Origin of the sequence: Brachybacterium tyrofermentans, assembly GCF_039526165.1 — a bacterium.
GTDB classification, from domain to species: domain Bacteria; phylum Actinomycetota; class Actinomycetes; order Actinomycetales; family Dermabacteraceae; genus Brachybacterium; species Brachybacterium tyrofermentans.
The window spans coordinates 1-57,671 of sequence record NZ_BAAAIR010000003.1 but is presented as its reverse complement, the minus strand read 5'-3'; the positions used below and the strand labels follow the sequence as shown (position 1 = coordinate 57,671).

General features: G+C 68.3%; 49 protein-coding genes and 1 pseudogene (1 of these 50 running past the window's edge). 31 read left to right on the top strand and 19 right to left on the bottom strand.

Annotated features, from left to right (window positions below):
• The 6 genes from ABD093_RS00320 to gcvT form a co-directional block, all read right to left on the bottom strand.
• Positions 1–275, bottom strand: partial view of a gamma-glutamyl-gamma-aminobutyrate hydrolase family protein gene (locus ABD093_RS00320; protein WP_343921888.1) — the beginning only. Its footprint begins 472 nt before the window's first position; 275 of the gene's 747 nt are visible here — the first part of the coding sequence; its start codon is at positions 273–275; its stop codon lies off the left edge, out of view.
• A 316-nt stretch (positions 276–591) separates the two neighbouring features.
• The gene (locus ABD093_RS00315; RefSeq protein ID WP_193118632.1) at positions 592–1,749 is read right to left on the bottom strand and encodes a glycosyltransferase family 4 protein; all 1,158 of its coding nucleotides are present in this window, start codon (positions 1,747–1,749) and stop codon (positions 592–594) included.
• Between the two features lie 380 nt (positions 1,750–2,129).
• On the bottom strand, positions 2,130–3,341 hold the full coding sequence (locus tag ABD093_RS00310) for a cobalamin-independent methionine synthase II family protein (RefSeq protein WP_343921887.1): 1,212 nt from the start codon (positions 3,339–3,341) through the stop codon (positions 2,130–2,132).
• A gap of 144 nt (positions 3,342–3,485) precedes the next feature.
• Positions 3,486–6,428, bottom strand: coding sequence for an aminomethyl-transferring glycine dehydrogenase (gene gcvP, locus ABD093_RS00305; RefSeq protein ID WP_343921886.1), 2,943 nt, complete (start codon positions 6,426–6,428; stop codon positions 3,486–3,488).
• Positions 6,429–6,522: 94 nt separating this feature from the next.
• The gene (gene gcvH / locus ABD093_RS00300) at positions 6,523–6,894 is read right to left on the bottom strand and encodes a glycine cleavage system protein GcvH (RefSeq protein WP_193107238.1); all 372 of its coding nucleotides are present in this window, start codon (positions 6,892–6,894) and stop codon (positions 6,523–6,525) included.
• Between the two features lie 118 nt (positions 6,895–7,012).
• A complete protein-coding gene (gene gcvT, locus ABD093_RS00295; protein ID WP_343921922.1) occupies positions 7,013–8,146 on the bottom strand; it encodes a glycine cleavage system aminomethyltransferase GcvT in 1,134 nt (377 codons plus the stop codon).
• 215 nt (positions 8,147–8,361) lie between these two features.
• Between gcvT and ABD093_RS00290 the strand changes: the two genes are divergently transcribed.
• Complete coding sequence (locus tag ABD093_RS00290; RefSeq protein WP_319021650.1) at positions 8,362–8,934, top strand: GNAT family N-acetyltransferase; 573 nt, start codon at positions 8,362–8,364, stop codon at positions 8,932–8,934.
• Between the two features lie 33 nt (positions 8,935–8,967).
• On the opposite strand, the gene ABD093_RS00285 is transcribed toward ABD093_RS00290, so the two are convergent.
• Entirely contained in the window at positions 8,968–10,200 is a 1,233-nt protein-coding gene (locus ABD093_RS00285) for an arginine deiminase (protein ID WP_343921885.1), read from the bottom strand.
• Positions 10,201–10,371: 171 nt separating this feature from the next.
• On the opposite strand from ABD093_RS00285, the gene ABD093_RS00280 reads away from it, so the two are divergent.
• Both ABD093_RS00280 and ABD093_RS00275 read left to right on the top strand, forming a co-directional pair.
• Positions 10,372–11,211, top strand: a complete 840-nt coding sequence (locus ABD093_RS00280; protein ID WP_193107241.1) for an aldo/keto reductase — start codon at positions 10,372–10,374, stop codon at positions 11,209–11,211.
• Positions 11,208–11,993 (top strand): SIR2 family NAD-dependent protein deacylase, encoded by a 786-nt coding sequence (locus ABD093_RS00275; protein ID WP_343921884.1) that lies wholly within the window; start codon positions 11,208–11,210, stop codon positions 11,991–11,993. The genes ABD093_RS00280 and ABD093_RS00275 overlap by 4 nt, the downstream gene beginning before the upstream one ends.
• Positions 11,994–12,006: 13 nt before the next feature.
• Here the strand turns inward: ABD093_RS00275 and epsC are convergent, their stop codons facing one another.
• Positions 12,007–12,567 carry a serine O-acetyltransferase EpsC gene (epsC, locus tag ABD093_RS00270; RefSeq protein ID WP_193107243.1) on the bottom strand — a complete coding sequence of 187 codons (561 nt, stop codon included), beginning with the start codon at positions 12,565–12,567 and terminating at the stop codon, positions 12,007–12,009.
• An 86-nt stretch (positions 12,568–12,653) separates the two neighbouring features.
• Positions 12,654–13,583: a cysteine synthase A gene (gene cysK / locus ABD093_RS00265; protein WP_343921883.1), complete on the bottom strand. Its 930-nt coding sequence runs from the start codon at positions 13,581–13,583 to the stop codon at positions 12,654–12,656.
• Between the two features lie 237 nt (positions 13,584–13,820).
• Between cysK and ABD093_RS00260 the strand changes: the two genes are divergently transcribed.
• Positions 13,821–15,407, top strand: coding sequence for a DUF5129 domain-containing protein (locus ABD093_RS00260; protein ID WP_343921882.1), 1,587 nt, complete (start codon positions 13,821–13,823; stop codon positions 15,405–15,407).
• A 127-nt stretch (positions 15,408–15,534) separates the two neighbouring features.
• Here ABD093_RS00260 and trpS read toward each other — a convergent pair whose 3' ends face one another.
• Both trpS and ABD093_RS00250 read right to left on the bottom strand, forming a co-directional pair.
• Complete coding sequence (gene trpS, locus ABD093_RS00255) at positions 15,535–16,611, bottom strand: tryptophan--tRNA ligase (protein ID WP_343921881.1); 1,077 nt, start codon at positions 16,609–16,611, stop codon at positions 15,535–15,537.
• Positions 16,612–16,683: 72 nt separating this feature from the next.
• A complete protein-coding gene (locus tag ABD093_RS00250) occupies positions 16,684–17,694 on the bottom strand; it encodes a LacI family DNA-binding transcriptional regulator (protein WP_343921880.1) in 1,011 nt (336 codons plus the stop codon).
• A 199-nt stretch (positions 17,695–17,893) separates the two neighbouring features.
• On the opposite strand from ABD093_RS00250, the gene ABD093_RS00245 reads away from it, so the two are divergent.
• The 6 genes from ABD093_RS00245 (at position 17,894) to ABD093_RS00220 (ending at position 27,347) form a co-directional block, all read left to right on the top strand.
• Positions 17,894–19,186 (top strand): sugar ABC transporter substrate-binding protein, encoded by a 1,293-nt coding sequence (locus ABD093_RS00245; protein WP_343921879.1) that lies wholly within the window; start codon positions 17,894–17,896, stop codon positions 19,184–19,186.
• Positions 19,187–19,380: 194 nt separating this feature from the next.
• Complete coding sequence (locus ABD093_RS00240; protein ID WP_343921878.1) at positions 19,381–20,961, top strand: ABC transporter permease subunit; 1,581 nt, start codon at positions 19,381–19,383, stop codon at positions 20,959–20,961.
• Between the two features lie 13 nt (positions 20,962–20,974).
• Positions 20,975–21,895 carry a sugar ABC transporter permease gene (locus ABD093_RS00235; RefSeq protein WP_193118618.1) on the top strand — a complete coding sequence of 307 codons (921 nt, stop codon included), beginning with the start codon at positions 20,975–20,977 and terminating at the stop codon, positions 21,893–21,895.
• A 10-nt stretch (positions 21,896–21,905) separates the two neighbouring features.
• Positions 21,906–24,122: a glycoside hydrolase family 13 protein gene (locus ABD093_RS00230; protein ID WP_193118617.1), complete on the top strand. Its 2,217-nt coding sequence runs from the start codon at positions 21,906–21,908 to the stop codon at positions 24,120–24,122.
• Between the two features lie 139 nt (positions 24,123–24,261).
• Complete coding sequence (locus ABD093_RS00225) at positions 24,262–25,983, top strand: glycoside hydrolase family 13 protein (protein ID WP_193118616.1); 1,722 nt, start codon at positions 24,262–24,264, stop codon at positions 25,981–25,983.
• Positions 25,984–26,051: 68 nt separating this feature from the next.
• Positions 26,052–27,347, top strand: a complete 1,296-nt coding sequence (locus tag ABD093_RS00220; protein ID WP_343921877.1) for a carboxylate--amine ligase — start codon at positions 26,052–26,054, stop codon at positions 27,345–27,347.
• 57 nt (positions 27,348–27,404) lie between these two features.
• Here ABD093_RS00220 and cuyB read toward each other — a convergent pair whose 3' ends face one another.
• Both cuyB and ABD093_RS00210 read right to left on the bottom strand, forming a co-directional pair.
• Complete coding sequence (cuyB, locus tag ABD093_RS00215) at positions 27,405–28,208, bottom strand: cysteate racemase (protein WP_193118615.1); 804 nt, start codon at positions 28,206–28,208, stop codon at positions 27,405–27,407.
• On the bottom strand, positions 28,205–29,545 hold the full coding sequence (locus ABD093_RS00210; protein ID WP_193118614.1) for a carboxylate--amine ligase: 1,341 nt from the start codon (positions 29,543–29,545) through the stop codon (positions 28,205–28,207). Before ABD093_RS00210 ends, cuyB begins: the two co-directional genes overlap by 4 nt.
• Before the next feature lie 70 nt (positions 29,546–29,615).
• Between ABD093_RS00210 and ABD093_RS00205 the strand changes: the two genes are divergently transcribed.
• The 4 genes from ABD093_RS00205 to ABD093_RS00190 all read left to right on the top strand — a co-directional run bounded on the left by ABD093_RS00205 (position 29,616) and on the right by ABD093_RS00190 (position 33,871).
• Positions 29,616–30,113, top strand: a complete 498-nt coding sequence (locus tag ABD093_RS00205) for a YbhB/YbcL family Raf kinase inhibitor-like protein (protein ID WP_193118613.1) — start codon at positions 29,616–29,618, stop codon at positions 30,111–30,113.
• Positions 30,114–30,311: 198 nt separating this feature from the next.
• Positions 30,312–31,667 (top strand): glycosyltransferase family 4 protein, encoded by a 1,356-nt coding sequence (locus ABD093_RS00200; RefSeq protein ID WP_343921876.1) that lies wholly within the window; start codon positions 30,312–30,314, stop codon positions 31,665–31,667.
• Positions 31,664–32,446, top strand: a complete 783-nt coding sequence (locus ABD093_RS00195; RefSeq protein WP_343921875.1) for a TVP38/TMEM64 family protein — start codon at positions 31,664–31,666, stop codon at positions 32,444–32,446. Before ABD093_RS00200 ends, ABD093_RS00195 begins: the two co-directional genes overlap by 4 nt.
• A 105-nt stretch (positions 32,447–32,551) precedes the next feature.
• Complete coding sequence (locus ABD093_RS00190) at positions 32,552–33,871, top strand: glycosyltransferase (RefSeq protein ID WP_343921874.1); 1,320 nt, start codon at positions 32,552–32,554, stop codon at positions 33,869–33,871.
• Here ABD093_RS00190 and ABD093_RS00185 read toward each other — a convergent pair.
• The 4 genes from ABD093_RS00185 to dnaK all read right to left on the bottom strand — a co-directional run bounded on the left by ABD093_RS00185 (position 33,789) and on the right by dnaK (position 38,060).
• Entirely contained in the window at positions 33,789–34,226 is a 438-nt protein-coding gene (locus tag ABD093_RS00185; protein ID WP_343921873.1) for a heat shock protein transcriptional repressor HspR, read from the bottom strand. The genes ABD093_RS00190 and ABD093_RS00185 overlap by 83 nt on opposite strands.
• A 122-nt stretch (positions 34,227–34,348) precedes the next feature.
• Complete coding sequence (locus ABD093_RS00180) at positions 34,349–35,371, bottom strand: DnaJ C-terminal domain-containing protein (RefSeq protein ID WP_343921872.1); 1,023 nt, start codon at positions 35,369–35,371, stop codon at positions 34,349–34,351.
• 128 nt (positions 35,372–35,499) lie between these two features.
• Positions 35,500–36,189: a nucleotide exchange factor GrpE gene (locus ABD093_RS00175; protein ID WP_343921871.1), complete on the bottom strand. Its 690-nt coding sequence runs from the start codon at positions 36,187–36,189 to the stop codon at positions 35,500–35,502.
• Entirely contained in the window at positions 36,189–38,060 is a 1,872-nt protein-coding gene (dnaK, locus tag ABD093_RS00170) for a molecular chaperone DnaK (protein WP_343921870.1), read from the bottom strand. The genes ABD093_RS00175 and dnaK overlap by 1 nt, the downstream gene beginning before the upstream one ends.
• A 304-nt stretch (positions 38,061–38,364) precedes the next feature.
• Here dnaK and ABD093_RS00165 point away from each other — a divergent pair, with 304 nt between their 5' ends.
• From ABD093_RS00165 to ABD093_RS00090, 16 genes and pseudogenes are all read left to right on the top strand, one after another.
• Positions 38,365–39,081, top strand: coding sequence for a TnsA-like heteromeric transposase endonuclease subunit (locus ABD093_RS00165; RefSeq protein WP_181869291.1), 717 nt, complete (start codon positions 38,365–38,367; stop codon positions 39,079–39,081).
• Positions 39,081–41,042, top strand: coding sequence for a helix-turn-helix domain-containing protein (locus ABD093_RS00160; protein WP_114328473.1), 1,962 nt, complete (start codon positions 39,081–39,083; stop codon positions 41,040–41,042). The genes ABD093_RS00165 and ABD093_RS00160 overlap by 1 nt, the downstream gene beginning before the upstream one ends.
• The gene (locus ABD093_RS00155; RefSeq protein WP_114328475.1) at positions 41,039–42,109 is read left to right on the top strand and encodes a TniB family NTP-binding protein; all 1,071 of its coding nucleotides are present in this window, start codon (positions 41,039–41,041) and stop codon (positions 42,107–42,109) included. Before ABD093_RS00160 ends, ABD093_RS00155 begins: the two co-directional genes overlap by 4 nt.
• A 49-nt stretch (positions 42,110–42,158) precedes the next feature.
• Positions 42,159–43,445, top strand: a complete 1,287-nt coding sequence (locus ABD093_RS00150; RefSeq protein WP_343874979.1) for a TniQ family protein — start codon at positions 42,159–42,161, stop codon at positions 43,443–43,445.
• 471 nt (positions 43,446–43,916) lie between these two features.
• The gene (locus tag ABD093_RS00145; protein WP_343874976.1) at positions 43,917–45,110 is read left to right on the top strand and encodes a hypothetical protein; all 1,194 of its coding nucleotides are present in this window, start codon (positions 43,917–43,919) and stop codon (positions 45,108–45,110) included.
• The gene (locus ABD093_RS00140; RefSeq protein WP_114328376.1) at positions 45,103–45,969 is read left to right on the top strand and encodes an N-acetylneuraminate synthase family protein; all 867 of its coding nucleotides are present in this window, start codon (positions 45,103–45,105) and stop codon (positions 45,967–45,969) included. Before ABD093_RS00145 ends, ABD093_RS00140 begins: the two co-directional genes overlap by 8 nt.
• Positions 45,966–46,691 carry an acylneuraminate cytidylyltransferase family protein gene (locus tag ABD093_RS00135; RefSeq protein WP_343921869.1) on the top strand — a complete coding sequence of 242 codons (726 nt, stop codon included), beginning with the start codon at positions 45,966–45,968 and terminating at the stop codon, positions 46,689–46,691. The genes ABD093_RS00140 and ABD093_RS00135 overlap by 4 nt, the downstream gene beginning before the upstream one ends.
• Before the next feature lie 26 nt (positions 46,692–46,717).
• Positions 46,718–47,947 (top strand): MFS transporter, encoded by a 1,230-nt coding sequence (locus ABD093_RS00130; RefSeq protein ID WP_114307739.1) that lies wholly within the window; start codon positions 46,718–46,720, stop codon positions 47,945–47,947.
• Positions 47,944–48,513: a glycosyltransferase family 87 protein gene (locus ABD093_RS00125; RefSeq protein ID WP_343921868.1), complete on the top strand. Its 570-nt coding sequence runs from the start codon at positions 47,944–47,946 to the stop codon at positions 48,511–48,513. The genes ABD093_RS00130 and ABD093_RS00125 overlap by 4 nt, the downstream gene beginning before the upstream one ends.
• A 35-nt stretch (positions 48,514–48,548) precedes the next feature.
• A complete protein-coding gene (locus tag ABD093_RS00120; protein WP_343921867.1) occupies positions 48,549–49,457 on the top strand; it encodes a DUF2268 domain-containing putative Zn-dependent protease in 909 nt (302 codons plus the stop codon).
• A gap of 29 nt (positions 49,458–49,486) precedes the next feature.
• Positions 49,487–50,254: a MerR family transcriptional regulator gene (locus tag ABD093_RS00115; RefSeq protein WP_343921866.1), complete on the top strand. Its 768-nt coding sequence runs from the start codon at positions 49,487–49,489 to the stop codon at positions 50,252–50,254.
• Between the two features lie 42 nt (positions 50,255–50,296).
• Positions 50,297–51,253 (top strand): annotated as a pseudogene (locus ABD093_RS00110) (IS481 family transposase); the annotation flags it as partial.
• Between the two features lie 152 nt (positions 51,254–51,405).
• Entirely contained in the window at positions 51,406–51,552 is a 147-nt protein-coding gene (locus ABD093_RS00105; RefSeq protein ID WP_343921865.1) for a hypothetical protein, read from the top strand.
• A 254-nt stretch (positions 51,553–51,806) separates the two neighbouring features.
• Positions 51,807–52,229, top strand: coding sequence for a hypothetical protein (locus tag ABD093_RS00100; RefSeq protein ID WP_343921864.1), 423 nt, complete (start codon positions 51,807–51,809; stop codon positions 52,227–52,229).
• A 15-nt stretch (positions 52,230–52,244) separates the two neighbouring features.
• Positions 52,245–52,976, top strand: coding sequence for an ABC transporter ATP-binding protein (locus tag ABD093_RS00095; protein ID WP_193119593.1), 732 nt, complete (start codon positions 52,245–52,247; stop codon positions 52,974–52,976).
• Complete coding sequence (locus ABD093_RS00090) at positions 52,973–54,241, top strand: hypothetical protein (RefSeq protein WP_193119592.1); 1,269 nt, start codon at positions 52,973–52,975, stop codon at positions 54,239–54,241. The genes ABD093_RS00095 and ABD093_RS00090 overlap by 4 nt, the downstream gene beginning before the upstream one ends.
• Positions 54,242–54,899: 658 nt before the next feature.
• Here the strand turns inward: ABD093_RS00090 and ABD093_RS00085 are convergent.
• Positions 54,900–55,709, bottom strand: coding sequence for an abortive infection family protein (locus tag ABD093_RS00085; RefSeq protein ID WP_193119591.1), 810 nt, complete (start codon positions 55,707–55,709; stop codon positions 54,900–54,902).
• A 300-nt stretch (positions 55,710–56,009) separates the two neighbouring features.
• Here ABD093_RS00085 and ABD093_RS00080 point away from each other — a divergent pair, with 300 nt between their 5' ends.
• Positions 56,010–57,311 (top strand): IS256 family transposase, encoded by a 1,302-nt coding sequence (locus ABD093_RS00080; RefSeq protein WP_114359133.1) that lies wholly within the window; start codon positions 56,010–56,012, stop codon positions 57,309–57,311.
• 180 nt (positions 57,312–57,491) lie between these two features.
• On the opposite strand, the gene ABD093_RS00075 is transcribed toward ABD093_RS00080, so the two are convergent.
• Positions 57,492–57,671 (bottom strand): hypothetical protein (locus tag ABD093_RS00075; protein ID WP_343921863.1); only part of this gene is annotated, 180 nt, incomplete at its 5' end.

The window sequence follows — 57,671 nt, the reverse complement described above, 5'->3', positions numbered from 1 at the left end:
GGGGTCATATCGGTGGCCAGTGCGCCCTCGCCCCAGGCTGCGGGGTCGAGGTCGGTGCCGCCGGTGAGCACGAGACCGTCGAGCTCGGCGATCTCCTCGTCGCTCCAGGCGTCCTGCGGGGCGATGATCACGGGCCGGGCGCCGGCCTCGCGGAGCGCACGCACGTAGTGCTCGGTGACCACCACGGCGTCATGGCCCGCCCAGGCGCCGGACATCATGGCCCGGGTCCCTGCGGTCACGCCGATGAGCGGGCGACGGGTGGTGCGCTGCGCCATGATGTAGTCCTTTCCGCGGAGATCCGAGCCGCCGGGTCGGCGACATGCACAGTTCATCGTGCGGACGGTGCCCCGGGCGACCTATGTGGCCGAATGTGACAGGGACGGTTTCTCCCGTGAGGGGAGCGGGGTCTTTCGTGTGGGGGGAGGCGGTGTCTCCCGTGTGTGGGGGTCTCTCGGGCAGGGGCAGCAGCCTCCGCACGGGACCGGGCCCGGCGCGGGAGAAGGGCCGGCAACGTTCAGCGCCGGGCCTCGCCGACGCTCCGGGCCTCGCCGATGCGCCGGGCGTCGCCGATGCTCCGGGCCGCGCCAGCGTTCAGTGCCGGGCCCGCGCCGTCGGCTGGAGCTTCTGATGCTGCTCGATCGCGGCGAGGTAGTGTCCGCGCAGCTGCTCGGCCAGCACAGGCCAGGTGCGCTGGTGCACCGAGTCCAGCGCCGCTCGTCCGAAGGCCAGCCTCTTGGCGTCGTCGAAGAGCAGATCGCTGGTGTGCTCGCGCAGCTCGTCGAGCATGCCGGGGGTGTAGAGCCACCCGGTGCGGCTGGGCGCGATCAGGTCCACGGGCCCGCCTCGACGGGGCGCGATCACGGGCAGTCCCGAGGCCATGGCCTCCTGGATGGTCTGCCCGAATGTCTCGAGCTCCCCGGGGTGGATGAACAGATCGGCGCTGGCGAGGTGGGCGGCGAGATCGGTGCCTGTGCGGAAACCGGCGAAGGCGGCACGAGGCATCTCCCGGCGCAGGGTGTCGCGGTCCGGCCCATCGCCCACGATCAGCAGCCGCACCCCGGGCATGTCGTGGATGACCTTCAGGTCAGCGACCTGCTTCTCGGGCGCGAGACGCCCCACGTACACCACGAGCTTCTCCCCCGGCCCCGCGTACTTCTCCCGCAGCGAGTCGCTGCGCAGCGTCGGCGAGAACAGGGAGGTGTCCACGCCGCGCCGCCACAGGTGCACCCGGTCGATGCCATGCTCGATGAGCTGGTCCCGGGTCGCAGTGGAGGGGGCCAGCGTGAGCGTGGCGCGGTTGTGGACGTCCTTGAGCAGCTGCCAGGAGGCGTTCTCCAGGAAGGGCATGCCGTAGCGGGCGGTGTAGCCCGGGATGTCCGTCTGATAGACGGCGACCGTGGGCACCCCGGCCTTCTGCGCGGCGACCACGGCCCGCCCGCCCAGGATCGTGGGCGAGGCGAGGTGGATGACGTCAGGCTGGAAATCCTCGATGCGTCGGCGCAGGGACGCGGCGCTGGTGGCGGCGATCCGCACCTCGGTGTAGCCGGGCAGCGGGGCCGACGCGACGCGGCGCACCCGGATCTTGCGCCCTCCGGCGGTGCGGAGGAATCTGTCGGCCCCCGGCCACTTCGGGGCGATGATCCCGAGATCATCGCCGACGGCGGCGAAATGGTCGACGACGCGGAGCACCGAATTGGTGACACCGTTCATGTGCGGCAGGAAGGACTCGGTCACGACAAGGATCCTCACGACCGTGATGCTCCTCCGCCCGAGCAGAATCCGCCCCTCTGCCGCATGACCCCTTCACGACGTCCACGTGAACACTCAGAGGCGGCGGGAGGCGACCTCCGCGCCTGCGTCACGCCTCACGCCTCACGCCTCACGCCTCACGTCTCACGCCGTCCTATGCGCCAGGGCTTGGGTCGCCTGTCAAAGACGAGAACGTCGTTCGCGGTGCCTCCGGAACACGGGAAGCACCGCGAACGGCGTTCTCGATCACGCGGAGCGGCACCGGGAGCTGCGGGAGCCGGGCCCGGAGCGACAGCGTCGCAGGCCGGGAGCGGAGCTGACGCGGTACCCGCACCCGTACCCGCACCCGTGCCCGCTACGCTCCACAGCCGCCCACAGGGTCAGAGGCGGCGCGAGGCGAGCTGCGCGCCCTGGGCGAGCGACTCGAGCTTCGCCCAGGCGATCTGCGGGTGGATGCGCCCGCCGAGGCCGCAGTCGGTGGAGCCGATGACCCGCTCGGGGCCGACGAGCTTCGCGAAGCGCTCCAGGCGCTGCGCGACCAGCTCCGGGTGCTCGACGACATTGGTCGCGTGAGAGACGATGCCGGGCACGAGCACCTTGTCCTCGGGCAGCTCGAGGTCCTGCCACACGGTCCACTCGTGCTCGTGGCGCACGTTGGCGGCCTCGAAGCTGTAGTACTTCGCGTCGATCTCCAGCAGCAGCGGAGCGATGTGGCGGAACTCGATGTCCGTCGTGTGCGGGCCGTGCCAGGAGCCCCAGCACAGGTGGAAGCGGGTCTGCTCGGTGGGCACGTTCACCAGCGCGCGGTTCACGGCGTCGACCCGCTTGCGGGTGAAGGCGAGGTAGTCCTCGACCGACGGCTCGGGATTGATCTGATCCCAGTTCTCGGCGATCGAGGGATCGTCGATCTGCACGGTGAGCCCGGCGGCGGCGATCGCCTCGTACTCGGGGCGCATCACCTCGACCCACGCGTCGAGGAAGGCATCCTCGTCCCCGTAGTGGTCGTCGTTGATACGGCTGCCGGAGCCCGGGGAGAGGGAGTTGAGGAAGCCGTGCTCGTAGCCTGCCGCCTGGAGCGCCTCCTGGATGTTGGTGGTGTCCTGCGCGACGAGCTCGCGGCCGACGTCGGAGAACGAGACCGCGCCGGTCGCGGCCGGGAACGTGGTCTGGGCGCCGACGGTGATGCCGGAGGTGGGGTCCTGGTAGGCGTCGGCGAAGATCGTCCAGTCGCGTCGGTCCGGGAAGGTCGTCAGGCGCACGTTCCCGGGGCTCGAGCGCACGGGCTCGCTGGAGAAGTGGTCGCTGCCGGTCAGCTCGAGGCCGCCGACGCGGTCGAAGATGTAGGACCACCAGGCGCCGTAGTTCACGGCCGATCCCATGAGGTGCCCGTACTCCCCGTCGTTGGGGATCGAGATGCCGATCGAGCGCTGCGTGGCGACGACGTCGACGACCGCCTGGCGCAGCACCTCGCGGAACTCGTCGGTGGGCTCGGGGGTCAGTCCGTCCTCCCCGACGGGGCGGGCCGCGTTGGCCGCGATCAGCTCGGGGCTGCGGGGAAGGGAACCGGCATGGGTGGTGAGGATCTCGGTCATGCCTCTGAGGGTAGAAGACGTGACGCCCCGGTTGGAAACCGGGGCGTCACAGCCGTTCATCGAGCAGCGCGGCCGAGCAGCCGCACATCGTGCTGACCGTCCCACCCACGGACCAGCAGATCAGCAGATCAGCAGATCAGCACATCACTCGTCGCCACGGGGCCAGGTCGGGACCAGATTGCGGTCGCCGTAGGCCTGGTCGATGCGCCGCACCGGCGGCCAGTACTTCGACTGGACCCTCATCTGTGCGCTGTCATGGGTGGAGAGGTCCTCCGGGGCGGTCCAGCTGCCGGGGTAGACGGCGACCTCGCGCGAGTAGGGATGGGTCCACTCCCCCGTGGCGATGGACGCCGCGGTGTGCGGGGCGTTGACCAGCGGGTTGTCCTCGGCGGACCACGTGCCGGCCAGCACCTCCTCGCCCTCCTTCGCGATCATCAGCATCGCGTCGACGAAGCGGTCGATCTCGGCGAAGTCCTCGGACTCGGTCGGCTCCACCATGAACGTCCCGGCGACGGGGAACGACATCGTCGGGGCGTGGAAGCCGTAGTCGACGAGCCGCTTGGCGACGTCGTCCACGGTGATCCCGGTGCGGGCGGTGAAGGGACGCAGGTCCACGATGCACTCGTGGGCGACCAGCCCGTTCTCGCCGGTGTACAGGATCTCGTAGGACTCCGAGAGACGGCGGGCCATGTAGTTGGCTGCGAGGACCGCGGAGGCGGTCGCATGACGCAGCCCGTCCGGCCCCATCAGGCGGATGTAGGTCCAGGTGATCGGCAGGATCGACGGGGAGCCGTACGGGGCCTGCGAGACCGGGGCGCCGCCGTGGACCTGCTCCCCGTGACCGGCCACCGGGTGCTCCGGCTTCTGCATGGCCGGGTGTCCGGGCAGGAACGGGGCCAGGTGGGCGCGGGCCGCGACCGGGCCCACGCCCGGGCCGCCGCCGCCGTGGGGGATGCAGAACGTCTTGTGCAGGTTCAGGTGGGAGACGTCGCCGCCGAACTCGCCGGGACGGGCGACCTTCAGCAGGGCGTTGAGGTTCGCCCCGTCGACGTAGACCTGGCCGCCGGCGTCGTGCACGAGTTCGCAGACGGTGCGCACCTCCTCCTCGTACACGCCGTGCGTGGAGGGGTAGGTGATCATGATCGCGGCGAGCTCGTCGCCGTGGTCCTTGATCTTCTGCTTGAGGTCATCGAGGTCGATGTTGCCGCGGGAGTCCGAGGCGACCACCACCACGCGCAGGCCGGCGTTGACGGCGCTGGCGGCATTGGTGCCGTGCGCGGAGCTCGGCACCAGGCACACCTCACGGCCGCTCTCGCCGCGGGAGGCGTGATAGGCGCGGATCGCGAGCAGCCCCGCGAACTCGCCCTGCGAGCCGGCGTTGGGCTGCAGGGACACGGTGTCGTAGCCGGTGAGGTCCGTCAGCCAGGTCTCCAGCTGGGTGATCAGCTCGAGATAGCCCTCGACGTCCTCGCGCGGGGCGAAGGGATGGATCGCGTTGAAGCCCGCCCAGGTGACGCCTGCCATCTCGGTGGCGGAGTTGAGCTTCATGGTGCACGAGCCCAGCGGGATCATCCCCCGGTCCAGGGCGAAGTCACGGTCCGCGAGACGGCGCAGGTAGCGCATCATCGCGGTCTCGGACCGGAAGGAGGAGAACACCGGGTGCTGGAGGAAGGCGTCCTCGCGCGCCAGCCCTCCCCAGGCTCCGCCCGAGGCGGTCTCGGCCAGCTCCTGGCCGGGGTTCTGGGCGTAGGGCGCGAACACTGCGGCGATCGCCTGCAGATCGGCCGACGTGATGGTCTCGTCCAGGGAGAGGTGCACGAGGTCGTCGCCCACGGCATGGACCAGGAAGCCTGCCTCCCCCGCGGCCGCGACGATGTCCTGGGCCTGTCCTGTCGCGCGCACCTCGAGGGTGTCGAAGAAGGAGTCCCCGACGAGCTCGAAGCCGCTGGCCACGAGATGGGCGGCGAGGGTCGCGGTGCGATCGGCGACCTGGCGACCGATCCGGGTGAGCCCCTCGGGGCCGTGGTAGACGGCGTACATGGCTGCCATCACGGCGAGCAGCACCTGGGCGGTGGTGATCGAGCTGGTGGCCTTCTCGCGGCGGATGTGCTGCTCGCGGGTCTGCAGCGAGAGCCGGTAGGCGGGGTTGCCCTCGGCGTCGACGGAGACCCCCACGAGCCGGCCGGGCAGCTGGCGCTCGAGGCCCTTGCGCACGGCGACGAAGCCCGCGTGGGGGCCGCCGAAGCCGAGCGGGATGCCGAAGCGCTGGGAGCTGCCCACGGTGACGTCGGCCCCGAGCGAGCCCGGCGAGGCGAGCATCGTCAGCGCCAGCAGATCGGCGGAGACGATCGCGACGGCCTTGGTGGACTTCACCTCGGCGATGACGTCCCGGGGATCCCAGATGCGGCCGGAGGCCCCGGGATACTGGATGAAGGCCCCGAAGTAGTCGCCCTCGGGAGCGCCGTCGCGGGCGAAGTCCACCTCGCGCAGCTCGATGCCGAGTCCGTCGGCGCGGCCGCGCAGCACGGCCTTCGTGGCGGGCAGCGCATCGGTGTCCACCAGGAACACGTTCCCGTTGCGCTTGGCGGTGCGGCGGGCGAGCATGAGCGCCTCGGCCGCGGAGCTGGCCTCGTCCAGGGTCGATGCATTGGAGACATCCATCCCGGTGAGGTCGCAGATCATGGTCTGGAAGGTCAGCAGCGCCTCGAGCCGGCCCTGGGAGATCTCCGGCTGGTACGGCGTGTATGCGGTGTACCAGGCCGGGTTCTCCAGGACGTTGCGCTGGATCACGGCGGGCGTGTGGGTGCCGTGGTAGCCCAGACCGATCAGGGAGCGCCGCACGGTGTTGCGATCGGCGAGAGCCTTCAGCTCGGCCAGCGCAGCGGTCTCGGTGATCCCTGCCGGCACCGAGGAGACCGCGTCCCGGCCCTCCGGTTCCAGCAGGATCGTGCTGGGCACGGCGGCCGTCAGCATCTCGTCCACGGTCTCGTAGCCGAGGACCTCGAGCATGCGACGCTGCGCATCGGGATCGGTGCCGACATGGCGGCGGACGAAGGAGTCGTGCGCATGCACGGACGAAGCGGTCATGAAGAGGTGCCCCTGGGGTGTCGCGGTTCTCGGTGGGTGCGTGGGCCCGACGGCCGGGGCGACCGCGCACACGATGCGGCCGCCTCCCGGTCGGTCAGGACTGGGTGAAGGCTGTGTAGTCCTCGGCGCTCAGCAGATCCTCGGGCAGCGCGGCGAAGCTGACCTTGACCAGCCAGCCCTCGTCGAACGGCGAGGAGTTCACGAGCTCCGGGGCGTCGACCACGGCCTGGTTGACCTCGGTGACGGTGCCGTCGATCGGGGAGAACAGGTCCGAGACGGACTTGGTGGACTCGATCTCACCCATCTCGGTGCCGGCGGAGATGTCGGCGCCGGCCTCGGGCAGATCGACGTAGACGACGTCGCCGAGCTGCTCGGCCGCGTAGTCGGTCACGCCGACGACGGCCACGCCGTCGGAGTCGACGCGGACCCACTCGTGGTCCTTGCTGTAGAGGAGTTCTGCGGTCATGAGGATGGTCCTTCCGGGAGACACAACGGGGATCGAACGGGAAACTCTGGAGCGACCGGTCGGGGACCGGATTCAGGCGAGGGGTGGAGGGCTGAGGTCAGGCCCGGGAGATGAGAGGTCAGGCGCGGGAGTAGAACGGCAGGGCGACGACGCGCACCGGGAGGTCCTTGCCGCGCACATCAGCGATCAGCTCGGTGCCCACCTCGGTCACGGCCGGGCGCACGAAGGCCATGGCGATGGGGTGGCCGAGGGTCGGCGAGAGCACCCCGGAGGTGATGGCCCCGACCTCGCGCCCCTCGGTGTCGCGCACCTTCGCGTCGGCGCGGGCGGCTCGTCGGCCCTCGGCGACCAGGCCCACCAGCACGGGGCGATCGGACAGGTCCGCCGCCTCGACGCCTTCGCGGCCGACGAAATCGCCCTTGGACGTCAGGGCCACGACCCGTGCCATGCCCGACTGGGCGGGGTACAGATCCCGGCCGAGCTCGTGGCCGTACAGCGGCATCCCGGCCTCGAGGCGCAGGGTGTCGCGGCAGGCGAGGCCGCATGGGGTGAGGTCCTCGCCGCCGGCAACGGTCAGCTGCTCCCACAGGACTGCGGCGAGCTCGTCGGGGACGTACAGCTCGAAGCCGTCCTCCCCGGTGTAGCCGGTGCGGGCGATCAGCAGCTGCTCCCCGCGGTAGGTGCCCTCGGCGAAGCGGTAGTTCTTCATCTCCCGGAGATCCTCGGCGCCGATGCCCTCGACACCGCTGTCACCGGTGGTCAGGGCGCGCAGCAGGATCTCCTCGCTGGCCGGGCCCTGCACGGCGATCAGGGCGGTGCGGTCCGAGGCGTCGTCGACCTCCGCGTCGAAGCCGGCGGCACGCGTCGTGAGCTCCTGGGCGTCGACCTCCGCGTTGGAGGCGTTGGCGACCACGATGAAGTGGTCCTCGGCCAGGCGATAGGTGATGACGTCGTCGATCACGCCGCCGTCCTGCGTCAGCAGCAGCGAGTACTTCGCGCGTCCGACGGACATCGCCGACAGCTTCCCGGCGAGCGCATGGTCGAGGGCGTCGGCCGCCTGCGGGCCGCGCAGATGGATCTCGCCCATGTGGCTGAGATCGAAGAGCCCCGCACGCTCCCGGACCGCCGCGTGCTCGGCGAGATCCGAGTCGTAGCGGACCGGCATGCGCCAGCCCGCGAAATCGGTAAACGTCGCTCCGAGCGACTCGTGGACCGTCTCCAGCGTGGTGCTGCGCAGAGCCTGCTCGACCATCATGCTCCTTCTCGTCACGGGGCGGGATCACCGCCCGGCTGCGTCACACGGCACGTGCTCGTGAGCCGACAGGGTGCGTCACCTCGGCGTGCCGCAGAAGTCACCATACCGTTGCTCCCCGCGCCTCGTGGCACCCGCGGACATCTGCACGGAAACCCCGTGCAACTGGCCAGGAAAACGAAGGACGCAGCACCCGGACCTTGTACGGTGGACCCGTGACGAAGGAAGGCACGAGCGAATGGCCGGTCCGGATCCCCAGCCCTCGGCTGATGATCCGCCCGCCGGGCGACGGCGACCGCGAGGCGGTGATCCGTCTGCTCACCGATCCTGTGACCCGGGAGTACCTCGGCGGTGCCGTGGACTACGCGTCGCGGCAGGCGCTGGAGCTCTCGCCGCTGGATCTCACGTGGGGCCGCTGGGCCCTCATCCGCCATGAGGACGACACGATGATCGGGTCGATCACCCTGGACTACGACCGCGGGGAGCTCGAGCTCTCCTACGCCCTGCTCCCGGAATGGACCGGGCAGGGGTACGCCGCGGAGTCCTGCATCGCGCTGCTCTCCTGGGCGCGCCATGCCCTCGAGGACGATCACGTGATCGCGATCAGCCAGACCCGGAACAAGCGCAGCGTCGCCCTGCTGCGCAAGCTCGGCTTCACCGTGCGCAAGGGGCTCGAGGAGTTCGGCTCGCAGCAGCTGCTGCTGGAGCGTTCGCTCCGTGATCCGCTGCCGGAGCAGGCGCTGGAGCTGCAGACCGAAGCGGACCCGCCGCCACCCACCCGGCGCTGAGCCACCGACCGCGCGGGCCGGTCCGCAGCCCGATCAGCCGCGGGCGACCGGACAGCTCATGCATCGCGGCCCGCCACGGCCGCGGCCCAGCTCGTCCCCGGTGAACTCGAGCACCTCGATCCCCTGGGCCCGCAGGTACTCGTTGGTCGCCGCGGCCCGCTCGTAGGCGACGACCTTCCCCGGTGCGATCGCCAGCACGTTGCAGCCGTCGTCCCACTGCTCGCGCGCCGCCGCATAGGCATCCAGGGGTGCGCTCAGCACGCGCAACGACTCGACGCCGAGCCCGCGCGCGAGCACCTCGTCCATCTCACCGGCCGCGCGCGCCCGCGACACCAGACGGCCGCCGCGCCGCTGGATCTCGAAGGTCTCGAGCGACCCCAGGGGCCCGTATCTCAGCATCGACTCCTGGTCGACGACCGTGGTCACGGTGTCCAGATGCATCATCGAGCGCTGATGCGGGAGAGCGATGGCGATCACCGTGTCCACCGTGCCGTCCTCGAGGAGATCCGCGGCCAGGCGCTCGACGCCCACCGCGGTGGTGCGCTCGGACAGCCCCACGGCGAGCACGCGCGGCGACAGCAGCATCACGTCCCCGCCCTCGACGGTGGCCGCACCGCCCGCGCCCGGCCCCAGGATCCGACGCGGCGCGGAGGCCCCGGCGAACGCGGGGTGATACCGGTAGATCGCCTCGAGGTGCAGGCTCTCTCGTCGTCGGGCCGATCGCCGCATGGGGCTCACCGAGACGACGTCGCCGATCCAGGCGGAGGAGTCGCGGGTGAAGAGATGGTTGGGCAGGGGGTCGAGCACGAGGTGCTCCCCCGGCACGTGCTGCAGGGAGATCGACCGGGGCGCGACCCCGAGCCGACGGAGCTCGGAGACGGTGATCCCGGCGATCATGACGTCGACCAGCTGGGCCGCCGGGAGGTCGGCGATCGCCTCGCGGAGGTCCTGCGCGGCGATGTCGCCCAGCGCCGCGGGGTCCAGCGCCCGGCCCAGCAGCCGGGAGCGGACGTCGGCGTCCTCCAGCAGGTCGGTCAGCAGCTGGGTCAGCTCGAGCACCTCGACACCCTCGCCGGTGAGCAGGGCGGTGAACTCGGAGTGCTGCGCCTCCGCCCGGTCACGCCAGAGCACCTCGTCGAAGAGGAGATCCTCCCGGCTGTCCGGGGTGAGCCGTTCCAGCTCGGGTCCCGGTCGGTGCACGATCACCCTCCGCAGCGGAGAGATCTCATCGTGCACCCCTTGATACCGGGGCGGCGTATCGGTCATGCGGACTCTCCTCGTCGAGACGTCAGGTGGATGCACGCTAACAGACCTTTCAGCCAGTTCCGGCCCGCTCCGGCCCGCCCCTGCGCGCGCTCCGGGCAGGCTCCTTCGCCCGCTCCGGGCCGGCGGTGACTACGCTGGTGGTGTCCGCTTCCGTTCCTGCAGGAGGTCTCCATGACCACGCTCTCCCTTCCCAGCACGTCGCTCGCCGACGGCACGGCCTTCCCGCTGATCGGTTTCGGCACCGGTGGTCTGAAGGGTCCCGACGGCGCCGAGGCGATCGCGACCGCGATCCGAGCCGGCTACCGTTTGCTGGACACCGCCGCCCAGTACGGCAACGAGACCGCCGTGGGCGAGGCGGTGCGCCGCAGCGGCGTCGACGTCGACGAGGTCCTGGTGACCACGAAGATCGCCGGCGACGACCAGGGACGCGAAGCGGCCCGCACCGGCTACCTGGAGTCCCTGCGCCGGCTCGGCCTCGAGCGTGCCGCGCTCGTGCTGATCCACTGGCCCAACCCCTCCCGCGGCCTCGCGCTGGACACCTGGCGCACGCTGATCGACCTCAAGGAGCAGGGGAAGGCGCTGCACATCGGCGTCTCGAACTTCCGTCCCGAGCAGATCCAGGAGCTCGTCGACGCCACCGGGGTGTGGCCCGAGGTCAACCAGATCCAGCTCTCCCCCGCCCTGCAGCGGCACGAGGCGATCGCCTTCCACCGCGAGCACGGGATCGTCACCGAGGCGTGGGGACCGCTCGGCGGCCGCGACGGGCTGAGCACCCAGTACGCGCTGCGCAAGGTGGCCGACAAGCACGGTGCCACCACCAGCCAGGTGACCCTGCGCTGGACCATCGATCAGGGCATCGTCGTGATCCCGAAGTCCGGCGATCCGCAGCGCCAGCTCGACAACGCCTCCCTGGACCACGTCGCGCTCGACGACGCCGACCGGGAGCTGCTCGCGACGCTGGACCTCGGCGAGGAGGCCGCCTGGGACTCGCGGGAGCACGAGGAGTGGTGACGGCGGGCGGCCACGCCCGCTTCTGCCCCGGTGAGGAGCACGGGGAGATCGTGTTCCTCACCGGCTCCGGACTCAGCGCCCGCACCGGCCTCGGCACCTTCCGCGGCCCGGACGGGCTCTGGGCGATGGAGCCGGAGACGGAGCAGGCGATGCATGCCGAGCTGCTGCCCGGCTCGTTGCCGATGCTGTGGTCCGTCTGGGGGCGCATGGCGCGGATCGCCCTGGACCACGGCCCGACCCCGGGACACCGGGCGATCGCGCGCCTCGGTGCCCCGGTGATCACCCAGAACATCGACGGGCTCCACCAGGCCGCCGGCAGCGAGGTCGTCGCCGAGCTGCACGGGAGCGCCCTGCAGGCCGTATGCCTGGGCCCGGAGTGCCGATGGCGGGCCACCGTCGTGCCCGGCGCCGGGAGCCGCGCGGAGGATCACGGGGTCCCGGCGGCCTGCCCGGACTGCGGGGAGCCCACGCGCCCCGATGTGGTGCTGTTCGACGAGAACCTGCCGGCGGACGCGCTCGAGCTCGCGGTGCGGCTGGCGCGGCGAGCCGATCTGTTCGTGGCCGTCGGGACCAGCGGCGTGGTCTTCCCCGCCGCCCAGCTCGCTCCGACGGCGAAGGCCCACGGGGCCACGACCGTGCTGATCGACATCGACCCGCCGCCGGATCCGGCCCTGCGGGCGATCTTCGACCACATCATCGCCGAGGACGCCCACGAGGTGCTCCCGGACTGGGAGCGCACGCTGAACCAGGTCGGGCGGAGCTCCTTCCTCGACCCGTTCTGATCCAGCAGCCGGGTCAGATCCAGATCGCGGGATCCACCTGGTGCTCGGGGTGGGCGGCGCCGGCGCGCACCTTCGCCGGGACGCCGACGGCGGTGGCCCCGTCGGGGACGTCCCGCACCACCACGGCGTTGGCGCCGATCTGGGCGCCCTGTCCGATCACGACGGGGCCGATCACGCGGGCTCCGGCGCCGATCGTCACGCCGTCCTCGACCGTGGGGTGACGTTTGGTCCGCTCCATGGAGCGCCCTCCGAGCGTGACCCCGTGGTAGAGCATCACGTCGTCGCCGACCTCGGAGGTCTCGCCGATGACGACGCCCATGCCGTGGTCGATGAAGAAGCGGCGGCCGATGGTCGCCCCCGGATGGATCTCGACCCCGGTGACCGAGCGGGCACCCTGCGCGATGATGCGGGCGGGCAGCCGCGCTCCCCGTTCCCACAGCCGGTTCGCCACGCGATAGGTCCAGATCGCATGCAGCCCCGGGGAGGTGAGCACCACCGAGAGGTCGTCGGTCGCCGCGGGGTCACGACGGCGCGCCGCCGCGACGTCCTCCCGGACGGTCGCGACGGCGCCCATCACACGGTCCGTGAGGCCTCGTGCCAGGGGCCGGAGGCCCCGCGACGAGCCCTGCTCCGGACGCGCGCTGCGAGATTCCGAGGTGCTCAATCCGCGTACTCGGCGAACAGCGGGGTGGAGAGGTAGCGCTCCCCGAAGTCCGGCACGATCACCACGATGGTCTTCCCGGCGAACTCCTCGCGGGCACCGATGCGGGCGGCGGCCTCGATCGCGGCGCCGGAGGAGATGCCGACCAGGAGACCCTCGGTGCGGGCCACGTTGCGGGCACGCTCCATCGACGTCCCGGCGTCGATGTCGACGACCTCGTCGTAGACCTCGCGGTCCAGCACGCTGGGCACGAAGTTCGCGCCGAGGCCCTGGATCTTGTGGGGGCCGGGGGCGCCGCCGTTGAGGATCGCGGACTCCTGCGGCTCGACCGCGAAGACCTTCACCTCGCCCTTGCGCTCCTTGAGGACCTGGCCCACACCGGAGATCGTGCCACCGGTGCCGATGCCGGCGACCAGCGCGTCGACCGAGCCGTCGGTGTCCTTCCAGATCTCCTCGGCGGTGGTGCGACGGTGCACCTCGAGGTTGGCGGGGTTGTCGAACTGCTTGACCTGGACCGCGCCGTTCTCGGCGGCGATCTCCTGGGCCTTGTCCACGGCACCCTGCATGCCCTTGGCCGCCTCGGTGAGCACCAGCTCGGCGCCGAAGGCGCGCAGCAGCATGCGCCGCTCCTTGGACATGGACTCGGGCATCGTGAGGATGACCTTGTAGCCGCGGGAGCTGCCCACCATCGCCAGCGCGATGCCGGTGTTTCCGCTCGTGGCCTCGACGATGGTGCCGCCGGCCTGCAGCTCGCCGGACTTCTCGGCGGCGTCGATCATGGCTGCGCCGATGCGGTCCTTGACGGAGTTGGCGGGGTTGTAGAACTCGAGCTTGGCCAGCACGGTGGCCTTCACGTCCTCACCCAGGTGATTGAGCTTCACCAGCGGCGTGCCGCCGATCAGTTCGGAGACGTTCTCGTAGATAGCCATGTGTTCCTCCTCGATGGACGGGTCACTCACGACATGACCCAAAGGTGCGCTTGGATTGATCATAACCGTGCAGGGCGCCGCCGTGCGGGGACGCCCACCATCGGCGGACTCCCGGAGTCCTCCGGGCCGTCGCCGGCACGTTGCCGGCTCGAACTCCTCCAGGGTCCCACCGTTCCGACACGCGCGCATCGACCAACGTCGACGAGCTCGCGCGCATGCCCCCTCTAGTCTCGCCCCATGCCCTTCTCGACCGCCGACCCCGTCGCCGTCCAGCCAGCTCGCTCGCAGTCCGCGCCGACCCCGCTCGCCGCTCTCGCCCTCGCCGCGCTGGTGTCGCTGCTGTCTCTGCTCGTGATGCTCCCCGCCCCGGCGCTGGCCGAGACCCCGCGCTCGGTCTCCGTCACCGACACGGACACCACGGGCCACGTCGATCCCGAGATCCTCGAGAGCCGGCTCGCCGACGTCGACTTCCGCCGCCAGGTGGATCTCGCGGTGCTGGTCCTCGACATCACGGACTACGGTCTCGAGGAGTCCCAGGACACGGCGCTGAACGATGCCGTGCTCGCCCACGCGAAGGACGCCGCCCCCGAGCTGCTCGCCCCGGACGGCGACCACTGGGCCGATGGCACGGTGATCATCGCCCTCGACCCCGAGAACCGGTTCGTGGGCACCTACGCCGGGGAGGACGTGAAGCTCGACGAGGACGGCTTCGAGGCCGTGCAGGAGGCGATGCGTGATGACGCGGCCGACGGCGACTGGGAGGGCTCCCTCCAGGCAGGCGTCGAGGAGTACGCAGATCTGCTCGACCGCCCCTGGTGGCAGCATCCCGCGACGCTCGTGGTCGGCCTCGTCGCCCTCGGCGGCGCCGCCGTCACCGCCCTGTCGCTCGTCGGCCTGCGCCGCGCGGCGCGGCGACGCGTCGACGAATCCCTCCCCCGCCTGGACGACGTCCTGTCCAAGCGTCGCCTGACCGACGCCGCGGCGCGCACGCTGCCCACCGAGTCCGTCTACGCGCAGGCGGCGCTCGCCGACCACGAGACCTACCGCGAGAAGATCGAGGAGGCGACGCAGCTGCGCACGCAGCTCCCGACGCCGCAGGAACGCCGCTGGGCATGGGGGCTGAAGGGTCCGGAGCGCACACTGGCCCGGGACTTCGAGCAGGTCGTGACCTACCTCGACGACATCGATGACGACATCATCGGCACGAACGATCTGCTCCACCGCCTCGGCGACTGGCATGCCGCCTGGGAGCGTGAGCTGGCCCCGCTGCAGGACTCGATCGACTCGATCGACTCCGCGCTGGAGGACGGGGAGGACGTCTCCCCCGAGGAGGCCGCCGCCGCGGCCGACCTGCGCGAGATGGGCGGAGACGTCGCCCAGGAGATGCAGACGCTGACCTCGCAGCTCGAGGCGGATCAGATCGACCCCGACAGCGCCCTGCGTCGTCTGGACACCCTCACCACGGAGCTGTCCGCGGCGGTCGCCGCACTGCAACGACTGCGGATCTCGCATCTCGCCGCCGACGACGAGGAGGCCGAGGTGATGCGGGACGCCTCGTGGGACGCCGACCTGGAGCACGAGGACCAGGGCTACCGCTCGGTGCGCGGACGCCGCCATGCGCTGGATGCGGCGGCCTCCGGCTCCCCCGACGGCCAAGGGACCTTCTGGCACCTCAGCCCGCTGCTGTGGTACCGCACCTGGCACGACGAGGCCGACACCGATCTGGAGGCCCACCGGAATCCGTCGAGCTCGAGTGGGAGCACATCGGGCTACTCGGCGAGCTCGGGCGGCTTCTCCGGCGCGGGCAGCTCGAGCCGTTTCTGAGCAGTTCGTGAGGCGGTTCGAGAGGCAGTTCGCGACCTGCACGAGCCGGCGCATTCGTGATCTGCACGAGTCGGCGCAGAGGCGCCCCAGCTGGAACTGAACCGGTTCTGATCTGCCGGTCAGGCGCTCAGTACACCATCCCCATGACCTCGCGCACCCGGGCGAGGGTCTTCTCGGCGACCTCGTTGGCCCGCTCGTTGCCCGCGCGGAGCACGGAGAAGAGGTGCTCGGGGTCCTGCTCGAGCTCACGGCGACGGGCACGGATCGGCGCGAGATGCTCGTTGAGCAGGTCGGCGGTCATGATCTTGAGGGTGCCGGAGCCCTTGTCGCCGATCTCCTCGGCGATCTCCTCCGGGGTGCGCCCCGCACACTGCGAGGCGATGGTCAGCAGGTTCGCGACCTCCGGGCGGTTCTCGGGATCGTAGGTGATCACGCGCTCGGAATCCGTCTTAGCCTTCTTGATCTTCTTGACGGTCTCGGCCTCGTCCATCCGCAGCATCACCGTGTTCCCGCGGGACTTGCTCATCTTGTGCTCGCCGTCCAGGCCCAGGATCGTGGGCGACTCGGAGAGCAGGGCACCGGGCTCGGTGAAGACCTGCTCTCCGCCGGCATAGCGCTCGTTGAAGCGGCGGGCGATGACGCGGGTCTGCTCGATGTGGGGCAGCTGGTCCCGGCCCACGGGCACCACGTTGCCGCCGCAGAACAGGATGTCCGCGGCCTGGTGGACGGGGTAGGTCAGCAGCAGGCCGCCCATGGCGGACTTCCCGGCCGCGGCGAGCTCCGCCTTCACGGTGGGGTTGCGCTCGAGCTCCGGCTGGGTGACCAGCGACAGGAACGGCAGCATCAGCTGGTTCAGGGCCGGCACGGCGGAGTGCGCGAAGAAGGTCGAGCGCTCCGGGTCCAGGCCCACGGCGAGGTAGTCGGTCAGCAGCTCGCGCACGGAGCCCTTGATGTCACCCACGACGTCGCGATCGGTGATCACCTGGTAGTCGGCGACCAGCACCCAGCTCTCGACACCGGCGTCCTGCAGCCGCACGCGGTTGCGCAGGGAGCCGAAGTAATGGCCGATGTGCAGGGCCCCGGTGGGACGGTCGCCGGTGAGCATGCGCAGACCCGAGGGATCCGTCTCGATCCTGGACCAGAGCGCATCGCTGCGGCGCTGGGACGTGTCATAGCTGCTGGGGGCGAGGGTCTCATCGTTCACCCCACCATGCTAGCCGCCTGCGCGGCCTCAGCCTGCGCGCCCCCAGCCTGCGCGTCCCCAGCCTGCGCGTCCCTAGCCGGCAGAGCCCTCCGGGGCGGCCGCGGTGGAACCGCGCACGATCAGCTGGGGCCGTACGACGACCTCGGTCCGTGCGGGCCGACGGGACTCCTCGCCGCCGCCGAGCGCGGCGCGCACCGCGGCGCGGGCGATGGAATTCACCGCCTGGCGCACCGTGGTCAGGGGCGGATCGGTGAGCCCCGCCCAGAAGACGTCGTCGTAGCCGACCACGGAGATGTCCTCCGGGACGGACAGCCCGTGCGAGCGCACGCCCTCGAGCGCCCCGGCGGCCATCACGTCGGACCCGCAGACGATCGCGGTGACGTCATGGGCGATGAGGTCTCGCGCCGCCTCGTACCCGCCGGCGTAGGAGAAGTCGGTGAAGGAGACCGGCCACTCCCCCTCGAGCGAGGAGGTGGCGACCTCCTCGAAGACGCCGAGCTTGGAGCGCACCGGCCAGGTGTGCTCATCGCCCATGGCGAGGCCGATGCGCCGATGCCCGAGATCCTGCAGGTGGGTGAGGGTCAGCCGCATCGCGTGCTCGTCGTCCGTCGAGAGGAACGCGGCATCGAGATCGTCCCGCACCCCGTTGATGAGCACGAGCGGAGTGCCGGCCGCCGTGATCTCGCGGTAGTGCTCGATCGGACCACGCTGCTGCGCATGGTGCCCGGAGACGACGATGATCGCGTCCACACCGCTGTGCAAGAAGCGCTGCAAGATCACGCGCTCCCGTTCCACGGTGCGGGCCCGCAGGCCCACCAGAGCCGACGCCCCGCGCTCGAACAGCTCAGCCTCGAGCCGCTCCACCCAGGCGGAGAACACCTGGTTGTCGAGGTCCGGGACGAGCACGCCGACCAGGGGGCCCGACGAGAGCGCACGCGGGCCCAGCTCACGACCCAGCTGCCGCGCGGCCTCCAGGACCGTTCCGCGTGTGGCCTCGTTGACGCCGGCTTTGCCGTTGAGCACACGGGAGACCGTCGCCTCGCTGACCCCGGCGCTCCGGGCAATGTCGATGAGTCGTGTCATGGCACGCATCCTTCCAGAGAGTGAGCGGGGTGAGCGCCCGACAGACGGAGGGCGAGCGGAGCGACCACCCTCGGCCGTAACCGAATCGATACCTGCAAGTTCTTGCGTATTCTTGCATACGGCGTGCGTTCCGTCCTACTGTGACTCCATCGAGCACCGCCACCGAGAGCCGGTCGCTCCACGATTCAAAGGAGAAGACGTGCAGATCCGTCGACAGAGTTTCCTCGCCCTCAGCGGCGTCGCCGCCGGCACCACCTTGCTCGCTGCCTGCGGCGGCGGGGACGAGACCGGCGGCGGCGGTGCGAGCGACGCGGGCGGCGCCTCGGATGCCGGCGGTGCCGAGGCGGGTGCGGCCCCGGCTCGGGCCGACGCCGACCTCGTGATCTGGACCGACGAGGAGAAGGCCGTCTCCCTCGAGGAGCCCGCCGCCACGTGGGGCAAGGCCAACGACCTCACCGTCGCGGTGCAGATCGTCGCCGACGACCTCCAGGGCAACTTCGTCACCGCAAACCAGGCGGGCAATGGCCCCGACATGATCCTCGCGGCCCATGACTGGATCGGGAACCTGGTGCAGAACGGCTCCATCTCCCCCGTGCAGCTGCCGGGCAGCGCGACCGAGGACATCGCCCCCATCGGGATCGAGGCCGTGACCTACGACGGCCAGACCTACGGCGTGCCGTACGCGGTGGAGACCCTGGTGCTGTTCGCCAACAAGGCCCTGACCGATGTGCCCGAGCCGAAGACCGTCGAGGAGATGGTCGAGGCGGCCACGGCCGGCGGCGCCGACAACGTGCTCGCGCTCCCCGTGGGCGAGCAGGGCGACGCCTACCACATGGAGGCCTTCTACACCTCTGCCGGCGGCTATCTCTTCGGCAAGGACTCCGAGGGCAACCTCGACCCCTCCGACTTCGGCGTGGGCCAGGAGGGCTCGATCACCGCCGGCGAGAAGATCAAGGAGCTCGGCGAGAGCGGCGTGCTGTCCACCTCCATCACCGGCGACAACGCGATCTCCCTGTTCACCGACGGCAAGGCGGCGTACCTGGTCTCCGGGCCCTGGGCGCTCGAGGACATCCGCACCGCGGAGATCGACTACTCGATGAGCGCGGTCCCCGGCTTCGAGGGCCTGGATCCGGCTGTCCCCTTCGCCGGCGTCAACGCCTTCTACGTCGCCGCCGGCGGCAAGAACCCGGCCTTCGCGCAGCAGTTCGCGACCGCCGTGGCGTCCTCGCCGGACATCGTCGAGCAGATGTTCCCCAAGAACGAGCTGCCGCCGGTGAACCTCGAGCTGCAGAAAAAGCTCGCCACGGACTTCCCCGAGATCGTGAAGATCGCGGAGCTCGCCGCCCAGGGCGATCCGATGCCCGCCATCCCGGAGATGGCCGCCATCTGGCAGCCGCTGGGCCAGGCACAGGCGAACATCGTCGGCGGCGCCGACCCGGAGTCCACGATGGTCTCCGCCGGCGAGGAGATCACCAGCCAGATCAGCGGCTGATCCCGACGCCGTGGGCGGGGTCGGCGCACACGCGCCGCACCCCGCCGCGGCTCTGCTCTGCTCTGCCCTGCCCTACCCTGCCCTGCCCTGCCCGAACCCTGTTCGGATCCTGCCCTACCCGACCCTGTCCGGCCCCTGTTCGGTCTCGGCTCGGTCCCTCTCCCTCGCCCTGATCCCCGAAAGGCAGCGTCGCCATGTCCTCCACCCACGCGCCTGCGCATCGAGAGCGCACCACCACGATCCCCGCGATCGTGGTGCGAGTGCTGTTCCTCGGTGCCGTGCTCGCCGTGGCCGCCTTCACCGTGCCGCTCATGATCGAGCTGAAGCAGTGGATGTGGCTGAGCGTCATGATCCTGGCCGCGATCGCGATCTTCGTCCTGTACTCGACGAAGCGCTTCGTGCCCGGCAAGTACCTCTTCCCGGGGACCTTCTTCCTCGTGGTCTTCCTGATCACCCCGATCATCCTCACGATCGGGTACTCCTTCACGAACTTCGGCGACGGCACGCGCGGCTCGAAGGAGCAGGCGGTCGACTCGATCGTCGCGAACTCCGTGCAGCAGACCGAGGACTCCACCTGGTACAACCTGGCCGTCGCCACCCAGGGAGACCCCGTCGAGGGCCCCTTCACCCTCTTCCTCGTGGACCCCGAGACCGGCACGATCTATCGGGGCGACGAGACCGCGCCGGTGCAGGAGGTCCCCGCCGACGAGGTCACAGTGACCTCCGGCTTCGTCACCGAGGCCGCGGGCTACACGATCCTCGACGCGCGCGAGGTGAACACCGCCTATGACGCGCTGCAGGCCCTCGCCGTCCCCATCTCGGACACCTCCGCGGTGCGCGTCCAGGGCGCGAACCAGGCCTTCGAGGGCACCACGGTGCTCAGTTACGACGAGTCCACCGACACCCTCACCAACTCCCAGACCGATGAGGAGTTCACCGTCGGGAAGGTCGGGGACTCCGAGTACTTCGTCGATGCGGACGGCAAGCGTGCCTTCAGCCAGTCCTGGCTGCAGAACGTCGGGGGAAGCAACTACGAGCGACTGTTCACCAACGCCGGCATCGCGAAGCAGTTCGGCGCCGCCTTCGTATGGACCCTGATCTTCGCCCTCGGGTCGGTGCTGCTGACTTTCGTGGTGGGCTTCGCCCTCGCCCTGGTGCTCAACGACGAGCGGATGCGCGGACGCCGCCTCTACCGCTCCGTGCTGCTGATGCCCTACGCGGTCCCCGGATTCATCTCCCTGCTGGTGTGGTCGAACTTCTACAACCGCGACTTCGGCCTGATCAACGAGACGCTGGGACTGCACCTGGACTGGATGGGCGACCCCACCCTCGCCAAGGCCGCCGTGCTGCTGACGAACCTGTGGATGGGCTTCCCCTACATGTTCATCGTCTCCACCGGTGCCCTGCAGGCGATCCCGAACGACGTCACCGAGGCCGCCCGCATGGACGGCGCCAGCCGGCTGCAGACCACGCTGAAGGTGGTGACCCCGCTGCTCATGGTCGCGGTGGCCCCGCTGCTGGTGGCGTCCTTCGCCTTCAACTTCAACAACTTCAACGCCATCCAGCTGCTCACCGAGGGCGGGCCGTTCCTCCCGGGTGAGTACACCCGTGGCGGGACCGACATCCTGATCTCGATGATCTACCGCATCGCCTTCGGCGGATCCGGGGCCGACTTCGGCTTCGCCTCGGCGGTCTCCGTCGCCCTGTTCGCGCTCACCGGCGTGCTCGCGGCGATCCAGTTCCGGTTCACCAACGTCCTCGAAGACGTCAACTGAGAGGGGACCTGCGATGAGCACCTCCACCACACCCCGCCTCCCCGTCGCGCCCGGCACCTCTGTCGCCGTCCCGCGCCGGATGTCCCCCCGCCGATGGATGGCCGAGATCGGCTGGCGCCATCTGATCGGCCTCGCGGCCATGGCCTTCGCCGTCTTCCCGATCCTGTTCGTGGTCTCCGCCTCGCTGAACCCGCTGGGGACCGTGTCCTCCTCGGGGCTGCTGCCCAAGGCGTTCAGCCTGGTCCACTACGAGGCGCTGATCAGCGGATCCCGCGGCCCGTTCCTGCAGTGGTACCTCAACACCCTCGTCGTGTGCGGCGTGGTCGCCGTGACCCAGGTGTTCCTGTCCACGCTCGCGGCCTATGTGTTCAGCCGCTTCCGCTTCGCGGGCCGTCGGATCGGTCTGCTGTCCCTGCTGCTGGTAATGATGTTCCCGGCCATCCTCGCGATGATCGCCGTGTACACGATGATCTCGGACCTCGGGCAGGTCGTCCCTGTCCTGGGGCTGAACTCCCTTCCGGGCTACATCGTGGTGCTCCTCGGCGGCTCGCTGGGACAGGTCTGGCTGATCAAGGGTTTCTTCGACACCGTGCCCAAGGAGCTCGACGAGGCCGCGATCATCGACGGCTGCAGCCACTGGCAGGTCTTCACGAAGATCCTGCTGCCCACGCTCACCCCGATCCTCGCCACCACCGTGCTGCTCGCCCTGGTGGGTGTGCTCAGCGAGTTCCTGCTCGGCTCGATCTTCCTGACCGCCGACGACAAGAAGACGCTCGCGGTGGGCCTGTACGGCCTGCTCCAGGGGGACCGGTCGAACAACCTGGGCGTCTTCGCCGCCGGGTCCGTGATGATCATGATCCCGGTGATCATCCTGTACCAGTTCCTCCAGCGCTACATCGTCGGCGGCTCCACCGCCGGCGCCGTGAAGGGGTGATCCCCTCTCCATGACGTCCCCTCGCCACCCTGATCCCGCCGGGTCCGTCGGCCCCGCAGCGTCCGTCGGCCCCGCAGGTTCCGTCGGCCCCGACGACTCCGGGGTGCCGCTGCCCGAGCAGCCCCACCACGACGGCGGACCGCTCCACGTCCCGGTCCGGCCCCGCCGGATCGGGGACGAGATCCTGCTGCGGGTGTGGGTGCCGGACTCCTATCCGGTCGCCGACCTCGCTCTGCGCACGGTGGCCGACGGGGAGATCCGCACCGCGCAGCTCTCCCTTGCCGCGCGGGAGGCGACCGGCGCCTGGTGGGAGACGACGCTGAGGGTCGTCAACCCCGTGGTGGTCTATCGCTTCTGCGTGCTCGCCGCGGACGGCGCCGTCACCGCGTCGGGCGCTCCCGCCCCCTCCTATGCCTGGCTCACCGCGGCCGGGCTGGTGCCCTGGGACGTGTCCGACGCGACCGACTTCCGGCTCGTCGCCCAGGAGACCGCCCCGGGCTGGGTGGACGATGCGATCGTCTACCAAGTCTTCCCCGATCGCTTCTCCCGCAGCGCCGCGATGCCGGTGGATGGTCACGGCCGTCCTGCTCCGGAGCACCTCCCGGAGTGGGCGATCCCGATGGCCTGGGAGGACGAGCCCGCGGTGCAGGGAGTCGTCACCGGGCAGCAGTTCTACGGCGGCGACCTCGACGGGGTGATCGACCGGCTGGACCACATCGCCTCCCTCGGCGCGGACACCGTCTATCTCACCCCCGTGTTCCCGGCGGGGTCGGTGCACCGCTACGACGCCTCGACCTTCGACGCCGTGGATCCGCTGCTGGGCGGGGACGAGGCCCTGGTCCGGCTCTCCGCGGCGCTCCATGGCCGCGGGATGCGACTCGTGCTGGACCTGACCACGAACCACACCGGCGACACCCACGAATGGTTCCGCGCCGCCCAGGCCGATCCGGACTCCCCCGAAGCCGGCTTCTACCTCTTCGACGAGCACCCTGAGCAGTACGCCTGCTGGCTCGACGTACCGACCCTGCCCAAGCTCGACCAGCGCAGCGAGGTGCTCCGCGAGCGGCTCACCCGCGGGGCGCGCAGCGTCGTCGGCAGATACCTCGCCGGCCCCGTCCTCGCCGACGGCTGGCGGATCGACGTGGCGAACATGACCGGCCGCCACGGAGAGGTGGACCTCACCCACGAGGTGGCGCGGGAGATCCGCTCCACCCAGCGCGAGGTCGCCGCCGTGACCGGCCGGGACACCTGGCTGATCGCCGAGCACGGCCACGACGCCACCGGCGATCTCGCGGGCGACGGCTGGCACGGCACCATGAACTACGCGGGCTTCACCCGCCCCCTGTGGGCGTGGCTCGCCAACCCGGGCAGCGAGCTCAACTGGCTCGGCCTGCCCATGACGCTGCCTCGCCTGAGCGGCACCGCCATCTCCCGCACCCTGCGCGACTACAACGCGCAGCTGTCCTGGGAAGCGCGCAGCCATTCCCAGAACCAGCTCTCGAGCCACGACACGCCGCGCACCCGCACGGTCGTCGGCTCCCGGGGCCGACAGCTCACGGCGATCGCCGCCCTCGCGTCCCTGCCCGGGGTCCCGACCCTCTTCGCCGGGGACGAGCTGGGGGCCGTCGGCACCACCGGCGAGCATTCCCGCACGCCGATGCCGTGGCCCGCGATCGACGAGACCGACGGTGAGAGCGGGGCCGACGGTGAGGGCGGGGCCGACGGTGAGGGCGGGGCCGACAGCGAGCGCGTCGACCTCGCGATCCTCGCGGCGACCCGCGCCCTGCTGGGTCTGCGCCGGCGTGAGGCGGCCCTGCGCCGCGGTGGCCTGCGCTGGTTGCACATCGGCACCGACGCCCTGATCTTCGCCCGGACCCACCCGGAGGGGGATGTGATCGTGCATCTCGCGCGGGACGCCCATGCGGAGCTCACGCTCGACCTCGCCGCTCTCCCGGGCGTGCCGGTCGATCCTGCTGGCTCTGCCGGCTCCGTCGGACCTGCTGGCGCTGCCGGACCGGCTCACGCAGCTGGACCGGCTGGCACTGCTGGACCGGCTCACGCTGCCGGACCGGCTGATGCTGTCTGCCCTGCCGAGACGCTCCACCACGAAGGCGGCGCCCGCGCCCGTCTGCTGGGACGCTCCCTGATTTTCTCTGCCACGGGTGCCGGTGCGACGCTGGTAAAGATCGCCCGCGCCGCCTCTGACGTCCATCACCCCTGGCACTGACTGCCCCTGAACCTCGCCGCCCCTGGCACTGACTGCCCCTGAACCCCGCCGCACCCCACCTCGGAGCGCCTGCCTCCGCAGCGCCCACACGGGGCACGGCAGCCCGAAGCACCCGTACACCACCCTCGGAAGGACCTGCATGACCTCCCCGATCTCGACCTCCGCCCCCAGCGCGACCACCTCCTCGACCGGTAAGGCGGTGACCGCCCAGTGGTGGCGCGACGCCGTCGTCTACCAGGTGTATCCCCGCTCCTTCGCCGACGCGGACGGCGACGGCATGGGCGACCTCCCCGGAGTCACCGCGCACCTCCCCTACCTGCGCGACCTCGGCGTCGATGCGATCTGGCTCTCGCCCTTCTACACCTCCCCGCAGCACGACGGCGGCTACGACGTCGCCGACTACACCGACGTCGACCCCCGCTTCGGTTCCCTGGCCGACGCCGACGAGATGATGGCCCGCGCCCATGAGCTGGGCCTGAAGGTCATCGTCGACATCGTGCCCAACCACTCCTCGAGCGAGCACGTGCTCTTCCAGGAGGCGCTGGCCGCCGCCCCCGGCTCCCCCGAACGGGACCTGTACATGTTCGCCGAGGGCCGGGGCGTAAGCGGCGAGCTGCCCCCGAACAACTGGACCTCGATCTTCCACGGCCCCGCCTGGACCCGGATCACCGAGGCGGACGGCACACCCGGCCAGTGGTACCTGCACATCTTCGACACCAGCCAGCCCGACTGGAACTGGAAGAACCCGCGCGTGCACGAGCTCATGCAGGACGTGCTGCGGTTCTGGCTGGACCGCGGGGCCGACGGCTTCCGGGTGGACGTCGCCCACGGCATGGTCAAGCCCGAGGGCCTGCCGGACGCGACCGTGAATGCCGAAGGTCTGATCGACATCCCCGAGGGCGAGGTGCCCGTCTACTTCGACAACGACGGCGTGCTGGACATCTACCGCGAGTGGCGCCCGATCCTCGACTCCTACGAGGGTGACCGGATGATGGTGCTCGAGGCGTGGATCCCGGAGCACCGCCTGCCGCTGTACATCGGCGACGAGAAGGCGCACCAGTCCTTCAACTTCGGCTTCCTCCAGGCCCGCTGGGGCGTGGAGACGATGCGCGCCGCGATCGAGAAGCCACTCGCCCTCGCCGATGCGGTGGGCTCACCCACCACCTGGGTGCTCTCGAACCACGACGTGATCCGCCACGCCTCCCGCTACGGCTTCGCCCCGGACCACCGCTTCGGCGAGGGCCTGGCCCGCGATGAGGTGCCCGATGCCGAGCTGGGACTGCGTCGAGCCCGTGCCGCGACCCTGCTCATGCTCTCCCTCCCCGGTTCCGCCTACCTGTACCAGGGCGAGGAGCTGGGGCTGCCGGAGGTGAGCGACATCCCCGATGAGCTGCGCGAGGACCCCGCGCATCTGCGTGCCGGTGTGCCCGGTCGCGACGGCTGCCGCGTGCCACTGCCGTGGGTCCAGGATGCCCCGGCCTACGGGTTCTCCTCGACCGGCGAGAGCTGGCTTCCGCAGCCCGCGGAGTTCGGTCCGCTCGCGGTCGACCAGCAGCTCGGGGTGGATGGCTCCGTGCTGGAGATGTACCGCTCGGCGCTGCACCTGCGCCGGAAGCTGCAGCTGGGGGTCCAGAGCGAGGCCGCCGGCGTGGTCTTCGCGCAGACGGCGCCCGACGGGGTGCTGGTCCTCGATCGCGGTGATCTCCGGGTCGTCGTCAACACGACGTCCGCCCCGGTCCCGCTGGCCGAGGTCACCGATGACCAGGGCTACGAGGTGCTGCTGCGCTCGGTTCCCACCGGCCCTGACGGTGCGGAGCAGGTCGCCGCGGACAGCGCCCTCTGGATGCGCCTGACGCGCTGACGCAGAGCCGGCGCCGACACGGTCGGCGTCGGCCTCCGGGGGTGGTTCTCGCCATTAGGATGGTCGATATGTCAGCACCTGAGACGCCCTCTCCCCGTCCCACCGCGTCCGACCTCGGGCCGCCGTCGAGCTCGGAGAGCTTCGACCTGGTCCTGCTGGGGTCCGGGCTCGGCGTCTACACCCTCGCCCGCGCCTTCCACGAGGAGTACGGCGTGGTGGCGACGGTGCTCACGAAGGTGGGCATCGAGCCGATGCGCCGCTCGGTCACCTGCGAGGTCATCGAGCTCGGAGGCTCCGCGAGCGACGAGGACCTGGTCGCCGCCGCCGTCGAGCTCGCGCGCGAGCGCGGCGGGGTGCGGCCCCAGCTGCTGCTGGCCAATGCTGATTCCCTGGTGCAGCTGATGAGCGATCATCGCGAGCAGCTGGAGCCGCACTTCGTCATGCCGATCCTCGAGGCCGATGTGCTCGAGCGCCTCTCGGACAAGGCGGAGTTCGCCCGGCTGTGCACCGATCACGGGGTGGCGACCCCGCGCACGGAGGTCATCGATCTGGGGACGCCCCGGGACGCGGACTGGCAGCCCCCGCGCACCGAGCTGCCCTTCCCCGTGGTGATGAAGGCGGCCCGCACCGCGGACATGGCCGGGGTGCGCTTCGAGGGCAAGAAGAAGGTGTGGTTCCTCGAGACCCCGCAGGAGCTGGACGATCTGGTGCGGGCGATCGCTGCGGCCGGGTACGCCGGTCGCCTCGTCGTCCAGGAGCTGATCCCCGGCGACGACACCGCCGAGGGCTCGATCACCGCCTACACCGATGCCGCCGGGCGGGTGACGCTCCTGTGCTCGGCCCGGGTGCTGCTGGGCGAGCACACGCCCGACGCGCTGGGCCGACCCGCCGCGATGATCACCCTCCCCTTCGACGACGCCCTCGACCAGGCGCGCCGTCTGCTCGAGGCGACGGGCTACCGGGGCTACGCGAACTTCGACGTGAAGCGCGATCCCCGCGACGGGACCTGGAAGTTCTTCGAGGTGAACCCGCGCATCGGGCGCAACAACTTCTACGTCTCCAGTGCGGGGGCGAACGTGTCCCGCTTCGTGGTGGCCGACGCGATCGAGCACCGCCTTCTCGAACCGGTCACCGAGTTCGACGAGATCCTCTACTCCCTGGTCCCGATGCCGCTGCTGATGCGCTACCTGCGCGATCCGGCGCTGAAGCGCTGGGTGCGCACCGTCGCCCGGCGCGGGGTGCGCAATCCGTGGACCTATCCCGCAGACGGCAGCTGGGCGCGCCGCTACGCACGGATCGTCGGGCTGAACCACGAGCGCAAGTTCCTGCGCCATTATCCGCGGCCGACGGATTCGGGCTTCTGATCCGCGCTTCTCCACCAGTCCGCGCTTCTCCACCAGTCGCCGCGGGGCGCCGACGAGTCACCGGAAGAGCTCGGTGAGCTCCTTGCCGGCCTGCCGCACCGTGATCCGGGCGAGCTCGGTCAGGGAGTCGACCAGGCGGGCATCGCCGCGATATCCGTGCTGGTCGTAGACGACGGACAGCTCGGTGCAGCCGAGCACGGCGACGCCGGCCCCCTGCGCGAGCACCCGCTCGATGCAGGATTCGAAGAGGTCCAGGTCCACCGGCATCCCGGCTTTGACCTGCCCGTAGATGAGGTGGTTGATGTCCTCCTGCACCGCATGGTCGGGGACCAGAGGCGTGCCGCCGTGGGCGAGGATCGCCTCCTGGTACACCCGAGCGTGGATGTTGCCCTCGGTCGCGAACACCGCGATGGGCGCCGTGCCCGCTCTCTCGACAGCGGCCTGAGCGGTGGTCTCGACGATGCTCAGCAGAGGGATCGTCGTGGCCGATTCCACCTGGCGTGCGTAGTGATGGGCCGTGTTGCACGGCAGGACGAGCATGTCCACCCCGGCGCGCTGGAGCATGACGGCATCGCGGAGGATCACGGGTCCGGGATCGGTGGCGTCGGGGTCGAGGATCGCCGCGGTCCGATCCGGGGTCGAGGAGTGCTGGGAGACCAGCAGGTCCACGTGCTCCTGGTCGCTGCGGGCCACGGTGGCGCGGATCAGCACGTCCAGGAACACCGAGGTGGCCGCGGGCCCGAGACCGCCCAGGACCCCGACGACCGGGCCGGGCCAGGTGGTCGGGTCGAGCCGACCGCCGAGCTCGTCCTCGGCGGCGCCATGCGCCGTCCCGCCGGCGGCCGGCTCCGTGCCGTTCACGCCCGCTCCCCCGGCGCCGTCCGGGGGCGGCGGCGCAACAGACGGCTGAACCGGTCACCGCCCTCGGGTCGGTAGTAGCGCTGGAACTTGAGCACCGAGTTCAGCCCGGCGGCCAGGACGTACCGCCGCCGGGAGAGGGAGTCGTCCACACCGGGATAGTGCAGGGGATTGCCCACCCGGGCTCGCAGCGCCCGGCGCAGCCGGGCCTTGGCCTCGGGGAGGGTGGTGTACCGCTTCACCAGGGAGATCGGGACGACGGCGTAGAGCACCTCGGGCTGATCCTGGAGGATGCCGTCCTCCCCGACCCCGGAGCCTGGCCCATGCTCGGGGAGGGCGTGCCGCAGATGCTCGTCGACGTACCAGGTCACGGGGTTGTGACCACCGGCGGTCACGTAGTAGTTCGAACGCCCCAGGCGGGGATTGAGCTCGAAGAATCTGGTGCGGCCGTCGCGGCGGTCGTACTTGAGGTCGAAGTTGGCGTAGCCGGTCCAGCCGAGCCGCTCGCACAGACGCTGCGCCTGGGCCACCATCTCCCGGTCGACCCCGGTGATGATCGCCGCCGGGTTCCCGATCGCGCCCGGTGCATGCTCCTCCAGCAGCGTGTGGCCGTAGGAGGCGAAGCGGACACGGGAATCGGCGTCGCAGTAGACGGTGAGGATCCGCATGTACTGGTCATCCCCGGGGATGCGGTCCTGGACGATGATCGACTCGCGGTACCCGGCCCCGCGGATGGCGGTCAGCAGCGCCCGCAGGTCCTCGGGCGAGTCGACGGTGTGGACCTTGTTCTTCCCCGGGAAGTCGATGCGCTTCCATTCGGAGACCTCGGCCGGCTTGGCGATCACCGGGAACTCGAAGGGCACCTCGAGATCGCCGGGGACCTCCTGGGCGAGATCGACCACCACCGTGCCCGGGTGGTCCACCTCGAGATCCTGGCAGAGCTTCGTGAAGTTCTGCTTCTCGGTGGCGGCGGCGAAGGTCTCCAGGTCGACGTACGGGGCGATGTACCGAGGATCCAGGCCGATCTCGTCGCGGATCCGGATGATGGGCTTGACGGTCGCGTCGGCCGATCCGAGCAACAGGAGGGGTCGGCCCGGATGCGCATCGGCGACCTCCTGCAGCACGGGGGCCAGCGTCTCCGGATCGAACGGGTCCTGGCACTGCACGTTGTCGATGAGGGAGGAGGTCCCCACGACCCAGCCCGCCAGGCGGGAGATCGCCACGGTGCGGACCCCGTACGCCTCATGGAAGGCGCGCGCGAGGGAATAGGCACCGATGTCCCCACCGACGACGACAGGCGTGAATTCGACGACGGGCGCGTCAGTGGCGTTCTCAGGCATGCCCGCAGTCTAGCGACGCCCGTCCACGCACCTCCTCGACACTCTCCGACGAGGTGCCTACGCTGGAGGGATGGATCACACGACACCGGAAATCCCCTCCTTCACCCTTCTCTCGAGCACCACGCCCGACGGCACCGAGGTGGCACCCCAGCAGCTGGTGGAAGGCCTCGGCGGCGAGAACCTCTCCCCCGATCTCCAGTGGTCCGGTGCCCCGGAGGGCACCCGGTCCTTCGCGGTCACCTGCTTCGACCCGGACGCCCCCACCGGATCGGGCTTCTGGCACTGGGTCGCCTGGGACATCCCGGCCGATGTCGGCTCCCTGCCCCTCGGCGTCCCGCGCGACAGCTCGAGCCTGCGTCAGGCGCACAACGACTTCGGCACTCAGGGATACGACGGGCCGGAGCCGCCCGCCGGTCCGCCCCACCGCTACGTCTTCTCCGTGCACGCCCTGCCCGTCGAGTCGCTCGAGGTGGATCCGGAGAGCCCGCACATCGGCGCACGCTTCGCGATCTTCAGCCAACAGCTGGCATCCGCCTCGCTGACAGCTCACTATCAGGTGACGGACTGACGCACAAGGGGGGAAGACTCCGCGACACCTCGGGCGCGCCCCGTCGTGCCTGGACAGGGTCGGTCGTAGTCTCGATTCATGACGTTGATGAGAGTCCGCTCCGTACAGGCTGATAAAAGATCAGACCTGGGTCTGACCCCGTTCATCCGCTCGGGGGACGCGATGTCGTCGACGGAGTGCGAACCTCGAGGGGTGAATGTGATCAGCAGCAGCCACCGCCCCCGGACCGTCGCGCAATGGCCCCCGACGGCCTCGTCCTCCGGTGGGCATTCCGCCGATCGGCCCCTGCGCGTGCTGCTGACCACCGACTGGTGGGAACCCATCGTCAACGGGGTGGTCGCCTCGGTCACGACCCTGCGTCGCGAGCTCATCGCGCTGGGCTGCGACGTCCGGGTGCTGACCCTCTCCCCTGGGCTGCGGACCCGCAGCGAGCACGGTGTGTACCGCATCGGCTCGGTCTCGGCCTCGATGCTCTACGACCATGCCCGCATCGGGATGCCGGGCGGTCGCCGGGTGCTGCGCGAGATCATGCGCTGGCGCCCCGACATCGTCCACTCGCAGTGCGAGTTCTCCACCCATGTGTGGGCCCGACGCATCGCCCGCACCCTCAGGGTCCCGCTGGTGCACACGTACCACACCATCTACGAGGACTACACGCACTACTACTCCCCCAGCCGCACCGTCGGCCGGAAGGTCGTCTCGACCTTCTCCCGCCGGCTGCTCTCGGGAACCGACGCGGTCATCGCCCCGACGCCGAAGGTCGCGGATCTCCTGCACGGCTACGGGGTGCTCGAGCCCGTCCACGTGGTTCCCACCGGTCTGGATCTGCAGCGTTTCCGCCCCGCCCTCACCCCGGCGGAGCGGAAGGACGCCGCCGAGCTGCGGCGCGGTCTCGGCATCACCGCTCAGCAGAAGGTGCTGATCTCGGTGTGCCGCCTGGCGAAGGAGAAGAACCTCGACGAGGTGCTCGACTGGGTCGCCGCCGCGGACCGCGAGCATACCGTGCTGGTGCTGGTCGGCGACGGCCCGTACCGCGCGGAGCTCGCGGCGCGCGCCGCCGAGCTGGGCATCACCGATCGCGTCGTCTTCACCGGAGTGGTCGAGCCGGCGGAGGTGCAGCGCTGGTACCGCATCGGCGACGTCTTCGTCAGCGCCTCCCGCAGCGAGACCCAGGGGCTGACGTTCATCGAGGCCCTCGCCTGCGGGCTCCCGCTGCTGTGCCGCCGGGACCCGTCGATCGAGAGCGTCGTGCTCGATGGCCGCACCGGCTGGAAGATCGACGAGACGGCGGAGTTCACGCAGCGTCTCGACAGCCTCCTGGACGACCCGGAGCTGCACGAGGCGATGTCGCAGGCGGCCGTCGTCCATGCGGCGGCCACCTGCGGCGCGGGAGATTTCGGCCGCTCCGTCCTCGGCGTCTATGAGCAGACCCTGGACTCCCAGCATTCCCTGCAGGCTCTGCAGTCGCCGCAGGAGATCCCGTCGCTGCAGGAGATGCCGTCGCTGCAGAGCGCCGACGAGCGCGACCGTGTCCTGCACGAGGTGCTCGCGTGAGCACCACGACGCAGCCGATGCAGCTGACGCCCCTGGCGCCGACCATCAGCACGCTCACCGGCCGCTCGACCACCACCGATCGCGCACCGGCCCGGACACCTGCCACAGCCGCTGCGGCGTCTGCGGCGGCGTCTGCTGCGGCGTCTGACCCTGCAACTGCTGCGGCGACGGCAGGAGCCAGGACCGGGGCGTCGACGCGCGATCCGGTGCGCATCGCCGCCCGGCTCTCGCCGCTGCTGGGACTCGGGATCAGCATCGCCCTGGTCTGGTGGGGCCTGCAGACCGGCGTCCTGCAGTCGCTCGAGAACCTCCAGGCGTTCATCACCTCGCTCGGCGCATGGGGGCCGGTCGCCTTCCTGATCGCCTCGACGGCCTCGGTCATCTTCCCGATCGTGCCCGGCGGACTGCTGGTCATCGCCGGTCCCGTCCTGTTCGGACCGGTCGAGGGGACGGTCTACAACTTCGTCGCCGTCAGCACGGGCTCGCTGCTGAACTTCCTGATCGCCCGGCACGTGGGGCTCGCCCTCATCGAACGGATCTTCCCGGCCAAGACGGTGGAGAAGTTCCTGGGCTGGACCCGCAGCAACCACTTCACCCGGGCCTTCGCCCTCGCGATCGCCCTCCCCATCGCCCCGGACGACCTGCTCTGCTATATCGCCGGCACCACCCGCATGACGTGGCGCACCTACGTTCTGATCATCCTGCTGTGCAAGCCGTGGGCGCTGATCGCCTATGGCCTCGGGGTGAGCGCCCTCATCCTGCAGTACCTGCCCTGGTGACCAGCCCTGACGACCAGCCCCTGCTGAACCGCCCCGGTGAACAGCCCCGGCGAACAGCCCCGCTGCACTGCCCCGCAGAACAGCCCCGGTGAACGGAGACCCCTCATGCTCAAGACATCCCCTGACGTCCGTCGGCCACGCCGCGACGTGCCCGCCGACCGTTCTCGCCCCGCAGGCCAGGGGCCGTCGGCCCGGAGGCCGCTGCATGTGCTGATGCCGCGTGGACTCGCCGGCCTCGCCGCGCAGTCCGGCATCGGCGCCGCCATCCGGCATCAGGAGAAGGCGGTGCGCTCGCTGGGCCACGAGGTGGTCACCAACCCGCTGCGGCCCTTCGACGTGGTGCACCTGAACACTCCGTTCCCCGATACCCCGCTGCTCGCGCACTGGGCGCGGCTGCGCCGTCGGCCCGCGCTGGTGTGGGCGCATTCCACGGAGGATGACTTCCGCGACTCCTTCCCCGGCGCCAACACGCTCGCCCCGACGTTCCGCCGCTGGATCTCCCACCTCTACCGTCGCGGCGACGCGGTCGTGACCCCCAGCGAGTACTCCCGCGACCTGATCTCGGCCCCGAAGTACGGGATCTCCACCCCGATCCACGTGCTCTCCAACGGCGTGGACACCAGCTTCTTCCGCCCTGATCCCGGGGCCCGCGGCAGGCTGCGGGAGCAGCTCGGGCTCGACGCCGACGCGAAGGTGGTGGTCAGCGTGGGGATGCAGCTGGTGCGCAAGGGCATCGTGGATTGGGTGGAGGTGGCCCGGGCCATGCCCGAGGTGACCTTCGTCTGGTATGGCCGCACCGATGAGCGCATGCTCACCGCGGAGGTGTGCCGGGCCCTGGCCGAGGCGCCTGCGAACGCTCTCTTCCCCGGCTACATCACGGCCGTGGAGCTGCGGGAGGCGTACTGCGGGGCGGATGCCTTCTGCTTCCTCACCAAGGAGGAGACCGAGGGGATCGTGCTCTGGGAGGCGCTCGCCTGCGAGACCCCGACCCTGATCCGGGCGATCCCGATCTACCGCGACCGGATGCCCGATGGTGTGCTCACGCACCAGGTGGCCGGGGAGGGTCCCGGCTTCGCGGCGGATGTGATCACGCGCCTGACCGCCCTGCTGGACGGCGAGCTCACGGATCTGACCGCCGCGGGGCGGTGCGCCGCGGAGGAGGTCGACATCCACCGGGTCGCGCAGAAGCTCCAGGAGATCTACCGGCTCACCGGCGTCCAGCCCCACGGTCGCGAGGCAGCGTTCCGCGACGCAGAGGCGCGAAGTACAGAGACCCGCAGTACAGGGTCTCGCAATGCAGAGTCTGACGGTGCCATGTCCCGCGGCGCAGAAGGCTCGGAGCTCACCGCCGGCGCTGCGGACGCCACAGCACCAGTGCTCCCCCGCCGCGGCGCTGCGGACGCTCGCCTCGACGCAGCGCGCTGATCTCGCCGTCCCTGTCGGCGGAGAAGACCCGCCGCTGGGTGGGCGTCATCGACTCCAGCGATTCCCGCACCGCCTCGAGCTGCCCGGCGAGGATCCCGACCTCGTCCTGCAGCTCGAGGATCCGCTTGATCCCGGCGAGGTTGATGCCCTGGTCCTGGGAGAGACGCTGGATCTCGCGGAGCTTGGCGACGTCGCGCGCGCTGTAGCGGCGCCCGCGGCCGCGGGTGCGCTGCGGGGAGACCAGCCCGATCCTGTCGTACTGGCGCAGGGTCTGCGGGTGCATCCCGGACAGCTCGGCGGCCACGGAGATCACGAACACGGGGGCGCGCTCATCGATCCGCTGCGGGCTTGCCATGCCTGATGCTCCTTCCGGGGGAACGGACGGGTGCTGGTCCTGGTGCTTGTCCTACTGTGCCAGTCGGGCCGACGCCGCGGGGCACGACCCGGCCGGAACGACCAGCCGGCACCGTCGGGCGATCAGCGCGCGGCGGCCTCGGCGAGTCCCGCGCGCGGGTCCTCCTCGGCCAGTGCCTCGCGCAGGTCCTCGACAGCCTGCTTGGCCTTGCCCTCGACGTGCGCGGGCACGGCGACCTGCACGGTGACCAGGAGGTCGCCGGTGGTCTTCTTGGTGACGATGCCCTTCTTGCGCACGCGCAGGGTGCGGCCGCTCGGGGTTCCCGGGGCGACCTTCACGCCGACGGTGCCGCCGTCGAGCAGGGGCACGCTGAGCGTGGTGCCGAGCACGGCCTCGTCGAAGCTGATCGGGACGGTCAGGCGGAGGTTGGCGCCGTCGCTGCTCCAGACGGGATGCTCCTCGACGTCGAGGGTCAGGAGCAGGTCGCCGGCCTTCGCGGATCCCGGGCCGGGTCGTCCCTTGCCGCGCAGGCGGATCTTCTGCCCGTCGTGCACGCCGGCGGGGATGCGGGTGGTGACGTTCTTCCCGTCCACGCTCAGGCGCACGTCGGTGCCCAGCGCCGCGTCGCGGAAGCTGATGCGCGTGCGGGCGGAGACGTCCTGGCCCTTCGCGGGGGCGCCGCCGGGATTGCCCTGGAAGCCTGCCGGCCCGCCGCCGAAGCCGCCGCTCTGACCGCCGAACATCCGCATGATGTCGTCGAGGTCGGGGTTCCCGCCGCCGGGCGCGGCGCGGCCCCCGCCGGGGAAGCCGCCGCCCTGGCCGCCGAACATCGAGGAGAAGACGTCCTCGAAGCCGGCGCCACCTGCGCCGCCGGGGCCGCCCTGGCCGGCGGAGAAGCGCGCGCCGCCGGAGCCCATCGCCCGGATCGCGTCGTACTGCTCGCGCTGCTCGGGGTCGTTGAGCACCGAGTAGGCCTCGCCGATCCCCTTGAACCGCTCCTCGGCCTTGGCGTCATCGGGGTGGTGATCGGGGTGGTACTTCCGGGCCTGGGTGCGGTAGGCCTTCTTGATCTCCTGCGCGCTCGCATCCTTCGAGACGCCGAGGACCGCGTAGAAGTCCTTGTCGAGCCAGTCCTGCTGGGACATATGCGTCTCCTTCCGGGAGCGTCGGGATAGTTCTGGTGACAGTCAGTGGGGGTGCGGGAGAGGTGGGGCCTGCCGACCGGGTTCCGGCCGGCAGGCCCCACGCCTCCCAGAGGGTGCTGATCCGCAGATCAGGCCGGGCCGCGGGTTCCCACCCGGGCCGGGCGCAGCACCCGGTCGTTCATCGAGTATCCCGGCTGGATGACCAGCGAGATGACAGCGGTCTCGACGTCGTCCGCGTCCTCGTGCATCAGCGCCTCGTGGAGGTTCGGGTCGAACTCCTCCCCGACGGCGCCGAAGCGCGTCAGACCGTGCGAGCCGAGGATCTCCTCGAGCTTCTGTGCGATCGAGTGGAACGGGGTGCCCTCGGCGATGTCGCCGTGCTGGCGGCCCAGCTCCACGTCGTCCAGGACCGGGATGAGTGCGCCCAGGACGCGACCCACGGCCGACTCCCTGCTCACCTCGGCCGAGGCCTCGATGCGCCGACGCGAGTTGACGTACTCCGCCTGCTCGCGCTTGAGCTGCTCGGAGAGCTCGGTGACCCGGCCCTCCAGCTCGGCGACGCGTCCGGCGTCGGCCGGGGCCGAGGCACCGGAGTCGCCGTCCTGACCGCCTTCGGCAGCCTGCTCGTAGAGCTTCGCGGCCTCGACGTCGATCGGGTCGACGGGCTCGGAGGAGCCCTGGCCCTCGGCGGCCGGGGTGTCCCCGGTGGGACGGACGGTGCCGTCCTCCGGGTTCACCTTCCGCTTGTCGGTGAAGGAGAACCTGGGCTCGCCCTCGGGCCGCTGCGGGTCCTCAGGAGTGCTCCTGTCCTCGGTCATCACTTCTTCTCCTCGTCCTCGTCCACGATCTCGGCGTCGACGACGTCCTCATCGTCCGAGGACGATGCGCTCTCGCCGGAGTCAGCCTCGGCACCCTCGGCACCCTCAGCGCCCTCGGCCTGCGAGTAGATCGCGGTGCCGACGGCCTGCAGGGCCTCGTTGAGGGTGTCGCGCTTGGCCTCGAGGTCCTCGGTGGAGGTCTCCTCGCTCGCCAGAGACTCCTTGGCCTCCCTGATGGCGTCCTCGGACTTCGTCTTGTCCTCGTCCGAGACCTTGTCCGCGTTGTCCTTGAGCAGCTTCTCGCCCTGGTAGACGAGCTGCTCGAGGGTGTTGCGGGCATCGGCGTTCTTGCGGCGCTCCTCATCCTCCGAGGCGTGCGCCTCGGCGTCCTTCACCATGCGGTCGATGTCCTCGTCGGACAGGGCCGAGCCACCGGTGATCTGAATGGACTGCTCGTTGCCGGTGCCGCGATCCTTGGCGGTCACGTGCACGATGCCGTTGGAGTCGATGTCGAAGGTGACCTCGACCTGCGGGATGCCACGGGGCGCCGGGGCGATGCCGGTGAGCTCGAAGGTGCCCAGCAGCTTGTTGTCCCGGGTGAACTGACGCTCGCCCTGGAACACCTGGATCGCCACCGAGGGCTGGTTGTCCTCAGCGGTCGAGAACACCTCGGAGGTCTTGGTGGGGATAGCCGCATTGCGCTCGATGAGCTTGGTCATCACGCCGCCCTTGGTCTCGATGCCGAGGGAGAGCGGGGTGACGTCCATGAGCAGGACGTCCTTGCGCTCACCCTTGATGACGGCTGCCTGCAGCGCGGCACCCACGGCGACGACCTCATCGGGGTTGACGCTCTTGTTGGGCTCCTTGCCACCGGTCAGGGACTTCACGACCTCGGTGACCGAGGGCATGCGGGTCGAGCCGCCCACGAGGACCACGTGGTCGATGTCGGAGACCTTGATCCCGGCATCCTTGATGACCTGATGGAAGGGAGCCTTGGTGCGCTCGAGCAGATCCGAGGTCATGTCCTCGAACTGGGCACGGGTGAGCTTCTCGTCCAGGTGCAGCGGGCCGTTCTCGGTCATCGACAGGTACTGCAACGAGATCGAGGTGGAGGTCGAGGAGCTGAGCTCCTTCTTCGCCTGCTCGGCGGCCTCCTTGAGGCGCTGCAGGGCGATGCGGTCCTTGGAGAGGTCCACACCCTCCTTGTTCTTGACCTGGCTGGTCAGCCAGTCGACGATCTTCTGGTCCCAGTCGTCGCCGCCGAGGCGGTTGTCGCCCGCGGTGGCCTGGACCTGGATGGTCGAGCCCTCCTCGTCCTTGCTCACCTCGAGCAGGGAGACGTCGAAGGTGCCGCCGCCGAGGTCGAAGACCAGGATCTGCTCGTCGTCCTTGCCCTTCTCCAGGCCATAGGCGAGAGCCGCAGCAGTGGGCTCGTTGATGATGCGCAGGACGTTGAGACCCGCGATGGTGCCGGCGTCCTTGGTGGCCTGACGCTCGGAGTCCGAGAAGTAGGCGGGGACGGTGATGACCGCGTCGGTCACGGCCTCGCCCAGGTAGGACTCCGCGTCCTTCTTGAGCTTGCCGAGGGTGCGCGCGGAGATCTCCTGCGCGGTGTACTTCTTGTCGTCGATCTCCTGGCTCCAGTCGGTGCCCATGTGGCGCTTGACGGAAGCGATCGTGCGATCGACGTTGGTGACGGCCTGACGCTTGGCGACCTCGCCGACGAGTACCTCGCCCTGCTTGGAGAAGGCCACGACCGACGGGGTGGTACGGGCGCCCTCGGCATTCGCGATGACCGTGGGCTGGCCGCCTTCGAGGACGGCAACGGCGGAGTTGGTGGTACCGAGGTCGATTCCGACGACACGGGACATGGGTGCCTGCCTTTCTGCGACGGATGCGCCGCAACGGGTTCATGCGCTGCCGACCACTGCGGCCGACGGCAAGAGTTGAGCTGTACGGACTCAAGTAGAGAACCTGCCGCGATCGTTGTCAATCCGAGATGCCCAAACTTGAGTACACCTCACTCAACCTTGAGCCTGGCGGGTTCATTCCCGAGGGGCGGATCTGTGACGGAGGGCACATGTGTCGATTCTCAGAAAACCTGGCCGTGTCTCATCTACTTGGCCACGGCGTGTCCGTGTCTCAGAAAACTTGGCCGTGGTGGATCGTAGAGCTATGGCCACGGGTGTGGCGTCCGCCACGATCCGATACTGCGACCGACTCGGGAATGAGCGGGTAGCGCAGTGGGGCGACGTCGCGCCGGATGAGCTTGCTACCGCGATGCCGGTGCGGGTTCCGCCGACGTTCGCCGGCCAGCGAAACTACCCGGGGCTGTTCTGGTCGGTGCGCAGCCAGCGGCACCTGGTCTACGAGAGCCTGCTCGAGTTGTCCCACTTGTGGCTGCTGGATTTCGCGTCGACGACAGCGGCTATCTCGACCCAGCCGTTCCAGCTGAAGGTCGTCGACTCGTCGCACGTCCCGGACCTTCTCGTACTGGATACGACGGGTGGCGTGGAGGTCCTCGACGTCAAGCCTGCCGCGTTCCGGTTCCACCCCCGCTTCCGCTCCCAGGTGGAGATCTCCGAGCGGCTGTGCACGATGGCGGGCTGGCGCTACCGGGTGGCGACGGAGCCGGATCCGGTGTTGGTGCGCAACGTGCAGTTCCTTGCGGTGGGCCGGCGCCCCATCGCAGAGGCAATTGGCATCGACGACGACGACGTCGTCGCGGTCGCGGCGGGCTACTCGCTGGGCCACGTGCTGGAACGCCTGCGCGAAGAAGTAGTGCCAGAGGGTGCGTTCGCTCTAGTCGCTGCGTTGATGTGGCGCGGCAGGCTCACGGCCGATCTGACTCGGCCCTTGACGATGGAGACGATTCTCGAGGGAGGCAGCTGATGGCCGAGGTGCTGGACGTGGCGGTGGGCGTACGGATCTGGTGGGAGGGGGCAGCCTGGCAGGTCGACGAACTGCGTGATGGTGCAGCACTCCTGTCGCGCGGGGGCAGTGTCCGGCGCATGACTCTGTCCGCGCTGCTGCGGACCGAGGCCACCGCGATCGATGACAGTGAGCAGGTCAGTGACGGTTCGATCCCGAGTGTCGAGCTGCTGGCGAACCTGGACCCGCGCGAGCGACATCATCTGGAATCAACTGTCAAGGCCATCACGGAAGCCCTGGAACAGCGGCCGCAGGACCCGGCCACTCATCTTGCCCACGCCGCGGGCCTCTCGGAGCGCACCGCGCGGCGCCGGATCAGCGCCTTCACGACTCATGGCCCCGCGGGGCTGGTCGACCAGCGGCGCTCGGCATCGGGCCGCAGCAACGCCATCCCCGAGGAGTGGAACCGGGCATTGCGGGATGTGCTGGCTCGTCATCGGGATCTCTCTACGCCGTCGCTGAGCCTGGTCATCGATCAGGCCAACTCGTTGGCCGAGACGCGAAGTCCTGGCTTGGCGCTGCCGGCTCGAGCAACGGCCTACCGGCATCTGCGCGAGGTCACGGCGGGGACGGCGGCGTTCGGTTCGGCCAAGCGGCGGCGTTCGGATGCGGCCCGTCCGCAGGGGGTGCTGGGCAGTCTGCGGGCGGATCGCCCGGGACAGTACGTGGTGCTGGATACCACGCCACTGGACGTTTTCGCCGCGGAGCCGGTGACGGACCGGTGGGTACCGGTGGAGCTGACGGTGGCGATGGATCTGTATTCCCGGTGCATCACGGGGCTGCGGCTGCGTCCGATCTCGACCCGTTCACGGGAGGTCGCGGACGTGCTGTATCAATCGATTACTGCCCAGACCTGGGGGCCGGAGGCGAGCGAAGGTCCCTATGTGGGCGTGCCGGAGGTGGTGGTGTTCGAAACAGGGGCGGTGCCGGATACGATCATCGTCGATCACGGCCGGGCGTACCTGTCCGAGCACGTGAAGGCCGTCTGCGCCCGACTCGGGATCAGCATCCAGCCTGCGACACCGAGAAAGCCGACGGACAAGCCCACGATCGAGCGGTTCTTCCGCACGCTGCGGCAGGGTTTCCTGGAGCGTCTGCCGGCCTACAAAGGCCCGGATGTGTACTCCCGGGGCAAGGACATCGAGAAGCAGGCGTTCTTGTATGTGCCGGAGCTGGAGCAGGCGCTGCGCGAGTGGGTGGGGATCTATCACGACACGCCGCACGAGGGGCTGTGTGATCCGCGCCTGCCGCATGTGGAGCTGACGCCGGCGCAGATGTTCCAGCGCGGGGTCGCGATCGCGGGTCGGATCCGGTTGCCGGTTTCGACCAGCTTGGCGATGGAGTTCCTGGAGGTGGCCTGGCGCAAGATCCATCACTACGGCATCACGATCGACGGGCGCCGGTATGACGGGCCGGAGCTGAACCTGTACCGCGGGCAGCGCTCCGGGCACGGCGGCCTGCATGCGGGCAAGTGGCCGTTCTACGTCGATCGCAACGATGTGCGCGCGATCCACTTCCAGGACCCGGTCACCGAGCAGTGGGCCGCGATCGGCTGGGACCGCGCCCGGGACCTGGATGCTCCGTTCTCGGCCGAGGCGGCCGACTATGTGCGCGCCCTCCAACTGGCCAGCCCCGATCGGAGCGTCGATCCCAAGGAGGCGGTGGGTGAACTGGTCGAGCGCTATTCGCAGCAGAACGTCACCATGCGCCGGGCGGAGAAGAACCTCGCCCGCCACATCACCACCACCGCACCCGAGGGTGATCGGGATCCTCGCCGGACGCCTGCCGGGGCGGCGGGAGAGCTGAGCGTGTTGCAGGAGCATCTGGAGCGCCGCGCCCGGGTGCGGGTCGCGGATGACATGGACGTCTTCGAACGCTACGGCAATGACGACGAGGACCGATTCGAGGTGTTCGAGGGATGACGACGAATCTCTGGACGGCATGGATCCGAGAGCACGGGACCGACCGCAGCGGTATCCACACCAAGGACGACTGGCTGGCCCTTGCCGACAGCACGCCCCGACCTCGGCCGCCTACGCCCGTAGATCCGCGGGCGCTCGGGGTCGAGGAGGGTGAGGACTACGAGGAGACGCGCCGGATTTGGAACGCGAACCCGGCCACGATCAAGACGCCCCAGCTGGCAGGGGCATTCGCGTTGATGGACCAGGTCATGGCCTCTAACTACCGCGATGCGGGCCAGCTTCGCGGCTCGGTGGTGCTCGATGCCGAGCCGGCCCTGGGCAAGACGACGATCGCGGTGCAGTACGCCCGAGGGTTCCATACCCGCACGATCCGCCGCTACGGGGAGCGGACCCGCGATGGCCATCAGCGCATCCCCGTGGCCTACCTGAGCCTGTCGGCCGCCACCACCCTCAAGGGCCTGAACCAGAAGTTGCTGCGGTTCTACGGCCACCCGGCCGCAGCCCGGCACACCCGCACCTCGCTGGCCTCGCTGGCGGTGGACTGCGTCCGCAGCTGCCACACCCAGCTGATCGTCATCGACGATCTGCACTTCGTCGACTTCGCCCACCGCGACGGACGTGCGGTCTCTGACCATCTCAAGAGCCTGGCCAACGAGATGTCCACGACCTTCATCTACGTCGGCGTCCAGCTGCGTCAGCGTCGCTTCTTCGACGAAGGCTCACTGCCCCACGGCGGATCGACAGCGCAGACCGCCCGCCGCGCCACGCGCTGCGAAATCCAGCCCTTCCAACTCGACACCGGCACCGCCGCACGGGCCTGGCGCAAGGTACTGGCCACCTACGAAGACCACCTGATCCTCCACCGCAAGAGCCCGGGGATGCTCGCCGACCGTGCGGATCTCCTCTTCGAACGCACCCAGGGATACATCGGCTCGCTGACCAACCTCATCGACCGCGCCGCCTACCTCGCCATCGTCACCGGCATCGAGGACATCACCGACGACATCCTCGACGAGGTCGTGATCGACAATGCCGCCGAGAGCCAGCACCACGCCGCGGTCCGCTGACCGCGCACCGACCGCCGGTGCCGGGATGCTGGGACGGTCTCCTCCGCCGGTGCGCGCCGGTCAACTCCCGCTGACGGTGCGCCCTCTGCCGGGTGAGTGGGCGATCTCCTGGCTGACCCGTACTGCGCACCGCTTCGCCATCACGCCTCGCGCCCTGCTCCAGGCCACCGGGGTCATCCGCCAAACTGCCTCCACTACGGCGGCGCAGCGTCGCGCGCTGGCACCACAGCGCGTGCGTCTCTTGGGCCTGTCGGAGGACGACGCGGCCGAGCTCGGCGCGCCGCACCCCACGGCTGACGCGTTGCGGCGGAGTCAGACGCTCTACGAACGGCCCTCGAGGCGAGTCGAGCTGCCGGGACTGAGGTATTGCCCGGCCTGCCTCGCCAGCGATGTTCCGGCCTGGTCCAAAGCGTGGAACCTGACGACGACGCTGGTGTGCATCGAGCACCACCTGGTCCTGGTCGACGCGTGCCCCGGTTGCGGAAGGCGGCCGTTCAGCCGCTCGGATTGGCTGGCCACCACCGCGGCGATCCACCTATGCCCACACGCACTCCCCGACGACGGGGGCGAGCGATCCGGGCGGCGCGTGCGACGACGCTGCCGCACCAACCTGCGCACCGCACCAGCTGCCCGCGCCTCGCGCGACGACGTCGCGGCGCAACGGCTGTTCGACGAGACCGCTGAGGCAGACCCCTGTGCTCTAACGCCTGCTTGTGGCACTCACGTCGAGGCAACCATCCTGTTCGGAGCCGTTCTCGACCTCACGGACGCACTACAGGCCCAAGGGGTTCCGGCACGAGCAGCACGCACACGCGCCGTCGCCGCGCTGCAAGAGCCCTCGCCCTCCGCGGCTGCCACCGTCCTGGGCTCACTTGAAAGAGTTCCAATGACCAGAGGTGTTCCCAACCCTCTGGCCGAAGCGCTACGCCTGGAGACCTTCCGCCACCATCTCTCCCCGACCCGGCAGCTCGAGCTGCGAGCGGCACGCACCTTCCTCGCCCCACCGATCCGCGACGGACACCGCCAGCGGCAAGCACACGCTCTGCCCGACCACCGCACACCGCGACCCAAGCTCAGCCAGCTTCGCGACGCCCTACTGCCGATCATCACCGATCGCGGCGGGGCACCGCTTCCCCCCGATGTGGTCAGGCTCCTCCTGGCCCACGTCGGCAGGCCCGCCACGTGGGCCCGCCTTGCCAGAGAGCTCGACCTCCCCAGCGATCTCGTCTTGAGCCTCAGCCCCACCCTGCGCTCATTCCAGAGATCAGGCACCTGGGCGGCCCGCCTGGACGACCTGGAAAACGCGCTGGAACAGATCACCGATCAGGCAAAATAGGACGGCAGCCAATCAGCTCAATACGCGGGCAATACCCAGGCGCTAACCGCGCACAACGGCATATCGGCGCCTAGCGGACGTCACGAGCCAACGAACAGCGTCGGCCACACGCCAATCAGTAGGCTTTCAGAGGCTTATTCGCAACTCGAAATAGCGAGCGTCATCGCAGGGCAGCAGCCCGGATGACGCATGACCGCGGAGTTGCGAATAAGATTCTCAGCATGGGATCTGAGCACGAAGACATCAGGGGCTACCACGACTCGCAGAGCCCTGGTAATCTGGCAGCACACCCGTAGAAGGCTACTACCGGCGGCAATCCCAGGTTACGCCTACCAGATGGAGTGGGTCATGTCAATGGGGTATCGGAACCGGATCAACTAATTTATATTTAAGTGACGGCGCTCTTTTCGCGCGAGTCGGAACCTCCGCCTACGATAACGACAATGCATCGCGTAGCCAGAAAGGTGGAAAATGGTGGATGAGCGCTCGAGCAGAGCAGATGAGTTCATCGCGCGTCTGGGTCTGAGCGTACAGCTGGAGGAGAAGCTACGCTCGGCTCGGCGCGCTTATGTCGTGGGAATGGGTCCCAGCATAGGGAAGTTCGATCTCCACAGCCTCGCCGATGGTCCTGTCTTCGGCGTTAACCACGCCGCGGTCATGGGACTCGACCACGACCTGCTGTTTCTCGCCGATGATCGGCGTCTGGTGCCCGAGCTGCACGCCGGGAATGTGCCGATCGTGACCATCGACGCCTGTCTTCAGGGCAACGAAGGGTTTTTCGCGGACTTGGACCACTTCGCCGACATCAAGGCCGTCCACTACGCACAGAAGATCCCGGCGATCCTCGACATCGACGCCTACCCGGAAGGGCTGCCGCTCGCATACTGGACCGGGTCGGTCGTCACCGATCTCGTCGTCCCCTTCGCAGTCGAGTGCGGCATTGACGAGCTGGTCTGTCTGGGCCTCGACGGCATCGAGGGTTCCTTCCCTGTCACGCACGCCTGGGGCATGGACTCGCTGACCCGTCAGCTGCAGAAGACCTCGGCGTCGACCGAACCAGAGGTCCTGCCCACGGCGGCGATGGTCGCCCATCTGCAGGAGAAGGCTGCGGCTCTCGCAGCCGCAGCTGGCACCCGCGTCCTGAACGCGACACCGGGCGGGGCGACCGAGGCCCTCCGCCGGGTGGATCCGCACACAGCGATGCCGCCGGGCACATGGCTCGAAGCGACCGAAGTCGAGCCACTTCACGAGTCGGCCCTGGCAATCGGCACCTCGATTTTCACGCTACAGGCCCGCACTTCGCGGACTGCGATGCTCTCACACAGCCGCACGGTGTCGAAGCGCGCCGACCATTCACATCTGCATGGAGCCGAGTTCGTCCTCGAGGTCGGGTTCATCGGCCCGGGGCACTTCGCACTTCGGTCCACGAGTCAGGCCTGCTACCTCACTACTCGCTCCGGGTTCGATCAGTACCAACTGCGCACTCCCACGCAGTCGTTCAACACCACGCTGTCGTCGTTCCGCGCCGGCCTCACCCAGGCAGAAGCCGTTGCCCAAGCGGAACTGATCGCGAAGCTCGCTGAGCTCGCCGACCAGCGCGCAGCCATCGGTGATCGCCTCGCCGATCTGTACCTGGGTGCAGCGAGCGAGGTGGAGCGTGGCTGAGCACGACGGCGTCATCATCGTCGCTGAGGTCACGACCAACCACTTCGGTGACCTCGAGCGGCTTCAGCGCATGGTCGAGATTGCCGCCGACGCCGGGGCCGACACGATCAAGGTCCAGCGTCGTTCGGTCGAGGACTTCTATACCCCGGACCAGCTGGCTGAGGCCTATGAGTCGCCGTTCGGGCGAACCTTCGGTGACTATCGTCGGGCGCTGGAGTTGGACGAGAGCGGCTTCGCTCTGCTCGACCGGATTTGCGCCAAGGCCGGCGTGACGTGGTCCGCCTCGGCTCTCGACGTCCCGTCCTTCCGCTACTTCGCAGCTCGCGGCCACCGGCTTATCAAGCTCCCCTCCACGGTCACCCACCACGAGGACCTCATCGACGAAGCTGCGGCCAGCGGGCTCGATGTCGTGATCTCGACGGGCATGACCAGCAGCGACCAGGTCGAGCGTCTCCTTCAGAGGTTCCGCTCGAGCAAGCGCATCTACCTGCTGCAGTGCGTGTCGGCCTACCCGGCCCCGATCGAGGACTGCAACCTCGCGGTCGTGCGCTCCTACTGGCAGCGCAGCCAAGACAATCCTCGAATCGTCCCCGGCTACTCCAGCCATGACGACGGGGCCTTCGGGTCATGTCTCGCCGTGGCCGCCGGAGCGCGCATGATCGAAAAACACGTCAAGCTCGGATCTACTTCGTGGGCGCACTTCGACGACGTCGCCGTCGACCTCGCCACGGGTGATTTCCATGAATATGTCCGCCAGGTACGCCTGGCTGAAGCCGTGACCGGGGACGGACGCAAACGCGTCAATGCTTCCGAGCATCACAAATACCCATGGCGGGCCGGCCACGGAGTGCATTCATGACGACGGTATTCCTTCCCGCTCGAGCAGGCAGCGAACGCGTGAAAGACAAGAACACACGGCCCTTCGCCAGCTTTCCTGGCGGCCTTCTCGAACTGAAGCTGCGCCAGCTCGACCGCGTACCGGGCATCGACGAGGTCCTCGTCTCGACCAACGACGACGAGGTGGCGCGCATCAGCGCTGAGCTCGGCGACGAGCTCGAGGTTCCCGTTGTCCCGCTGGCCCGACCCGACCGCTACGGCTGCAGCAGCTCAAGCATGCAGACCTTCATCCAGGACTACATCGCCTCCCTCGATCTGAGCGGGACGGTACTGTGGACGCACGTTACCCATCCGCTAATGACCTCTGATGGGTACAGGCGAGTACTGCGCCGCTATGACGAAGTGTCGGCCTCGGGCTGCGACTCGCTGGTCACGACCAAGAAGGTGCAGGAGTTTCTGTGGAAGAACGGAAAGCCGTTCAACTACGACCCGGTTCCCGAGCGGTGGCCCCGCACTCAAGACCTTGCCCCGCTGCGCCTGATCAATCACGCGGCCTATGTCATCGACTTCTCGACGCTGGTGTCGATAGGTGACCGCGTCGGCCTGCGCCCGGACCTGTTCGACATCACGACAACCGAGGCATTCGACATCGACTGGCAGGAGGACTTCGACTTGGCAGAAGAAATAGTGTCATTCCGGCGTGGCGTCACAGCTACTGAGCGCACTGCGCGCCCCGTCCTCTGATAGCCGCGACACCTACCAGGAATTCTATGAGAACTTTCGACAAACGCCCAGATGTCTGGGCTATTCCCGCACTCCTGGCCATCGCAATGCTCGCGAACGCGGCGATGGTGCCCCTCGTCCCCTTCGCACTGGCGACCCGGCTCTCCTGGCCGTTGTGGCTCGTCGGCATATACTCCTTCGCCGTCATGGTCGTCACGATGCTCGTCAACCACCGGCTCTCTGCAATCGTCGACACCGCCAAGCGCAAGTCCCTACTCTGCCTACTGTGTGCGGCCTTCCAGATCATGGGAGCCATCGCCGCGGTCGGCGCACTGAACGGGGTGCTCTGGCTTCTGATCCTCACGGTCATGGGCATGGCCATCGGCGGTGCCGTCGCGCCGATCTATTACACCCTCGGACGCCTCCTCGCTGACAGCCGCGGGCGATCCTCGTCAACGGTGAACTCCCTGCTGCGAGTGATCACGTCCGGGGCGTGGGTGGCAGGACCTGCGCTCGGATTCGCCGTCGCGGGCACCTATGGGATCACAACGGCATTCCTCGTCGTCGCAGCGATCTCGGCGGTGGGCGCTATGGCCGTCCTGGCTGCATCGAAGTGGCTGGACTTAGCCGCTCAGCAAGCCGAGTCGAGCAGTGGGTCCGCGGCATCGGCAGCGATCGCTGATAGCAGAAGGAGCTTCGCGCTCCAGAATCTCGCGGCCTTCAGCGTCGTCTTCCTGTTCTCCCTGGCCCACATCTCCACGGCGACCTCGCTAGCGCTGCTTCTCGTGCGCCGCTTCGACATTCCCGAATCGGCCACCGGCCTGTTCCTCGGACTGAAGGCGGGCGTGGAGATGGTCGCGATCCTCTTGACTCCGCTGGTGGCTAAGAGGCTGAGCTCTCGAGCCGTTCTCACACTGGCCGGGTTCGGTGCGCTGGTCGCCTACAGCAGCTACCTGTTCGGGCATGGAACCGGCTGGGCACTGTTCGCCTCCGTTTGGGAGGGGGCCTACTACGGGTTCTTCGCCGTCACTGCGCTCACGTGGATCCAGTCTTTGGCCGGGATGCGGCTGGGACAGTCGACGGGCTTCTACATGAACGGGATTTATGCAGGTGTGCTCATCGGGGCCCCGCTCAGCGGTGTCGTGGCCTCGTTCGATCTCAGTTGGATCGCCGGGTTGTCGTTGCTGGCAGCACTTCTAGCCATCGCAGCCCTGCGTCTGCCGGCCAATGCACCCGCACGCCGGCATCCTGACTTGACGATGGAGGCCTCGACATGACTGCTCTCGCCCGAAACCCACAGGTCCGGTCGAACTTCATTTTCGCCGTTACCATCGCCGTCTACTCCGGCCTCGTGAGCCTAATCGCCTGGAGCCTCATCCCCAGGCTCGGGATCGTTGCCGACCCTGCCTGGGGTATGGACTACGAGGTGTACCTGCGCGCGGCCAGGGAGATCTGGACCGAGGCGCTTTACGAAGACCGGGAGATCCTGCCTTTCCGGTATCCGCCGATCGCAGCGGTTTTCTTCCTCCCGCTGCGACTGGTCAGCGAGGCCTTCGGTCACAACGTCCTCAACACCCTCAGCGTCGCGGCGACGGTCGTAATCTCGTACTGCGTCCTTGGCTGGTACCGAGTCGGGACCGTCCAGGTCCGGCAAGTGCTCGCATTCGCCGCGACGACGGTGTTGGTGCTCGGCACCCCGTGGCGCACTGAGCTCGCTCTCGGTCAGATCAACTCGATCCTCCTGGCCTTCATAATCATCGCTGTCACGCGTCGTCTCGACGGTGCCCGGTGGGGTGCGCTGCTAGGTGTACTGACCGGGGACATTGATCGAGGAAACGGTTGACCTTGTCGTAGCGTCAACGTTTACGGTCGCTTGTCATGACCATTTCAATGATTGACAGTGCCTCGAGCATGAACCGAGTCCTGACGGCGGACGCGAAGGATCGCGCCGACCTCATCCGTGACATGTGGGCTCCGATGGCCGGGATGTACCACTTCATCCCCGGCGGCGTGGACATGGCCACCGTGCACCAGCAGAACTTCGGCTTCCGTCCGGACTCCGCGATCGAGCAGGTCCGCGAAGGTCTGGAATCCCTTGTCGCGGCCGATGCGTGGACCCGCATCGAGAAGGCCCTCGAGGACGGGGTCGCAGCGTTGACGTCTGCCGATCCGGGTGTGACCATCCCCGATCTGAACGTGCTGCTCGTCCTGGGAGATCCGACCAGCCAGCACTTCGTCGACGAGGTGCAAGGGATGTCAGGGTTCGGCGGCATCAGCGGCTACATCGCCATCACCGTCTGGCCCACCTCGCGCGTTCTCGATCGCCTCGAGGCGATCGCGGTCCACGAACTGCACCACAACGTGCGCTATTCACCCGGCGGGATCGTGTGGGACCCACAGACGGTGATGGTTGGCGAGCACGTTGTGTCCGAAGGGCTCGCCGACGTTTTCGCGTCCGAGTTGTATGGCGCCGCCGGCTACACCCACTTCGTGCGCGATGAAACCCGCTCCGACGACCAGGTCCTGGCGAAGGTTGCCAGCGGCCTGGGCGTCACAGGAATGGCAGACTTCGCCGCCTGGGTGCTGGGCGACTCGAGCGCACAACTGTTCGGTGCCGAGCCTGTCGGCTTGCCGACCGGGGCCGGTTATGCAGCCGGTGCTCGGCTTGTCCGCGAATACCTCGACGCCACGGGCGCCACGGCCGCCCAAAACGTCCGCACTCCCGCGTCCGATATCCTGCGCATTGCGCTGCCACGGCTGGGCCTGACCACAGACGCGGCACACTGAGCAGCACGTCGATCGACAGGAGCCCGGTGATGGAATGGACGGTGCACGAGCTCGCTGAACGCGCAGGCATCAGCGGCCGCACGCTGCGCCACTATCACCGCATCGGGCTGCTTGAACCCGATCGCGTCGGGTCCAACGGCTACCGCTACTACGGTCCCGACGCGGTCGCTCGCCTGCAACGCATCCTTCTGCTCCGCGACACGGGTATGCCACTGGCCGACATCGCCGCAGTGCTCGACGCCCCCGAGACGCCGACCGCCGAGGTCGAAGCGCTCGAGGCCCACCTGACACAGCTCGCCGAGGACCGCGAGGCCCTGGACCGGCGCATCAGCGCGGTCAAGCACACCCTGCAGATGCGCCGCGAGGGCCGCGAACCGCGCATGGATGTGATGCTCGAAGGCTTCAACGACCGCTACGAGGCCGAGGTCGTACGACGGTGGGGACGCGAGGCCTTCGACGCGTCGAACCGGTGGTGGCATGCCAAGTCCGTGGAACAGCAACGCGACTGGCAGGCCAACGCCCAGGCCCTGCTCACGCGGTGGGCAGAAATCCACGAAGCCGGCCACACACCCGGCTCACCAGTTGCTCAAGCGCACGCTGCCGACCACGTGGCCTGGTTCGCTGACATCCCCGGGACACCCACCCACGCCGGCGATGCCGAACGATCCGCCGCAATGCTGCGAGGCATGGCCGACCTCTACGAAACCAACCCCGACTTCCACCAAACCTTCGGCAGCCCAGAAGCCGCGCAGTTCGCCGCGAACGCACTGCGAATCCACGTGCAGCATCCGGCCTGACAGCGGCGGATGCCGCGGCGCCGTCCCGGACCGAAAGATGCCATGTCCCATCCCAACGCCGCCCTCACACCGCGTCACCGTCTGAAGGTTGCCCAACTCGTCGTCGAGGAGGGCTGGCCGATCAGTGAGGTCGCCGCCCGATTCCAGGTCTCGTGGCCGACCGTGAAGCGCTGGGTCGACCGCTACCGCGCCGGCGAGCCCATGCACGACCGGTCCTCGCGCCCGAAGAGCTCGCCGAACAAGACGAGCAAGCCCGTCACGAAGCGGTGCGTCAACCTGCGGATCAGGTTGCGGGAAAGGCCAGTTCAACTATCAGCGAGGCTCGGGATCGCGCCCTCCACCGTCCACCGCATCCTCACCACTGCTCGATTGAATCGGCTGTCGCACGTCGACCGGGCGACCGGCGAACCGATCCGTCGTTACGAGCACGCGCACCCCGGGTCGCTGGTGCACGTGGACGTGAAGAAGCTGGGGAACATCCCCGACGGCGGTGGCTGGCGCTACGTCGGCCGACGCCAAGGCGACCGCAACCGCGTCGCCACGCCGGACAAGCCACGCAATCAGCACGGCGGACCCAAGCTGGGCTACGCCTACGTCCACACCGTGATCGACGACCACTCCCGCGTCGCGTACACCGAGATCCACGACGACGAGACTGCTGTCACTGCCGTTGGCGTCATGCACCGAGCTGTCGGCTGGTTCGCCGAGCGTGGGGTCACGATCGAGCGAGTACTGTCCGACAACGGCGGTGCCTACCGGTCGCATCTGTGGCGCGGTACCTGCGAGGCGCTGTCGATCCGTCCGAGGTACACGCGCCCATATCGCCCGCAGACGAACGGGAAGGTCGAGCGCTTCCACCGCACAATGGCCGACGGGTGGGCTTACGCCCGCTGCTACCGCTCAGAGGCAGAACGACGCGACGCTCTCGAGTCATGGCTGCATCACTACAACCATCACCGACCCCACACNCGACCTCGCCCGCACCCCGCAGGCACTCGCAACCACCGGAAGCTAGCGATCGAGAGTGGAAACCAGGCCATAGGTCAGGTCAAGATGTCACCTATCGGTGCGGCAGTCCCGGACGCCACCGCAGCCGCCCGCGACGTCGGTGCCGGCGCCTGGGCCGACTGCCCGGATCTGGGGGAGAGCCGATGAGCGATCTGGTCTGGTTTCTGCTGGGCTACCTCGACGGCAGGGACCGAACCGGCCGGCAGGGCAACCGCTGCTGCTGCGCAGTCATCGCCATAGCGCTGGTGATGCTGCTCGCCAGCGGCGCCGTCTTCATGGCCTCACGCTAGGACGGAGCCAGCAGATTCACGGCCACAGGTCCACCTCTAGTGCCCCCTCTAGGGTGGCCGTCGCGTTGCCAGCGGCAGTCCATAGCTGTAACCCCAGTCACGCTCTGATCACGATCCAGCGAACTACCTGACACCTGCCTGATCATGACCATACGGTTTTCTGTGAGTGCGCAACCTTCCTGCGAGCTACGCACCCGCGTCGCACCCGCGTCGCACCCGCCCGCATTCGAGCAACCCCCAACAAGGAGACCCAAATGCGTACCTTCGCACGACGCCTAGCAACCTCCGCCGCAGCCGCCCTGGCGGCCACCTCACTTCTCGCGGCGCCCGCACTAGCCGAAGGAAGCTTCACGAGCAGTCTTTCTAGTTGGATGGTAGGGAAAGACACCCGCACCTGGTTCGACAACGATCATGACTCTGCCTCTACCAATATCACCATGGGCGGATGTCGGACGACAAACGGCGCGTCACCCGGGAGGATGCAGTTTAAGTTGATCAAGCACCGAACTGCACTGCCCGGGAAGGCAATCGCCACCAATACGATGTCGTGCAGCTCATCGAACGTCACCACGCGGTACGGAGCGCAGGACCGCTCCTATTACCATATCAATTTTGCCGGCGTGGTTGACGGCCCGACAAGGTACTACAGCGCGAGCACCTTCAAGGTAAGCTACTGAGGACACAAGGAACTGGTGACCAGATTGACTCTACACCCCGCACTTCATGTCGATTTGGTGACCTTTCGCTATAAGCGCGCAAGTGCGACCCTCCGGGACTTCTCGTGGACTTTCCCGGCGGGTCGCACTCTGCTATTAGGACCAAATGGCTCTGGGAAGAGCACGCTACTGAGGGTCATAGCTGGTCTACTAAAGCCGAGCAGTGGGCGGGTTGCATACTCTAGTGACACGAATGCCCAGATGACGAAACTGCCAGCACGGCAGATCGGCTACCTCCCGCAGGAGAGCCCTCGCGTTCGCGGGCTTAGCGTCCAGCAACAGGTAGAGTATTCAGCCTGGCTAGCAGGACTCAACTTAAACCTTTCGAAGACGTCTATTGAGGCGATCGATAGAGTCCATTTGCTCGATAAGCTGCGCACACCAACAACATCTCTGTCGGGCGGCGAGGCTAGGCGCTTGAATCTCGCTTGCGCTATAGTGCATTCTCCAGACGTCCTTCTACTCGATGAGCCGACAACTGGACTGGACCCCGTAGAGCGGATAAATCTCGCCGAAATAATCGGCAACAGGATGGGCGCAGAGAACATCATCACAGCCACACACGAAGCGGAAGCCCTCATGGATGTTAGTACCGATATTGCGATCCTTGTCGGTGGCAAGATTACTGACTCGTTTCCTGCAACGAACAGCACAAGTGAGTGGTTAGATCGATACCGGTCCGCACTATCCCGGGAGAACCATTCGTGAACCGCGCACTCTCCGCAGTCCGGGTGCTTGGACTTGCGTGGCTTATCCCGCTACAAGTAGTCGCCATCGCGGTTTATCGATCTGGGACCTTCTCTGTCGAGGAGGGTTATTCGCCAGCAGAGCAAGCACTCGGGTCCGAGTCTTTCATTCTCTGCATCCCCTTAGTGGCGCTCGCGGCCGCGATTGCCGCGAACAAGCTTGACCGTTCCGGTTTCCTTGATCGTCCGCTAGCCCGCCCTCCCCTGCTCACGTTGGGCATGCCACTGCTTGGGATATTCGTACCATCTGCGGTAATGGCAGTTGCCGCCCAGGCATTTTCTCTCCGCAATGCTAGCGATGTCAGCGTGAGCTTTATCCTGCTGTTGACTCCCGTGCTCTGGGCGGGAGCATCAACCCTCTTCGGGTGGCTGGTTGGCGCCAAATTGCCACTTAAGTTTGCCGCCCCGCTCAGCGTCTTGGTCCCATATGCCATCGTAGGCTTTCCCCCAGCGATGGATCCAGCCTGGATGCAGCACACCATAGGAATGAGCACTTTGTGCTGCGGTGTGAGCGAGGTCCCCAGCTGGAGGCCTCTCTTGGCAGCGTTTCTGCTTGCTGGTGGCGCCTCTCTTGCCATGTGGGTTGCGATCACAAGGCGACTAACTCGTTCGATAGCCGCAATTGCCATTACAGGCATTATCATTCCGGCATTAATGGCGGGATTTAGTGCGATAGTGGCTATGCCGCTTGGGTACCAGGCGACCAGCCCCAGGGATGGCAATTTGCTGTCGTGCAAGGATTTTGGGGTCGAGGTCTGCTACTGGCCCGAGCACGCTTTTGAAGTAGAGTCTTCTGAGCCTGAGATTCGTGCAGTCATCGAGGTGGCCCGGACGAACGGATTACTAGTCCCGGACCGGCTAGTCGAGCTACCTGAGGATAAGGCTCAATGGCCTGCCGCTCCGCTCCTTATCCGAGAGAATGATTCCCCCGTCGAGGTGCAACGAAAAGTAGCATGGGCAATGATGCCCATCCCTTCTGTTGAATGCCAAGAGAAGATGGCTTCGTCTGGCATGGGGGAAAGCTCCTTAACCTATGTGGCGGGCAGTGAAGTTCTCGCCGTATGGCTTGGCGAAGCAGTGGGAAACCCGCTTCCATCGGATATTATTTCACCAGACGTTCCTGACATTGTGGACGGCATTAGCGGTGACACTGACGGCGGGGCAGGTCGGCTCCGAGAAGCTCAGGAGTTAGTCACTAGTTGCTCGGTCGACAGGGCGGTCCTCTGAAGTGTACTTATTGGTACGAAGTCGACTGAGTGTCGCGCTGTCGGTCGCCTGGGCGGCAACGATCGGAGTTATTGCACTTCTCCCAGCAATGACAGTGCCTCTTCCGAATTTGAGTGGATCTGCACCGCTGGTTACTCTTTTCGTGCCCAGCCTGTCGGCCGCCTGCGTCACGACGTTAGCGGCAACACCGTTGACTGATTTGGAACGCCTTTCGGCGCGCCCAGTAGTTGGCTATATCGTCGCCCTAATGGTCGGCGTTAGTATTTTTTTTCTGATCGCCATGACTGCACTAGGAGTGACTGGCGACGAAGAGATGGCCTTAATAGCAACCAGGTCTTACTGTGCATACTTGGGGATTGGGCTTATCGGCGTTACCCTTGTGGGCGAGGTTGGCCCGGCAATGCCCGTTCTTGCAGCTGCGACGTTAGGAGTTGCTGCGTCTCCTGGCGGCTCCTTTATTTTCGCTTGGTCGGTTTCTAGGGAGTTGCCGATGCACTTCTGGGCGGCTCCTGCGATTTTGCTCTTCAGTGGACTTCTGTTTTTCTTTTTCGCTAACCGAGACAGTCGCACTTGGCGAGTGGAGAAGACCTCAGGCGACAGGCCTTGAGGGCGCAAGGCGCGATGCGTCACAAACGGCCCAAAGCGGCCGCCCCCCCCATTAAGGGCGCGAGCTGTGCTCTGCGAGCAGAAAGTTAACGACACTGAGGGTCAAGTCGCGAATAAAAGTCGCCTCGGGCTTACTCATCGTTGTCAATACTGTTCGACCGTGCCCCGATCCCTGATCGTTGCGGACCTTCCGCACGGCCTCCGCGATCTTAGGGACGCTCTGGTTCAGTGTGGCCAGCGCTTTGGAGGCTTCGCTGGTTGCGTCGGCAGGGCGCGTGCTGATCCCTGCCAGCTTCATCGCCCTATTGACGAGAGCTTCCAGTGACTCATCGGGCTGGTAGCTCTGCTGCCGTTCCTCCAGCACGAACTTAGCTGCCGCCTCCAATGAGTCTTTCGCAGCACCGACCATGAGCGAGATGTCATCACCGGAGTTCCGTAACCGCTTCAGTTGCAGCTCTAGCGCCTCTCGACCTCCTGCCTGCACGTCGATGATCCCGAGTGGAGCAAGGGTGCCCGTTTCGCTCAGTTCCCACCCGACGTGCGTCAGGCTCCTGCGCAGCTCCGCCACCATCTGCTGCAAGTCGGGGGAGTGCGGGGCTCTTGAGAAAACCCCCTTCGTCATGAGCGACATTGTTAGGGCGCGGATCAGCCCGTTTATCTGGCCATCCTCGGCTGCATCAAAAGCGTTGTTGATCCGTCGCGCTTTCGAGATTGAGTTGATCCCTGTCCCCGGCGGAGACTGCGGGGACGAGACTTGGGCGCGCCGGAAGGCCACATCCATGTCGGCATGAGTCGGCGGCGACTCCGTTCCGAAGATGTCAGCGAACGCCGCCGCTACTGTCCACACGTCATCTCTGCTCATCCCGCAAGTATGCCCATAGGGGAGGGAGCTAGGCCCCTGCTCGCTGGCTTGTTGCGCTGACCCATGCGGACGGGCCGATCCAACGCCACGAGAGACTGCACCATAAACGGTCGTTGAGAGCACGCCCAGCGGTCACCTGCACGGACACCCATCAGCGCAGGTGGAGGAATGATCAGAACCTGTGGATGACTCCCGGCGAGGGGGCGTGCAAGGGGCGCACCTTCCCGAGGATGATCTTCTAGACGAAGCAGTTCTGATCAAGGACCGGCGTTGGCTCGCTGGTTCGGGAAGGTACGCCCGATGCTCAAGATAGTCCCCGACTCCGACGAGGCCAATCAGAACGGGGCGAATCCGTCCGGCGAGTCGGTGCTCGACGCGCTTGCCCGTGACGGGGCGCGGCAGATGCTCGCGGCGGCGCTGCAGGCCGAGGTCGCCGCCTACGTCGATGCCGCGGCCGACGAGGTCGACGCCGACGGCCACCGGCTGGTGGTCCGCAACGGTCACCACGAACCGCGCGAGGTGACCACCGCGGCGGGCGCGGTGCCGGTCCGTGCTCCGCGGGTCAACGACAAGCGCACCGACGAGGCCGGGGAGCGACGTCGGTTCGCCTCGGCGATCCTGCCCGCCTGGGCCCGCAAGTCGCCGCAGGTGGCGGAGGTGCTGCCGCTGTTGTACCTGCACGGGCTGTCCAGCAACGATTTCGCCCCCGCGCTGGAGCAGTTCCTGGGCACCAGCGCAGGCCTGTCGCCCGCGACGATCACCCGGCTGACCGGCCAGTGGCAGGACGAGGCGACGGCGTTCAACACCCGGTCGTTGGCCGGCACGGACTACGTCTATGTCTGGGTCGATGGGATCCACCTCACCGTGCGGCTGTCTCAGGACAGGGTCTGCCTGCTGGTGATGATCGGGGTGCGTGCCGATGGCCGCAAGGAGCTGATCGCCCTGGCCGACGGGTTCCGCGAGTCCGCGGAGTCGTGGGCCGATCTGCTGCGTGACTGCAAGCGCCGCGGGATGGCCGCCCCGGTGCTCGCGATCGGCGACGGGGCGCTGGGGTTCTGGTCTGCGGTCCGCGACGTCTTCCCCACCACTCGCGAGCAGCGGTGCTGGTTCCACAAGATCGGAAACGTCCTGTCCGCGCTGCCGAAGTCCGCCCAGCCCGGGGCGAAGAAGGCCCTGGCCGAGATCTGGCAGGCCGAGGACCGTGCCCATGCCGAGACGGCCGCGAAGAACTTCGCCGACGAGTACGGGGCCAAGTGGCCCAAGGCCGTCGCGAAGATCACCGACGACCTCGCCGTGCTGCTGGAGTTCTACGACTACCCCGCCGAGCACTGGATCCACCTCAGGACGACCAACCCGATCGAGTCCACGTTCGCCACCGTGCGGTTGCGCCAGCGCGTGACCAAGGGTCCCGGCTCCCGCGCCGCCGGCGTCGCGATGGCATTCAAGCTGATCGAGTCCGCTCAGACCCGCTGGCGGGCCGTGAACGCTCCCCACCTGGTCGCCCTCGTCCGAGCCGGCGCTACCTTCGAGAAAGGCCGCCTCGTCGAACGCCCCGACGACCAGACCGATCATCGGCCAGGAGACCGCCAACAGGCGGCTTGATGCACCGAGCTATAGGGCTGGACATGCAGGCTCGAGGTGCGAAGTCACCCGTTGTCTTACCTACCGTCCGGTAGCCAGTGTCTCAACCGCCACGCTTTGGCATAGATCACGTTGTTCGTTATCCAAGTAGGTGCGCGCGAGCTCGCGGAATGGGGCTCGCACGCATCGCGCAAGAAACCGTCAACCGGAGGAATCATGGATCGGCGAAAGTTCTTCACCGCAACGTTCGTCGGGGCCGCCGCCGCAGAGATCGGCGAAGAAGCGGTCACAGTGCTCCAAGACATTCTCGGAGTGGGCGGCGTCGTCTCCGCCTGCTCTCTCTGACCCGTTCGTTGACCCGAAGGAATCCACTTTGATGGC

Excerpts from the sequence above, each read along its gene's own strand:
- ABD093_RS00160 (WP_114328473.1), top strand. The coding sequence starts at position 39,081 with ATGGCCGAGGTGCTGGACGTGGCGGTGGGCGTACGGATCTGGTGGGAG.
- ABD093_RS00235 (WP_193118618.1), top strand. The coding sequence starts at position 20,975 with ATGAGCACCTCCACCACACCCCGCCTCCCCGTCGCGCCCGGCACCTCT.
- ABD093_RS00145 (WP_343874976.1), top strand. The coding sequence starts at position 43,917 with ATGGTGGATGAGCGCTCGAGCAGAGCAGATGAGTTCATCGCGCGTCTG.
- gcvH (WP_193107238.1), bottom strand. The coding sequence starts at position 6,894 with ATGACCGCAGAACTCCTCTACAGCAAGGACCACGAGTGGGTCCGCGTC.
- ABD093_RS00260 (WP_343921882.1), top strand. The coding sequence starts at position 13,821 with ATGCCCTTCTCGACCGCCGACCCCGTCGCCGTCCAGCCAGCTCGCTCG.
- ABD093_RS00250 (WP_343921880.1), bottom strand. The coding sequence starts at position 17,694 with ATGACACGACTCATCGACATTGCCCGGAGCGCCGGGGTCAGCGAGGCG.
- ABD093_RS00205 (WP_193118613.1), top strand. The coding sequence starts at position 29,616 with ATGGATCACACGACACCGGAAATCCCCTCCTTCACCCTTCTCTCGAGC.
- ABD093_RS00175 (WP_343921871.1), bottom strand. The coding sequence starts at position 36,189 with ATGACCGAGGACAGGAGCACTCCTGAGGACCCGCAGCGGCCCGAGGGC.
- ABD093_RS00180 (WP_343921872.1), bottom strand. The coding sequence starts at position 35,371 with ATGTCCCAGCAGGACTGGCTCGACAAGGACTTCTACGCGGTCCTCGGC.
- ABD093_RS00310 (WP_343921887.1), bottom strand. The coding sequence starts at position 3,341 with ATGACCGAGATCCTCACCACCCATGCCGGTTCCCTTCCCCGCAGCCCC.
- gcvT (WP_343921922.1), bottom strand. The coding sequence starts at position 8,146 with ATGGTCGAGCAGGCTCTGCGCAGCACCACGCTGGAGACGGTCCACGAG.
- ABD093_RS00240 (WP_343921878.1), top strand. The coding sequence starts at position 19,381 with ATGTCCTCCACCCACGCGCCTGCGCATCGAGAGCGCACCACCACGATC.
- ABD093_RS00120 (WP_343921867.1), top strand. The coding sequence starts at position 48,549 with ATGACCATTTCAATGATTGACAGTGCCTCGAGCATGAACCGAGTCCTG.
- ABD093_RS00280 (WP_193107241.1), top strand. The coding sequence starts at position 10,372 with ATGACCACGCTCTCCCTTCCCAGCACGTCGCTCGCCGACGGCACGGCC.
- gcvP (WP_343921886.1), bottom strand. The coding sequence starts at position 6,428 with ATGACCGCTTCGTCCGTGCATGCGCACGACTCCTTCGTCCGCCGCCAT.
- ABD093_RS00100 (WP_343921864.1), top strand. The coding sequence starts at position 51,807 with ATGCGTACCTTCGCACGACGCCTAGCAACCTCCGCCGCAGCCGCCCTG.
- ABD093_RS00165 (WP_181869291.1), top strand. The coding sequence starts at position 38,365 with ATGGCCACGGGTGTGGCGTCCGCCACGATCCGATACTGCGACCGACTC.
- ABD093_RS00225 (WP_193118616.1), top strand. The coding sequence starts at position 24,262 with ATGACCTCCCCGATCTCGACCTCCGCCCCCAGCGCGACCACCTCCTCG.
- epsC (WP_193107243.1), bottom strand. The coding sequence starts at position 12,567 with ATGGGCGCCGTCGCGACCGTCCGGGAGGACGTCGCGGCGGCGCGCCGT.
- ABD093_RS00125 (WP_343921868.1), top strand. The coding sequence starts at position 47,944 with ATGACTGCTCTCGCCCGAAACCCACAGGTCCGGTCGAACTTCATTTTC.
- ABD093_RS00155 (WP_114328475.1), top strand. The coding sequence starts at position 41,039 with ATGACGACGAATCTCTGGACGGCATGGATCCGAGAGCACGGGACCGAC.
- ABD093_RS00135 (WP_343921869.1), top strand. The coding sequence starts at position 45,966 with ATGACGACGGTATTCCTTCCCGCTCGAGCAGGCAGCGAACGCGTGAAA.
- ABD093_RS00085 (WP_193119591.1), bottom strand. The coding sequence starts at position 55,709 with ATGAGCAGAGATGACGTGTGGACAGTAGCGGCGGCGTTCGCTGACATC.
- ABD093_RS00105 (WP_343921865.1), top strand. The coding sequence starts at position 51,406 with ATGAGCGATCTGGTCTGGTTTCTGCTGGGCTACCTCGACGGCAGGGAC.
- ABD093_RS00190 (WP_343921874.1), top strand. The coding sequence starts at position 32,552 with ATGCTCAAGACATCCCCTGACGTCCGTCGGCCACGCCGCGACGTGCCC.
- ABD093_RS00130 (WP_114307739.1), top strand. The coding sequence starts at position 46,718 with ATGAGAACTTTCGACAAACGCCCAGATGTCTGGGCTATTCCCGCACTC.
- ABD093_RS00210 (WP_193118614.1), bottom strand. The coding sequence starts at position 29,545 with ATGCCTGAGAACGCCACTGACGCGCCCGTCGTCGAATTCACGCCTGTC.
- ABD093_RS00230 (WP_193118617.1), top strand. The coding sequence starts at position 21,906 with ATGACGTCCCCTCGCCACCCTGATCCCGCCGGGTCCGTCGGCCCCGCA.
- cysK (WP_343921883.1), bottom strand. The coding sequence starts at position 13,583 with ATGGCTATCTACGAGAACGTCTCCGAACTGATCGGCGGCACGCCGCTG.
- ABD093_RS00285 (WP_343921885.1), bottom strand. The coding sequence starts at position 10,200 with ATGACCGATACGCCGCCCCGGTATCAAGGGGTGCACGATGAGATCTCT.
- dnaK (WP_343921870.1), bottom strand. The coding sequence starts at position 38,060 with ATGTCCCGTGTCGTCGGAATCGACCTCGGTACCACCAACTCCGCCGTT.
- ABD093_RS00080 (WP_114359133.1), top strand. The coding sequence starts at position 56,010 with ATGCTCAAGATAGTCCCCGACTCCGACGAGGCCAATCAGAACGGGGCG.
- ABD093_RS00115 (WP_343921866.1), top strand. The coding sequence starts at position 49,487 with ATGGAATGGACGGTGCACGAGCTCGCTGAACGCGCAGGCATCAGCGGC.
- ABD093_RS00220 (WP_343921877.1), top strand. The coding sequence starts at position 26,052 with ATGTCAGCACCTGAGACGCCCTCTCCCCGTCCCACCGCGTCCGACCTC.
- ABD093_RS00185 (WP_343921873.1), bottom strand. The coding sequence starts at position 34,226 with ATGGCAAGCCCGCAGCGGATCGATGAGCGCGCCCCCGTGTTCGTGATC.